At 67.8% G+C, this 57,545-nt stretch carries 54 protein-coding genes, 1 tRNA gene and 1 riboswitch (1 of these 56 running past the window's edge); of the genes, 41 read left to right on the forward strand and 14 right to left on the reverse strand.

Annotated features, from left to right (window positions below):
• Positions 1–1,635 (reverse strand): DEAD/DEAH box helicase (locus A5780_RS15440; protein ID WP_156769510.1); only part of this gene is annotated, 1,635 nt, incomplete at its 3' end.
• A 435-nt stretch (positions 1,636–2,070) separates the two neighbouring features.
• Here A5780_RS15440 and A5780_RS15445 point away from each other — a divergent pair.
• The 7 genes from A5780_RS15445 to A5780_RS15475 all read left to right on the forward strand — a co-directional run bounded on the left by A5780_RS15445 (position 2,071) and on the right by A5780_RS15475 (position 13,560).
• The gene (locus tag A5780_RS15445; protein ID WP_011206895.1) at positions 2,071–2,277 is read left to right on the forward strand and encodes a cold-shock protein; all 207 of its coding nucleotides are present in this window, start codon (positions 2,071–2,073) and stop codon (positions 2,275–2,277) included.
• Positions 2,278–2,717: 440 nt separating this feature from the next.
• Positions 2,718–5,573, forward strand: coding sequence for a type I DNA topoisomerase (topA, locus tag A5780_RS15450; protein WP_064908812.1), 2,856 nt, complete (start codon positions 2,718–2,720; stop codon positions 5,571–5,573).
• A gap of 74 nt (positions 5,574–5,647) precedes the next feature.
• On the forward strand, positions 5,648–6,859 hold the full coding sequence (locus tag A5780_RS15455) for a DNA polymerase III subunit delta' (protein ID WP_064902444.1): 1,212 nt from the start codon (positions 5,648–5,650) through the stop codon (positions 6,857–6,859).
• 100 nt (positions 6,860–6,959) lie between these two features.
• Positions 6,960–7,517 (forward strand): YdeI family protein, encoded by a 558-nt coding sequence (locus A5780_RS15460; RefSeq protein ID WP_064902443.1) that lies wholly within the window; start codon positions 6,960–6,962, stop codon positions 7,515–7,517.
• 57 nt (positions 7,518–7,574) lie between these two features.
• A tRNA-Thr gene (locus A5780_RS15465) sits at positions 7,575–7,650 on the forward strand.
• Between the two features lie 784 nt (positions 7,651–8,434).
• Positions 8,435–10,948, forward strand: coding sequence for an FHA domain-containing protein (locus A5780_RS15470; RefSeq protein ID WP_146098702.1), 2,514 nt, complete (start codon positions 8,435–8,437; stop codon positions 10,946–10,948).
• A 209-nt stretch (positions 10,949–11,157) separates the two neighbouring features.
• Positions 11,158–13,560 (forward strand): serine/threonine-protein kinase, encoded by a 2,403-nt coding sequence (locus A5780_RS15475; RefSeq protein WP_064908784.1) that lies wholly within the window; start codon positions 11,158–11,160, stop codon positions 13,558–13,560.
• Between the two features lie 3 nt (positions 13,561–13,563).
• On the opposite strand, the gene A5780_RS15480 is transcribed toward A5780_RS15475, so the two are convergent.
• Positions 13,564–14,145 (reverse strand): hypothetical protein, encoded by a 582-nt coding sequence (locus A5780_RS15480; protein ID WP_064902441.1) that lies wholly within the window; start codon positions 14,143–14,145, stop codon positions 13,564–13,566.
• Between the two features lie 396 nt (positions 14,146–14,541).
• On the opposite strand from A5780_RS15480, the gene A5780_RS40990 reads away from it, so the two are divergent.
• A complete protein-coding gene (locus tag A5780_RS40990) occupies positions 14,542–14,697 on the forward strand; it encodes a DUF6131 family protein (protein WP_167356738.1) in 156 nt (51 codons plus the stop codon).
• A 131-nt stretch (positions 14,698–14,828) separates the two neighbouring features.
• Here A5780_RS40990 and A5780_RS15490 read toward each other — a convergent pair whose 3' ends face one another.
• Positions 14,829–15,686 carry a cyclopropane mycolic acid synthase family methyltransferase gene (locus A5780_RS15490; RefSeq protein WP_063026266.1) on the reverse strand — a complete coding sequence of 286 codons (858 nt, stop codon included), beginning with the start codon at positions 15,684–15,686 and terminating at the stop codon, positions 14,829–14,831.
• Between the two features lie 162 nt (positions 15,687–15,848).
• A complete protein-coding gene (locus A5780_RS15495; RefSeq protein ID WP_146102165.1) occupies positions 15,849–17,807 on the reverse strand; it encodes a heavy metal translocating P-type ATPase in 1,959 nt (652 codons plus the stop codon).
• 94 nt (positions 17,808–17,901) lie between these two features.
• Between A5780_RS15495 and A5780_RS15500 the strand changes: the two genes are divergently transcribed.
• Positions 17,902–18,264, forward strand: coding sequence for a metalloregulator ArsR/SmtB family transcription factor (locus A5780_RS15500; protein ID WP_039775672.1), 363 nt, complete (start codon positions 17,902–17,904; stop codon positions 18,262–18,264).
• 237 nt (positions 18,265–18,501) lie between these two features.
• Complete coding sequence (locus A5780_RS15505) at positions 18,502–18,846, forward strand: YrdB family protein (RefSeq protein ID WP_030517376.1); 345 nt, start codon at positions 18,502–18,504, stop codon at positions 18,844–18,846.
• Between the two features lie 34 nt (positions 18,847–18,880).
• On the opposite strand, the gene A5780_RS15510 is transcribed toward A5780_RS15505, so the two are convergent.
• Together A5780_RS15510 and A5780_RS15515 are read right to left on the reverse strand one after the other, a co-directional pair.
• Positions 18,881–19,396, reverse strand: coding sequence for a L,D-transpeptidase (locus A5780_RS15510; RefSeq protein ID WP_051041826.1), 516 nt, complete (start codon positions 19,394–19,396; stop codon positions 18,881–18,883).
• A 172-nt stretch (positions 19,397–19,568) separates the two neighbouring features.
• A complete protein-coding gene (locus tag A5780_RS15515) occupies positions 19,569–20,357 on the reverse strand; it encodes an SDR family oxidoreductase (protein WP_063010161.1) in 789 nt (262 codons plus the stop codon).
• A 99-nt stretch (positions 20,358–20,456) separates the two neighbouring features.
• On the opposite strand from A5780_RS15515, the gene A5780_RS15520 reads away from it, so the two are divergent.
• The 4 genes from A5780_RS15520 to A5780_RS15535 all read left to right on the forward strand — a co-directional run bounded on the left by A5780_RS15520 (position 20,457) and on the right by A5780_RS15535 (position 22,211).
• Positions 20,457–21,080, forward strand: coding sequence for a TetR/AcrR family transcriptional regulator (locus A5780_RS15520; protein WP_156769511.1), 624 nt, complete (start codon positions 20,457–20,459; stop codon positions 21,078–21,080).
• 18 nt (positions 21,081–21,098) lie between these two features.
• On the forward strand, positions 21,099–21,476 hold the full coding sequence (locus A5780_RS15525) for a glyoxalase superfamily protein (protein WP_082976491.1): 378 nt from the start codon (positions 21,099–21,101) through the stop codon (positions 21,474–21,476).
• A gap of 64 nt (positions 21,477–21,540) precedes the next feature.
• Complete coding sequence (locus A5780_RS15530) at positions 21,541–21,993, forward strand: DUF2752 domain-containing protein (RefSeq protein ID WP_082856673.1); 453 nt, start codon at positions 21,541–21,543, stop codon at positions 21,991–21,993.
• A gap of 29 nt (positions 21,994–22,022) precedes the next feature.
• Positions 22,023–22,211 carry a hypothetical protein gene (locus tag A5780_RS15535; protein WP_030517370.1) on the forward strand — a complete coding sequence of 63 codons (189 nt, stop codon included), beginning with the start codon at positions 22,023–22,025 and terminating at the stop codon, positions 22,209–22,211.
• A 16-nt stretch (positions 22,212–22,227) separates the two neighbouring features.
• On the opposite strand, the gene A5780_RS15540 is transcribed toward A5780_RS15535, so the two are convergent.
• Together A5780_RS15540 and A5780_RS15545 are read right to left on the reverse strand one after the other, a co-directional pair.
• Positions 22,228–23,694 carry an aminotransferase class V-fold PLP-dependent enzyme gene (locus A5780_RS15540; RefSeq protein WP_082976500.1) on the reverse strand — a complete coding sequence of 489 codons (1,467 nt, stop codon included), beginning with the start codon at positions 23,692–23,694 and terminating at the stop codon, positions 22,228–22,230.
• A 47-nt stretch (positions 23,695–23,741) separates the two neighbouring features.
• Positions 23,742–23,855: riboswitch (SAM riboswitch) on the reverse strand.
• Between the two features lie 107 nt (positions 23,856–23,962).
• Positions 23,963–24,427 (reverse strand): flavin reductase family protein, encoded by a 465-nt coding sequence (locus A5780_RS15545; protein WP_082856681.1) that lies wholly within the window; start codon positions 24,425–24,427, stop codon positions 23,963–23,965.
• A gap of 185 nt (positions 24,428–24,612) precedes the next feature.
• Between A5780_RS15545 and A5780_RS15550 the strand changes: the two genes are divergently transcribed.
• Positions 24,613–25,434, forward strand: coding sequence for a crotonase/enoyl-CoA hydratase family protein (locus A5780_RS15550; protein ID WP_064908786.1), 822 nt, complete (start codon positions 24,613–24,615; stop codon positions 25,432–25,434).
• Positions 25,435–25,563: 129 nt separating this feature from the next.
• On the opposite strand, the gene ppa is transcribed toward A5780_RS15550, so the two are convergent.
• Positions 25,564–26,055, reverse strand: a complete 492-nt coding sequence (gene ppa, locus A5780_RS15555; RefSeq protein WP_064908787.1) for an inorganic diphosphatase — start codon at positions 26,053–26,055, stop codon at positions 25,564–25,566.
• A gap of 268 nt (positions 26,056–26,323) precedes the next feature.
• On the opposite strand from ppa, the gene A5780_RS15560 reads away from it, so the two are divergent.
• The 5 genes from A5780_RS15560 (at position 26,324) to A5780_RS15580 (ending at position 31,845) form a co-directional block, all read left to right on the forward strand.
• Positions 26,324–27,751: a D-alanyl-D-alanine carboxypeptidase/D-alanyl-D-alanine-endopeptidase gene (locus A5780_RS15560; protein ID WP_064908790.1), complete on the forward strand. Its 1,428-nt coding sequence runs from the start codon at positions 26,324–26,326 to the stop codon at positions 27,749–27,751.
• Positions 27,752–27,765: 14 nt separating this feature from the next.
• Positions 27,766–28,902 (forward strand): zinc-dependent metalloprotease, encoded by a 1,137-nt coding sequence (locus tag A5780_RS15565; protein ID WP_082856671.1) that lies wholly within the window; start codon positions 27,766–27,768, stop codon positions 28,900–28,902.
• Positions 28,903–29,075: 173 nt separating this feature from the next.
• The gene (gene tilS / locus A5780_RS15570; protein ID WP_064908819.1) at positions 29,076–30,008 is read left to right on the forward strand and encodes a tRNA lysidine(34) synthetase TilS; all 933 of its coding nucleotides are present in this window, start codon (positions 29,076–29,078) and stop codon (positions 30,006–30,008) included.
• Positions 30,009–30,032: 24 nt separating this feature from the next.
• Complete coding sequence (hpt, locus tag A5780_RS15575) at positions 30,033–30,587, forward strand: hypoxanthine phosphoribosyltransferase (protein WP_030517362.1); 555 nt, start codon at positions 30,033–30,035, stop codon at positions 30,585–30,587.
• A gap of 376 nt (positions 30,588–30,963) precedes the next feature.
• A complete protein-coding gene (locus tag A5780_RS15580; protein ID WP_030517361.1) occupies positions 30,964–31,845 on the forward strand; it encodes a LysR family transcriptional regulator in 882 nt (293 codons plus the stop codon).
• A gap of 22 nt (positions 31,846–31,867) precedes the next feature.
• On the opposite strand, the gene A5780_RS15585 is transcribed toward A5780_RS15580, so the two are convergent.
• The 3 genes from A5780_RS15585 to A5780_RS15595 form a co-directional block, all read right to left on the reverse strand.
• A complete protein-coding gene (locus tag A5780_RS15585; protein WP_369829529.1) occupies positions 31,868–33,244 on the reverse strand; it encodes an amidase in 1,377 nt (458 codons plus the stop codon).
• A gap of 552 nt (positions 33,245–33,796) precedes the next feature.
• Positions 33,797–34,636: an SDR family oxidoreductase gene (locus tag A5780_RS15590; protein WP_063010153.1), complete on the reverse strand. Its 840-nt coding sequence runs from the start codon at positions 34,634–34,636 to the stop codon at positions 33,797–33,799.
• The gene (locus A5780_RS15595; protein ID WP_227463121.1) at positions 34,633–36,168 is read right to left on the reverse strand and encodes an aldehyde dehydrogenase family protein; all 1,536 of its coding nucleotides are present in this window, start codon (positions 36,166–36,168) and stop codon (positions 34,633–34,635) included. The genes A5780_RS15590 and A5780_RS15595 overlap by 4 nt, the downstream gene beginning before the upstream one ends.
• 468 nt (positions 36,169–36,636) lie before the next feature.
• Between A5780_RS15595 and A5780_RS15600 the strand changes: the two genes are divergently transcribed.
• Entirely contained in the window at positions 36,637–38,031 is a 1,395-nt protein-coding gene (locus A5780_RS15600; protein ID WP_064908792.1) for a CdaR family transcriptional regulator, read from the forward strand.
• A 4-nt stretch (positions 38,032–38,035) separates the two neighbouring features.
• Here A5780_RS15600 and A5780_RS15605 read toward each other — a convergent pair whose 3' ends face one another.
• A complete protein-coding gene (locus A5780_RS15605) occupies positions 38,036–38,284 on the reverse strand; it encodes a DUF2277 domain-containing protein (protein ID WP_030517356.1) in 249 nt (82 codons plus the stop codon).
• Positions 38,285–38,501: 217 nt separating this feature from the next.
• Between A5780_RS15605 and A5780_RS15610 the strand changes: the two genes are divergently transcribed.
• Positions 38,502–39,323 carry a DUF1266 domain-containing protein gene (locus tag A5780_RS15610; RefSeq protein ID WP_231982970.1) on the forward strand — a complete coding sequence of 274 codons (822 nt, stop codon included), beginning with the start codon at positions 38,502–38,504 and terminating at the stop codon, positions 39,321–39,323.
• A 23-nt stretch (positions 39,324–39,346) separates the two neighbouring features.
• Here A5780_RS15610 and A5780_RS15615 read toward each other — a convergent pair whose 3' ends face one another.
• Positions 39,347–40,270: a hypothetical protein gene (locus tag A5780_RS15615; RefSeq protein ID WP_063010147.1), complete on the reverse strand. Its 924-nt coding sequence runs from the start codon at positions 40,268–40,270 to the stop codon at positions 39,347–39,349.
• Between the two features lie 311 nt (positions 40,271–40,581).
• On the opposite strand from A5780_RS15615, the gene ftsH reads away from it, so the two are divergent.
• The 19 genes from ftsH to A5780_RS15710 form a co-directional block, all read left to right on the forward strand.
• A complete protein-coding gene (gene ftsH / locus A5780_RS15620) occupies positions 40,582–42,990 on the forward strand; it encodes an ATP-dependent zinc metalloprotease FtsH (RefSeq protein WP_064908794.1) in 2,409 nt (802 codons plus the stop codon).
• A gap of 75 nt (positions 42,991–43,065) precedes the next feature.
• A complete protein-coding gene (folE, locus tag A5780_RS15625; protein ID WP_036525602.1) occupies positions 43,066–43,737 on the forward strand; it encodes a GTP cyclohydrolase I FolE in 672 nt (223 codons plus the stop codon).
• A gap of 10 nt (positions 43,738–43,747) precedes the next feature.
• Entirely contained in the window at positions 43,748–44,695 is a 948-nt protein-coding gene (folP, locus tag A5780_RS15630) for a dihydropteroate synthase (RefSeq protein WP_082976493.1), read from the forward strand.
• Complete coding sequence (folB, locus tag A5780_RS15635) at positions 44,692–45,084, forward strand: dihydroneopterin aldolase (protein WP_063010141.1); 393 nt, start codon at positions 44,692–44,694, stop codon at positions 45,082–45,084. Before folP ends, folB begins: the two co-directional genes overlap by 4 nt.
• Positions 45,081–45,617, forward strand: coding sequence for a 2-amino-4-hydroxy-6-hydroxymethyldihydropteridine diphosphokinase (gene folK, locus A5780_RS15640; protein ID WP_064908796.1), 537 nt, complete (start codon positions 45,081–45,083; stop codon positions 45,615–45,617). The genes folB and folK overlap by 4 nt, the downstream gene beginning before the upstream one ends.
• A gap of 22 nt (positions 45,618–45,639) precedes the next feature.
• Complete coding sequence (locus A5780_RS15645; RefSeq protein WP_063010222.1) at positions 45,640–46,110, forward strand: DUF3180 domain-containing protein; 471 nt, start codon at positions 45,640–45,642, stop codon at positions 46,108–46,110.
• 70 nt (positions 46,111–46,180) lie between these two features.
• Entirely contained in the window at positions 46,181–47,263 is a 1,083-nt protein-coding gene (locus A5780_RS15650; protein WP_197521763.1) for a DUF6779 domain-containing protein, read from the forward strand.
• Between the two features lie 89 nt (positions 47,264–47,352).
• Positions 47,353–48,336 carry a diiron oxygenase gene (locus tag A5780_RS15655; protein WP_030517346.1) on the forward strand — a complete coding sequence of 328 codons (984 nt, stop codon included), beginning with the start codon at positions 47,353–47,355 and terminating at the stop codon, positions 48,334–48,336.
• Positions 48,337–48,682: 346 nt separating this feature from the next.
• On the forward strand, positions 48,683–49,558 hold the full coding sequence (locus tag A5780_RS15660; protein WP_063010220.1) for a Rossmann-like and DUF2520 domain-containing protein: 876 nt from the start codon (positions 48,683–48,685) through the stop codon (positions 49,556–49,558).
• Positions 49,558–50,583 (forward strand): pantoate--beta-alanine ligase, encoded by a 1,026-nt coding sequence (gene panC / locus A5780_RS15665; protein ID WP_082856666.1) that lies wholly within the window; start codon positions 49,558–49,560, stop codon positions 50,581–50,583. Before A5780_RS15660 ends, panC begins: the two co-directional genes overlap by 1 nt.
• 14 nt (positions 50,584–50,597) lie before the next feature.
• Positions 50,598–51,017, forward strand: coding sequence for an aspartate 1-decarboxylase (gene panD, locus A5780_RS15670; RefSeq protein ID WP_030517343.1), 420 nt, complete (start codon positions 50,598–50,600; stop codon positions 51,015–51,017).
• A gap of 21 nt (positions 51,018–51,038) precedes the next feature.
• Entirely contained in the window at positions 51,039–51,833 is a 795-nt protein-coding gene (locus A5780_RS15675) for a type III pantothenate kinase (protein WP_064908797.1), read from the forward strand.
• Between the two features lie 175 nt (positions 51,834–52,008).
• On the forward strand, positions 52,009–52,668 hold the full coding sequence (locus A5780_RS15680; protein ID WP_082976494.1) for a cysteine dioxygenase family protein: 660 nt from the start codon (positions 52,009–52,011) through the stop codon (positions 52,666–52,668).
• A complete protein-coding gene (locus A5780_RS15685; protein WP_063010130.1) occupies positions 52,665–53,102 on the forward strand; it encodes a rhodanese-like domain-containing protein in 438 nt (145 codons plus the stop codon). The genes A5780_RS15680 and A5780_RS15685 overlap by 4 nt, the downstream gene beginning before the upstream one ends.
• Before the next feature lie 165 nt (positions 53,103–53,267).
• Positions 53,268–54,734: a lysine--tRNA ligase gene (gene lysS, locus A5780_RS15690; RefSeq protein WP_063010128.1), complete on the forward strand. Its 1,467-nt coding sequence runs from the start codon at positions 53,268–53,270 to the stop codon at positions 54,732–54,734.
• A 114-nt stretch (positions 54,735–54,848) separates the two neighbouring features.
• A complete protein-coding gene (locus tag A5780_RS15695; RefSeq protein ID WP_030517338.1) occupies positions 54,849–55,214 on the forward strand; it encodes an Lsr2 family protein in 366 nt (121 codons plus the stop codon).
• Between the two features lie 238 nt (positions 55,215–55,452).
• Positions 55,453–56,076, forward strand: a complete 624-nt coding sequence (locus A5780_RS15700) for an FHA domain-containing protein (protein WP_063010126.1) — start codon at positions 55,453–55,455, stop codon at positions 56,074–56,076.
• Positions 56,077–56,187: 111 nt separating this feature from the next.
• Positions 56,188–57,162: a triacylglycerol lipase gene (locus A5780_RS15705; RefSeq protein WP_064908799.1), complete on the forward strand. Its 975-nt coding sequence runs from the start codon at positions 56,188–56,190 to the stop codon at positions 57,160–57,162.
• Between the two features lie 327 nt (positions 57,163–57,489).
• Positions 57,490–57,545, forward strand: partial view of an ATP-dependent Clp protease ATP-binding subunit gene (locus tag A5780_RS15710; protein ID WP_063010122.1) — the 5' portion only. It continues 2,494 nt past the right edge of the window; 56 of the gene's 2,550 nt are visible here — the first part of the coding sequence; it begins with the start codon at positions 57,490–57,492; its stop codon lies beyond the right edge, outside the window.

The raw sequence follows: 57,545 nt of genomic DNA on the forward strand, positions 1-57,545 counted from the left end.
GCCTGCGAACACCCCCTGACCGACGCCGAGATCGACGACCTCGGCGTCCGGGACGTGGCCGCCGATCTTGCCGCGCAGGGCCTGATCAAGCGCCGGGAGAACGGCGGGGGTCAGGCTCGCTGGTATCCGACGTCGAGCGCCTACCCACACGACGACGTGGATGTGCGCGGCAAGATCGGCGGCCACGTCCCGGACGCCGAGGTCGTCGATCTCGGCGTCGGTCAGGGGGTGTTCGCAGGCCGCGCAGAGCAGATGCGGGCCGGCGACGTAGGGGTTGTGCGGATCGGTGATGGTCGCCTCGACCGGCTTGTCCAGCAGGGCGTGCGGGTGGTGGACGAGGTAGGTGTCGAGCGGATCGTCGCGTGCCACCAGCAGTACCAGCGAGCCCTGGGTGCGACGTCCTGCGCGGCCCGCCTGCTGCCAGAACGAGGCGACGGTTCCCGGGAAACCGGCCATCACCACGGCGTCCAGCCCGGCGATGTCGACGCCGAGTTCGAGTGCGGTCGTGGTGGCCGCGCCCAGCAGCGACCCGTCCGCCAGGCCGTTCTCCAGTTCCCGCCGGTCCTCGGCCAGGTATCCGGCCCGATAGGCCGCCACTCGCCCGGCCAGCGCCGGATCCACCTCGGCCAGCATGCGCTGCACGTCGATGGCGACGACCTCGGCGGCCCGGCGGGAGCGAACGAAGGTCAATGTCCGGGCACCCTCGACGACCAGGTCGGTCATGATCCGGGCGGCCTCGGTGGTCGCCGCCCGTCGGACCGGGGCGCCGTTCTCGCCACTGAGGTCGCCGAGCAGCGGTGGTTCCCACAGGGCGACCGTTCGCGCACCCTGCGGGGAGCCGTCCTCGGTCACCGCGGTCACCGGCGCACCGATCAGCCGTGCGGCCGCCGCGGCCGGATCGGCGCTGGTGGCCGAGCACAGGACGAAGGTCGGATTCGCGCCGTAATGCGTGGCCAGCCGCCGCAACCGGCGCAACACCATCGCGACCTGGGACCCGAATACACCGCGATACGCGTGGCATTCGTCGACCACCACGTAGCGCAGCCGCCGCAGCATCCGCGCCCAGCGCTGATGCGCTCGCAGTATGCCGATGTGCAGCATGTCGGGATTGGTGAACAACCACCGCGCATTCGCCCGCCCCCACTGCCTGACCTCGGGCGGAGTATCGCCGTCGTAGGTGGCCGGATGGATATCGCGCAGGCCGCCGGCATGGGTCAACTGCGCGGCCGCGCGGAATTGATCGGCTCCGAGCGCTTTGGTCGGCGATATATACAGAGCGGTCGCTCGCGGATCCCGCCGCAGGTCGGTCAATACCGGAAGTTGATAACCCAGGGATTTGCCCGACGCGGTCCCGGTGCAGACCACGACGTGTGTTCCCGAAGCGGCCAGCTCCGCGGTTCGAATCTGATGCGTCCACGGTGCCTCTACACCGGATTCCCGCAGGGCGTCGACCACCTCCGGAGCAGCCCAGGAAGGCCAGTCGGTGATGCGCGCCGGCCGGGCCGGGAGTTCGGTCACATGGGTGATACGACTCTCCGCATCGGGCACTCCGAAAAGGACACGATTCAGCAACGATGTCCCGTAGCCGATCGCTTCTGCGGGCGTGGGGGCCGATCGCGGGCCTTTCGGATTCATCGGACCGAGACCGTGCGACGCGAAGAAAGTGTGAACCGTGTGTGCCGCCCTCGCCCGAGCTGCCAATTCACTACCGAGTAGCGACCTGCGTCACAGTCTGTTTGCCTGACGCTCGCTCGGTTATCGCTAAGCAAACCTACTTCAAGTTTGGATTTGGGCATTGTGCCCCTCACCTGCACATTCGCAAGATCATCTTTTTTGCAAATTGTCGGTAACTCGGCTGTCGAATTGCGCGCGGACATGGTTCACTAGTTCTCGGTCGCAAGCTTCTGTGTTCGAGGGAACGGATCAAAGGTCCAAACCATCAGCAGGATCGATGTTGCGAACGGTGTGCTTGAAGCTTCCTGCAGGGGGAACAGAGTACAGCGGTCGGAACGGACCCGGTGGACCAACCTAACTTGTCCGCCGTTCCGGTATGGAAAGAGAAGGAACAGAATGGCACAGGGAACTGTGAAGTGGTTCAACGCGGAGAAGGGGTTCGGCTTCATCGCGCCCGAGGACGGCTCCGCTGACGTCTTCGTCCACTACTCCGAGATTCAGGGTTCGGGCTTCCGCACCCTCGAGGAGAACCAGAAGGTCGAATTCGAGGTCGGCCAGGGCACCAAGGGCCCGCAGGCCACCGGAGTTCGCGCGCTCAGCTGAGCGAGTAACCCAACAAGGTCCGATCTCTCGTCCCTCACCGCGAGCACGCGGTGAGGGACGAGTCATATGCGGGGGAAGTAGACTCGATCGAAAACCGGGGCTTTTCGATGTGATCGAGTTGCCCACAAGGGGGTTTTTCTGCAGTTCGCAGCCATTTCGGTTCGGACGGTACGGACGGGGAAGTACCGCGCAGAACAGCCGAGACTCCAGGGTCGCGGGGCCGCAGTGCGGACTCCACGACAGCGAAACACGGTATAAACGTCTCTGGCGGGAGACATTTGTCTCTCCCTCTTGCCCCAGCCGCGCGCCGCGCGCCTGCGCCGCGCGGGTCGACAGGAAAGGTGTGTTCGCCGGTGGCAACACGAGACCGCGGTGCATCGCCGACTCCCGATGCGGCTTCCGCCGGGCCCGACGCGGCCGCATCCGGCCGGGGGCGTCCCCTGCGTCGTCTCGTCATCGTCGAGTCGCCGACCAAGGCACGCAAGATCGCGCCCTATCTGGGCCGCGGTTATACGGTCGAGGCATCCGTCGGCCATATCCGAGATCTGCCGCGCGGTGCCGCGGACGTGCCGGCCAAATACAAAGGCCAGTCCTGGGCTCGGCTGGGTGTCGATGTCGACCACGATTTCGAGCCGATCTATGTCGTCAGTCCGGACAAGAAGGCCAAGGTCTCGGAACTGAAGACACTGCTGCGTGATGCCGACGAACTGTATCTGGCCACCGACCCCGACCGCGAGGGCGAGGCCATCGCCTGGCACCTGCTCGAGACGCTGAAGCCGAAGATTCCGGTCCGGCGAATGGTGTTCCACGAAATCACCGAGCCGGCCATTCGCGCGGCCGCGGCCGATACTCGCGAACTCGACAACGACCTGGTCGACGCCCAGGAAACCCGGCGCATCCTCGACCGCCTCTACGGCTACGAGGTCAGCCCCGTGCTGTGGAAGAAGGTCATGCCGCGACTGTCGGCGGGCCGTGTGCAGTCGGTCGCGACCCGCATCGTCGTGCAGCGCGAGCGCGAGCGCATCGCGTTCCGTTCCGCGGAGTACTGGGATATCGCGGCGAAATTCGACGCTGGCGGCGGCCCGAGCGACGAGGCCAACCCGCGCATCTTCGGCGCGCGGCTGGTCACGGTCGACGGTGCACGCGTCGCGGGCGGCCGGGATTTCGGATCCGATGGTCAGCTCAAGGCCCGCAACGGTGTCACCGTGCTCGACGAGGCCGCGGCACGGCGGCTGGCCGCGGCACTGGACAAGGCGGATTTCCAGGTCACCTCGGTCGAATCCAAGCCGTACACGCGGCGGCCCTATGCGCCCTTCATGACCTCGACGCTGCAGCAGGAGGCCGCCCGCAAGCTCCGCTTCGGGTCCGAGCGCACGATGCGGGTGGCGCAGCGGCTGTACGAGAACGGCTACATCACCTATATGCGTACCGACTCCACGACGCTGTCGGAGTCGGCGATCAGCGCGGCGCGGGCGCAGGCGACCCAGTTGTACGGGCCCGAGTTCGTGCATCCGACGCCGCGGCAGTACACCCGCAAGGTCAAGAACGCGCAGGAGGCGCACGAGGCGATCCGGCCCGCCGGTGACACCTTCGCCACGCCGGGCCAGCTGCACGCCCGGCTGGACCAGGACGAGTTCCGGCTCTACGAACTGATCTGGCAGCGCACGGTCGCCTCGCAGATGGCGGACGCGCGCGGCACCACGCTGACGGTCCGGATCACCGGCCGCGCCGGTACGGGCGAGGAATGCGTGTTCTCCGCATCCGGGCGCACCATCACGTTCGCGGGCTTCCTCAAGGCCTATGTGGAAAGTGTCGACGAGGATGCGGGCGGTCAGTCCGACGACGCGGAATCGCGGCTGCCCGCGCTGACGGAGGGCCAAGGCGTCAACGCCACCGAGCTGACGCCCGATGGGCACACGACCAATCCGCCTCCGCGCTACAACGAGGCCTCGCTGATCAAGGCGCTCGAGGAGCTGGGCATCGGACGCCCGTCGACCTACGCCTCGATCATCAAGACCATTCTGGACCGCGGCTACGTCTACAAGCGCGGTAGTGCGCTGGTGCCGTCCTGGGTGGCGTTCGCGGTGGTGGGCCTGCTGGAGGAGTACTTCGGCCGCCTGGTCGATTTCGATTTCACCGCGGCCATGGAAGACGATCTCGACGCCATCGCCGGCGGTCGCGAGCAGCGCGGAAATTGGTTGACCAGCTTCTATTTCGGTGGTGACCACGGCGCCGAGGGTTCGGTGGCGCGTTCCGGCGGACTGAAGCGGATGGTCGGGGAGCGGCTCGACGATATCGATGCCCGCGAGGTCAACTCGATCAAGATGTTCACCGACGACCAGGACCGCGACATCGTGGTCCGGGTCGGGCGCTTCGGTCCGTATCTGGAGCGCATGGTGCAGAACCCGGACGATCCGGATGGCGATCCGATCTCCCAGCGCGCCAATCTGCCCGACGATCTGCCGCCGGACGAATTGACGCCCGAGGTCGCGGAAAAGCTGTTCGCGACCCCGCAGGAGGGGCGCTCGCTCGGTGTGGATCCCGAAACCGGACATCGGATCGTGGCCAAGGAAGGTCGCTTCGGGCCGTATGTCACCGAGATCCTGCCCGAGCCGGAGGCCGATCTCGACGCCAAGAAGGGCGCCAAGAAGGCCGCCGCGCCCAAACCGCGAACCGGGTCGCTGCTCAAGTCGATGGATCTGTCGACCATCACCCTCGAGGATGCGCTGAAGCTGCTGTCGCTGCCGCGGGTGGTCGGCAAGGATCCCGAATCCGGTGACGAGATCACCGCGCAGAACGGCCGCTACGGCCCGTATCTGAAGAAGGGCACGGACTCTCGCTCGCTCGCCACCGAGGACCAGATCTTCACCGTGACCTTGGAAGAGGCGTTGAAGATCTACGCCGAACCCAAGCGGCGCGGACGGCAGGCGGCGAGTGCGGCGCCACTGCGGGAGTTGGGCAACGACTCCGCCACCGGCAAGCCGATGGTGATCAAGGACGGGCGGTTCGGCCCGTATGTCACCGACGGCGAAACCAACGCCAGCCTGCGCAAGGGTGACGAGGTGGAGTCGATCACCGACGAGCGGGCCTCCGAGCTGCTCGCCGATCGCCGCGCCAAGGGACCGGTGAAGAAGGCGGCCAAGAAGACCGCGAAGAAGGCACCGGCGAAGAAGACCGCGGCGAAGTCGACGGCGAAGAAGACCACCGCGACCGCCAAGAAGACCACCGCGAAGAAGACCGCGGCCAAGAAGGCGCCCGCGAAGAAGGCGGCGGTGAAGTCTCCGGCCGAGTCGTAGCGCGCGGCCCGAGTCGTGGCGGGAGCGTCTCGGTGCCGGTCGGTTTGTCGGTGCGGCCGATTAGGGTGTAGCGCGTGGCAGGTGTCTTCGATCGGCTCGTGGGCCAGGACTCGGTCGAGTCCGAGTTGACCGCTGCCGCCGTGGCGGCGCGCGCCGGAATCGCGTCCTCGGCGATGACGCACTCCTGGCTGTTCACCGGGCCGCCCGGATCCGGCAGATCCGTTGCCGCACTGTGCTTTGCGGCCGCGCTGCAATGTACGGCGGAGGGCACGCCCGGTTGCGGGCACTGCCATGCCTGCACCACCACCATGGCCGGCACCCACGGCGATGTCCGGCGGGTGATTCCGGAGGGCCTGAGCATCGGCACCAAGGAGATGCGCGAGATCGTGCAGGTCGCGGCCCGGCGCCCCAGCACCGGGCGGTGGCAGGTGGTGGTGATCGAGGATGCCGACCGATTGACCGAGGCCGCGGGCAACGTGCTGCTGAAGGTGGTCGAGGAACCGCCCGAGCGGACCGTGTTCCTGCTGTGCGCGCCGTCGGTGGACCCGGAGGACATCTCGGTCACTCTGCGATCCCGGTGCCGGCATGTTCATCTGGTGACGCCGTCGGTGGACGCCATCGCCCAGGTGCTGCGCGAGCGTGACGGGCTGGCCCCGGAACAGGCGGCGTGGGCGGCCTCGGTGAGCGGCGGACATGTCGGTCGCGCCCGCCGCCTCGCGACCGACGAGCAGGCCCGCGCCCGCCGTACCCGGGCATTGTCGCTGGTCTCGGCGGTCGCGCGTCCGGCCGCCGCCTACGCGGCCGGTGACGAGCTGGTCAAATCCGCCGAGGAGGAGGCCAAACAGGTCAGCGCGGAACGGGACGAGCGCGAGCGCGACGAGCTGGCGACCGCGTTGGGCGCCGGCGGCACCGGGAAAGGCGCCGCCTCGGCGACCCGCGGTTCCGCCGGGGTGCTGAAGGACCTCGAGCGCCGCCAGAAATCCCGCGCCACCCGCACCAGCCGCGATGCCCTCGACCGGGCGCTGATCGACGTCGCGGGCCTGTACCGCGACGCGCTGGCTCTGCGTTTCGGGACGTCCGCCGCGAATCCCTCCCCGGCGATCACTCTCACCCACCCGGACCTGTCCGATCAGATCCGCGATCTGGCCGACGAGGTGCGGCCCGAGGGACTGCTGCGTTCCATCGAGGCCGTCCTCGCCTGCCGCGAGGCTCTCGACCTGAACGTCAAACCCCGCTTCGCCATCGCCGCGATGGTCGCCGGGCTCATCGCGGCCCGCTCCGCCTGAACCACCGCGCAACCGACCGTCGGCGATGTCAGCGACAAAAGTGCTCAAAGGGTGAGCACTTCAACGGGCAGCATGGTGTTCGTCGAGAGGACGAACCGTGATGCGAAAACTCCCTGCTGTCAACCGCTTTCCCGATGCCGCCGCCTGGGCCGACTGGCTGGACGGTCACCACACCGACGACGGCGGCGCCTGGCTGCTGATCGCACGCAAGGGATCGTCCGCGCCCCTGATCACCATCGACGATGCGGCCGAGGTGGCCATGTGTTACGGCTGGATCGACGGTCACCGGCGCGCGCGCGACGACCGCTCGTTCCTCCAGCGCTACTCGCGCCGGCGACCCGGCAGCACCTGGTCGCAGGTGAACGTCGTGCGAGCCGAGGCCCTGATCGCCACGGGCCGGATGCGCCCACCCGGCCTCCGTGCGGTCGAGGCCGCCCGCGCCGACGGTCGCTGGGATGCCGCCTACGCGCCACAGCGCTCGGCACCCGTGCCGGCCGAGCTGTCTGCGGCTCTGGCCGAAGACGCCGATGCCGCGAACCGCTTCGCCGCCCTGGACCGAACCGCCCGGTACCTGCTGGTCCTTCCCCTGCTCAAGGCCCGAACCCCCGCCGCCGGGGCTCGCAGGCTGGCCGAAATCATGGCCACACTGCACCGATGACCTGCCGTTTTCGTGTTCGGTCGCCGAAGACGATAGACTCGCACCGCCGAAAGGCACGCCGCCTTAGCTCAGTCGGTAGAGCGCTTCACTCGTAATGAAAAGGTCGGGGGTTCGATTCCCCCAGGCGGCTCCATACTCCCTGTCAGGGCCGAGTGGATCTCAGGGCCGAGCGGATGGCTTTTGCCGCCGAAGCTCGCATGAGCTCGTGGTACGCGATGGTGTTACGGCCCGCGCTCGAATGCACTGAACCTTGCCGACGTGTTCGTCGGGGGCATCGGCGGATCCGCGCAGCCTCCAGCCGCCCGCACGGCTGGGTTGCGAGATGTACTGTCCCGCAACCTGTCCGCCGGATCAACGGGTTTCCCGAGGCCGGCGGAGGTACATGGTTGAGGTCTCATGTCCCTTCGCCCAACGACAACGGCGAAGATGCTGCGCTGAGCTTCCGGGTGAAGGCACCCAACCATCCCGAGGCGCGAGTGCGCCGAGATGTACTCCCCGCTCCTGATACGCAACGCGCAAGCCCTTTCCGCACAGACCGAGCAGCGTGTCGAGTGCGGTGCGGTTGCCGCGCTGGAGCGGCGGCCTGCACGGTTCTACTGCCTTGTGGTCGACGTGGAAGACGCGTAGCGCGGTCACGGTTGTGGGAAAAATATGGGATGTGTCGGAATTCCGGCGCGATGAATCAATGGGAATATTCAGCTTCGACATTCTGTTCTGGTCCGATCGAATTGGTATTACCGATCCCGTTACGGTGATTTCCGCGGCTGGTTCGGTCGGGTGCCGGTCGAGCGGCTGCACTGGCTCGTCGGCGGCTGCCGGGTGGTGGCGGCTCTCAACTCGCAGGTCGTTCTCGCTGGTCAGCGCGGGTTAGGGCGGCGCGAAAACGGAGCAGAGCGGACACTGCTAGGGAATTCTCGGTGGCCGGCTTTGCCGCGGCAGGGCGTTTCAAGTCGTATAATCCCGTTATGGCGGATGACCAGTCCTCCACAGAATTTCCCGAGGCGCCCGTTCTTGTGGTGCAGACGCGAGAGCGCGTCTATCGGCTGCACGCGGGAGGTTCATACAATGTCGGCCGCGATCTGGCGGCCGACATAGTCGTCACCGATCCGCGGGTATCTTCCGTGCACGCCGTCTTGGAGCGTGGGTCGGACGGTTGGGAAATCGAGGACGCGCACAGCCTCAACGGCACCTTTTTCGACGGTCAGCGCGTCGATCGGATGCTGATCGATCATGACGAGACGTTCCAGCTCGGTCACGCCGTGAACGGCGAGCAGTTGCTCTGTTCGGTGGAGGGGCAAAAAGGACAGCACGGCGGCGAGTCGTCCGGCGATACCGGCGGCGACACGATGCTCGTCCCCGATCCCGGCTACCAGCTCGATGATGAAGACACGATGACGACGTTCCATCCGGGGGGCCGCCCCCGGCGGGTTGCGCGGTCGTCGCCTCCGGCGGCTCACCCCAGTGCGGTCGTCCGGATCGTCTCGGACACATTCCGGATCGGGCGGGCCTCCGACAACGACATCGTCGTGCCCGACCTCATGGTCTCCCGTCATCACGCCGAACTGCGAGTGACCGGCGCAGGCCGGTATCGGGTCGTCGACCTCGACAGCCACAACGGCACCTACGTCAACGGCGCCCGGGTCGATTCGGCGGACCTGTCCGAATCCGACTTGATCGGCATGGGGCATACCACCTACCGGCTGGTCGGCGACGAACTGCGGGAATACGTCGACACCGGTGACGTGTCGGTCTCGGTGCAGAACCTCATCGTGCGCACACCGGAAGGCAAGGTTCTCCTCGACGAGGTGAGCTTCCCGATTCCGCAGCGCTCGCTCGTCGGGGTCATCGGACCCAGTGGAGCGGGCAAATCGACGTTGCTCGGCGCGGTGACCGGGTTGCGTCCGGCGACAGAGGGGACGGTTCGTTACGACGGACGTGACCTCTACACCGACTACGACGAACTCCGCCACCGCATCGGACTGGTTCCGCAAGAAGACATCCTGCACAGCCAACTTCCGACGCGGCGCGCGCTCCTGTACGCGGCCGAACTCCGCTTCCCCGGTGACACGCGCCCCGAGGAGCGCGAGCAGCGGGTCGATGAGGTCCTCGCCGAGCTCGGCTTGGCCCGGCATGCCGACACGCGCATCGATAGGCTCTCCGGTGGCCAGCGCAAACGGGTGAGCGTCGCACTGGAGTTGCTGACCAAACCGTCCCTGCTGTTCCTCGACGAGCCGACCTCCGGCCTCGACCCGGGCCTGGACAAGACGGTCATGGAAATGCTGTCCGAACTGGCCCACGACGGGCGCACCGTGATCGTCGTCACCCATAGTGTCGCGAACCTCGATTCCTGCGACCGCCTCCTCGTGCTGGTACCCGGCGGTCGGCTGGCCTATTACGGACCGCCCGCGGAGGGGTTGCAGCAGTTCGGGCAGCGCAGTTGGGCCGAGGTGTTTCAGTCCTTCGACCGCGAGGAGGACCGCGACTGGGCTGCTGAATTCCGAGAATCGCCACGCTTCGAGCAGTACGTGGAGGTCGGGCCGACCGACGATGTCGGCCCGGCGGACGTACACGCACCGGCACCCCCGCCCGCGCCGCAGTCCAAGCTCAGCCAGCTCAGTACGGTGTGCCGGCGATACCTGGCGGTCATCGCCTCGGACCGAAGTTACCTGGCGCTGCTCGGCGTGATGCCGCTGATTCTCGGTGGCTTGATCGCCGCGGTGCCGTCGGGCGAGGGTTTCGCCGGGGCGCCCGGAACCAACACCGATGCCCCCACCAAGCTCATGATCTTGGCATTCGGTGCCTGTTTCATCGGCACCGGCAACTCGATTCGCGAGATCGTCAAGGAGCAGACGATCTACCGCAGAGAACGCGCGGCCGGACTGTCCGCGGGGGTCTACCTGATGTCGAAGCTCCTGGTCTTGGGCGTGATCACCATCCTGCAGGCGGCGGTGCTGTTCTTGATCGGCACCATCGGGGTGAGCATGCCGGCGAAAGGCGTATTCACCTCGGTCCCGCTGGAGTTGATCCTGGCGATGGCGATACTCGGCATCGCCTCGCTGGCGTTGGGCTTGCTGGTCTCGGTGTCGGTCAACACCTCGGAGAAGACGCTGCCACTGCTGATTGTGCTGTCCATGGCGCAACTGGTGTTCACCGGCGGTTTGGTACGGCTGCCCGGCACCCCTGTTCTGGAACAGCTGTCCTACCTGTCGCCGTCCCGCTGGGGCTACGCTGCGGCAGCGGCCACCCTCGACCTGGACACCCTGTCGCCGCACAATGGCGCACCCGACCCGCTGTGGCGACATACCCTGGGCACGTGGCTGCTCGACATGGGGGTCCTCGCCGGCCTGGGGGCCGTCTTCCTCGCGCTGGCCGGATACCGGCTGTATCAGCTGCGTCCACGGCGGCGCGGCGCCCGCACCGCGCGGATTTGACGCCGACCGATTACGGCACGACCTCGCAGACGTCGCCCGGATCGACGTAGTCATAGAAGGCCTTCGCGCCCCGAGGGTCGACCGGATGCAGCCGTGCGATTTCTCCTCGATCGGACCGCCTCTCGGGGATGATGGTGTTGGGTGTGGTGGATTGCATCCATCGCTTCACCGACCGGCCAGTGCACGGTTCGGATTCGACAGGAGCGGATATGGCCGACGGCTCCGGCTCAGACAGCGGCTTCGGACGATCAACGGCCGGACTCGAATCCGGCGCGGTGGCCGCCTTCGTAGCCGCGTGGGAATCGGCTGACCCGGCCCCGGCCATCAGCGATTACCTGCCCGACGCGGAGACCTTGCGCTTGGCCGCGTTGATCGAACTGATCCGCGTCGACCTGCGCCAGCGCTGGCTGCGCCGGCCCGCGCTCACGCCGTCCGGCGGACCCGAGCCGCCCCGCAAGCGGCTGCGGGACTACTGCGCGGAATTCGCCGAGCTGTCGCCAGACCGCGTTCCGGCCAGCCTGGTCTATGAGGAGTTCGTGATCCGCCGGCACAGCGGCGAGCGGGTCGATCCGCGCGAATATCTGCGCGAATATCCCGCGCAAGCGCCCGAGCTGAGTGAGTTGCTCAATACCGACGACCAGGATCAGAGCACTCAACGCGCCGGTGCGGACCCGACTGCCGTCGCCTCGACCATGGTCTCCCCCGAAGGCGCCCGCACCACGGGCGACCTGTCCGCCGAACAGGAGACGACGGGATCGCAGGTCGCCCGGCTGGACAGCATCCGGGTAGGCGATTGCATCGATGATTTCGATCTGCTCACCGGGCTGGGTAGCGGAGCCTTCGCGCGGGTGTTCCTGGCCCGGCAGCGCTCGTTGCAGCGGCTGGTGGCGGTGAAGATCTCCGCCGACCGCGGCACCGAACCGCAGACGCTGGCCCAGCTCGACCACGACTACATCGTCCGGGTCTTCGACCAGCGGCTGCTGGGCGAACCGGACCCGCACGGCGATTCCCGCAGCCGCCGACTGCGGCTGCTGTACATGCAGTTTCTACCCGGTGGCACCCTGCTGGGTGTGTTGCGCCGGGTCCGGTCCACCCCTGCCGACCAGCGCAGCGGCCGGTTGCTGCTGGCCGCGGTCGACGCCGCGATGGAGGAGAAGGGTGAGATCCGGCCGACCGATTCCAGCGTGCGCGCCGAGATCGCGGCGCTGTCGTGGCCGGAAACCGTGGCCTGGCTGGGCCGCCGGCTCGCCGAGGCGCTGGCCTACGCCGACGAGCACGGCGTACTGCATCGCGACGTCAAACCGGCGAATGTGCTGCTCACCGCGGAGGCGGTGCCGAAACTCGCCGATTTCAACATCAGTTTCAGCCGCGAGGTGGCCGGCGCCAATCCGGTGGCGTACTTCGGTGGGTCGCTGTCGTACATGTCGCCGGAACAGTTGGAGGCCTGCCATCCCGGCTACCGCCGTTCCGCCGACGATCTGGATACCCGTTCCGACATCTACTCGCTGGGTGTGGTGCTGTGGGAGCTGCTGACCGGTGCCAAGCCGTTCGACGACAGCACCGCGGGTGAGCGCAACGACTCCGCCGCACTGGGGGCGATGCTCGCACGTCGTCGTGCTGGTGTGGATTCGGCTGCGCTGCAACGGGTTCCGCCCGATTGTCCAGCGGCACTGTGCAGGGTGTTGCTGACCTGCCTGGCGCCCACGCGTGACAAGCGGTGGTCCAACGGCAACGAACTGGCACAGCAGTTCGAACTGTGCCTGGACGCGCGGGCCCGCGAACTGGTGGATCCGGCACCCACCAGCTGGCGTTTCCGGGCGCGGAGGTGGATGGTACCGCTGGTGCTGCTGGCCTATGGCACCCCGAATGTGCTTGCGGCCGTGTACAACACGGTGCACAACAAAACCCTGATCATCGACCGGATGAGTGTGCCCGCCCAACAGACATGGTGGATTTTCACCAGCACGGTGAACGCGGTCTTCTTCCCGGTGGGCATCGTGACCGTGATGTACTTGTCGCGCTATCTACTCACCGTTCCGCGCGGTATGCGGCGCGGACGCGAATATGACTCCCGGATACTCGCCCGAGCCAGATCCGATGCCCTGCTGTTCGGTGATCGGTGTGTGGTGGTGGCGTTCTCGCTCTGGAGCCTGTCGGCGATTCTGTTCCCGCTAGTGCTGCACTTCGCGACCCACGAGCTCACCGGACAGGAGATGGTGCACTTCGTGGGCGGTCTGCTGGTGTGCGGCGCGATGGCGGTGGCATATCCGTTCTTCCTGGTGACGTTCTACATGGTCCGCTGCGTCTACCCGCTGTTTCTCCGGCACGGCGACATCAGCCCCGAGGATGCGGTGCACCTGCGCCGGCTCGATCGCCGCTGCAACGGATATCTCGCGGTGGCGGCGTCGGTGCCACTGCTGGCGGTGGCCGGGGTGACATTTCTGCCGCTGAGCGATACTCCGAAGATTATCGTCGCGGTGCGGGTGTTGTGCGTGGGGTCCATCGTCGCCTTCGTGGTCGCCTATGTGCTGTTCCGGGCGCTCGAGGCCGATCTGCGCGCACTGGAGCGTGTGGTGGATCCCGAACATCAGGAGGCTGCCGGTCGGCTATGAGTTTCACGGATATCGGATCGGACCGCGGTGATCCCGCGGTGGCACGTTTCGCCGCGGAGTGGGCGAAGCCCGCCTGGTTTCATGAACGAACACGACACACAGGACGACGACACACCACGTGAGGCAAGTTACGGAGATGAGTGTGAGTGCTCGCCCAGGGGAGTACATCACCACAAAGACCAGCGCAGTCAAGAAGACCACGGTCCCCGGAAGAGCTACCCAGGTATTGAACTCTCGTAACCAGACCGCGTCGTCCACGTGGTGACGTGCGTGTTCCTCCGCCTCTAGTTCAGCGTCGGTTGCGTCTTCCTTGCCCGCCCGGCCGGTATCGACGCGAATCCCGGCAAGCATGTCAGCGATGGCTTGCTCGATGGTTTCCTTGCCGTGCACGCCCGCCGGCCAGTCATTGTGCACCTGGACCAGCGTCGCAAGGTTTTCGTACCACGGTTTGCGCGCATTTGCTCGCGCGACATACGCGCTGACGAACACGCCGAGAAAGACGAGGAGGGCCCCGATGAGCGGCACCCAGTCCACGAAGGTCGAGCCGCGTGGTTGCGGGTCGGCCGCGGCGAGCCACATCAGCATGACGTGAATCTTCCCAGCCCGCAGGGTGTTTCGCTACCGGACAGGCAGCTGTGGGTGCTCCCGAGACCTAGGGGCATCCGAAGGTCGCAGAGGGAAACACCGACCATGCTTGGTCGCCGTCAAGAGGCAGGAGGCCCGCGTAGCTGTTCCCTGGCGACGCTCTTCCCGGCGTGCGGCTGTCTCGGTCGGCACACAGTTCGCGCAACTAGTTGTCGCCCGTTCTGTCTCATCACATTTTCGAAGCACGTGCCCTCTGCGCCCTGAACAGCAGCTCATCCATCCGGTGAAGAGAGTTCGTTTCACTCACAGATATCCGGGTATCGGATGTTTCGAGCCACCGCTGATCGCAGCCGGTCGCCGGATCGGTGCGAGGTGAGCGAAAGTGAGGAGATTGCTGTGATCACTCTCGGGGTTGTCCTTCTGGTTCTCGGTTTCCTGCTCGGGATTCCGATCCTGTGGACGTTGGGCATCATCGCGCTGGTCGTGGGGGCCGTGCTGGCTCTGATGGGAGCGCTGGGGCGCCCGGTGGCCGGCCGCGCGCACTACTTCTAGCGCGCTCGGCCGCCGCGGACTACGCGCGGTAGCGGTGTGACCACGCGACCGCCCCGGAAACGCTTTCCGGGGCGGTTTCGCATGTACCGCGCGGACTCACCGAAGCAGCAGAGTTCGGTGGCGGGGGTCCGTTATGCCAGCAGGATGTGCTGGCGGACGTCGATGTAGCCGTCGCGGAACAGGTCTGCGCAGCCGGTGAGGTAGCGGACGTAGCGGTCGTAGACGGTGGGGGAGGTCAGGGCGATGGCTTCGGAGCGATGGTCGCGGAGGGCCTGGGCCCAGAGGTCGAGGGTGTGGGCGTAGTGCGGTTGCAGGGATTGGACGTCGTGGAGGGTGAAGCCGGCCCGTTCGGCGTATTCGCCGATCCACTGGGGCTGCGGGAGTTGACCGCCGGGGAAGATCTCGTCGATGACGAACTTGCTGAATGCCAGATATTCGTGGGTGACGGGGATGCCCATCTCACGCAGTTGGTGGCGGTGGAAGCCGATGATGGTGTGCAGCATCATGCGGCCGTCCGGGGGCAGCAGGTCGTGGCAGCGGTCGAAGAACGCGTCGTAGCGTTCGCGCCGGAAGTGTTCGAAGGCTCCGATCGAGACGATCCGGTCGACCGGCTGGTCGAATTCCTCCCAGCCGCGCAGGTGCACCTCACCGGTGCCGGGCGGTAGGCCGTCCAGCAGGTCGCGCACGTGCTCGTACTGGTTGCGGCTCAGTGTCAGGCCGATCACGCGCACGCCGTATTTCTCGACGGCGCGCATCATGGTGGAGCCCCAGCCGCAGCCGATGTCCAGCAGCGTCATACCCGGATGCAGATCGCATTTGCCGAGCGACAGGTCGATCTTGGCGAGCTGTGCCTGTTCCAGGGTGAGGTCCGGTTCGCGGAAATACGCGCAACTGTAGGTGCGCGTGGGATCCAGGAAGAGAGCGAAGAAATCGTCGGACAGGTCGTAGTGGGCCTGCACGTCGGCGTAGAACGGTGACAGATCGGTCATGGTGACCTCTGGTGGTCGGTTTCGGGAACGTTCTGCCTCTGAAACGAGATACCCCGGCGGTGGGTTCGCCCCGCCCGCCGCACCATGCGCGCTCGACCAGTATGCGCCTCTCGCTGCGGTGGGGTGGCGCGATCGGCGGATCGGCCGAGCCCGGCGAAGCCGTCAATCGGCCCGGCGTGCCGTCCCGCTCTCCCAGGCGCGGCTGCGCAGCAGGCGCAGACCGTTGAGGCCGACGATGACGGTGGAACCCTCGTGACCGGCGACGCCCAGCGGTAGCGGAAGGTGGCCGACGAGATCCCAGGTGATCAGGACGGCGATGAAGGTCGCGGCGATGATCAGGTTGGCGACCACGACGCGGCGCGCGCGACGGGACAGGGCGATGACCGCGGGGACGGTGGTCAGGTCGTCGCGGATGACGACTGCGTCCGCGGTGTGCAGGGTGAGGTCGGATCCGTTGCCGCCCATGGCGATTCCGGCGTGGGCGGCGGCGAGCGCGGGCGCGTCGTTGATACCGTCGCCCACGGCGGTGACGCGGTCGCCCGCGGCTTCCAGTTCCGCGATCGCGGCGACCTTACCTTCCGGCAGCAGGTCGGCCCGGATGTCGGTGAGTCCGAGGCGGGCGCCGAGCTGTCGGGCGGCGGCGAGATTGTCGCCGGTGAGCAGAACCGGTGCGGCTCCGGTGATTTCGGTGAGAGCGTCGACGGAATCGGCTGCTTCGGGGCGCGTCTGATCGGTGATGCCGAGAACCGCGATCGTTCGGCGCTCCCGCCGCACGAGCACAGCGGTGTGCCCCGCGTTCTGTATCTCGGCGACGACTGCCGCGGCAGCGGCGTCGGCCGAATCCAGAAGCGCAGCAGGCGATCCCACCTCGATGCGGTGGCCGTCCACCGTGGCGGTGACCCCGCGTCCGGGCTGCGCGCTGAAGTCCTCGACGGACGGCAGCGTGAGTCCGCGCTCGCGACCGGCCCGGACGACCGCGGTGGCCAGCGGATGCTCGCTGGAATATTCCGCACCAGCGGCCCAGCGCAAGACCTCCTCCGCCGTGCCCGGGCAATCGGGCAGCACACGGATGTCGGTGAGTTCGGGCACGCCGCGGGTGAGCGTGCCGGTCTTGTCGAAGGCCACGCGGGTGGTGCTGCCCAGCCGTTCCATCACGACCGCCGATTTCACGAGGACGCCGTGCCGGCCGGCATTGGCGATCGCGGCGAGCAGGGGCGGCATGGTGGACAGCACCACCGCGCACGGCGAGGCGACGATCATGAACGTCATGGCGCGAAGCAGCGAATCCCGCAGCGCCGCACCGAAGAACAGTGGCACGGCGAAGACCGCGAGCGTCACCGCGACCATGCCCACCGAATAACGCTGCTCGATCTTCTCGATGAACAGCTGCGCCCGCGCCTTCGTCCGGCCGGCCTGTTCGACCAGGGCGGCGATCCGGGCCACGACGGAGTCCTCGGCGCGGCGACCGACCCGCACCCGCAGGACACCGGTGCCGTTCGAGGTGCCGGCGAACACGTCGTCACCGGGCGATTTGTCGACCGGCATGGGCTCACCGGTGATGGTCGCCTGATCGACTTCGCTCGCGCCCGCGACGACCGTGCCGTCGGCCGCGATGCGATCGCCGGGGCGGACCAGGATCACATCGCCCACCGCGAGATCGGCTGCCCTGACGATCGTTTCGACACCGTCGTCGATTCGGGTGGCGGTGTCGGGTGCCAGATCGAGCAGTCCGCGCACCGAATCCTCGGTGCGCGCGGTCGCGAACGCCTCCAGCGCGCCCGAGGTGGCGAAGATGACGATCAGCAGCGCGCCGTCGGTGACCTGCCCGATCGCGGCGGCGCCGATCGCGGCCACCACCATCAGCAGATCGACGTCCAGCGTCCTTTCGCGCAGGGCGCGCACTCCGGCCAGGGCGGGTTCCCAGCCGCCGGTGAGGTAGCAGGCCAGATAGAGCGACCACCACACCTCGGGGGGTGTGTGCAGGATCCGGGCCACCGAGCCGATCGCGAAGAGCAGGAGAGCCGCTGCGGCCCAACGGATTTCGGGAAGTGCGAACAGTCGGGTCCGCCGCGCGGGTATCGCCGTGAGCGCGGCGGGACGCGTGGCGGCCGGTGCTGACACGAAAAACCTCCGAGGATCGGGAGCGGGCAACCTGAGAATAACAGAACACGTGAAGAGGTCTTCATGTATACCTGGTCCGCTAAACTTCACCGTTATGGGACATGGCGTCGAGGGCCGCGATCGGCCGATCGCCCGGCTGGACAGTGAGTCCGCCGCGCATGTGGCGACCACCCTGCAAGCCCTGGCGACGCCGAGCCGGCTGCTGATCCTCAGTGAATTGCGCCAGGGGTCGCGGCCCGTCTCCGAACTCGCCGAGGCGGTGGGGATGGAGCAGTCCGCCGTCTCTCATCAGCTCCGCCTGCTGCGCAACCTCGGGCTCGTCACCGGAACCCGCGCCGGGCGCAGCATCGTCTACAGCCTGTACGACACGCACGTCGCACAGCTGCTCGACGAGGCGGTGTATCACAGCGAGCACCTGCGTCTCGGCCTGTCCGATCGACCGCGAACGGCCGGCTGAGAACGTCTTTTCGGCGGCGTGATCCGGTGTATTCGCCGGCTTTCCTTGTCTGCGCCTGTCGATTTCGGCGCTTCGACGGTCTCGCTCGCGCGGATTGGGTCGATCCTGCGATCTCCCCGTCGGGCCTGCTCTCCCAGCGCCGTCGCGCGGTAATTCTCAACGGTTGACAACGCTTCCGCGCTAGCGCACACTGCTCTTATTAGAGAGCGCTGCTCTCAAGCTAGCGAGAGGGCAGTCATGCAGGAACTGTGGAAGTGGGCCAATCTGACCGTCGCGTTCGCCGCGGAGGTGGGCGCGCTGGTGGTGCTGGGACTGTGGGGCTGGCGCGTCGGCGACAACACCGTGGTAAAAGTCGTTCTGGCGCTGGGCATCCCGTTGGCCGCCGCGGTGGTGTGGGGAATGTTCGCGGCGCCGAAGGCGAGTTTCGATATTCCGCTGCTCGCGGTGATCACCAAGATCGTGGTGTTCGGAGGCGCCGCGGCCGCGCTGTGGGGGCTGGGGCACCGGGTGGCCGCGGTCGTTTTCGCGGGCATCGTGATCGCGAATCTGCTGGCGATCAAACTGGGCCACCTGAATTCGTAGCGCGCCGACCCGGAATCCGGGCCGGCGCGTACGGTCACGGCACGACTTCGAAGACGTCGCCCGGATTGACGTAGTCGTAGAAGGCCTTGGCGCCTTCGGGCGTCATCCGGATGCAGCCGTGGGACTGCTCCTCGATCGGTCCGATGTGGGTGGCGATATCGCCGTTGAAGAAGACGGCCCAACGCATTTCGGCGTTGTGCATGGTGCTCCAGTGGTACGGCTCCTTGAACGCGACGTGGAAGGTGCCGGGCGGTGTCTCATACCCGGGCCGCCCGTGCGAGATGGGGGTCGGGCCGTAGACCACGCGGCCGTTGTCCATCAGCCAGCCCTCGTTGGTCGACAGCCGCAGGCACGCGCGCGCCGCGGCCGAACAAGGAGCCGAGATCTGGCCCGGCGGGGAGGGCACGAGTTGCGGAATGCCGGGGATGTCGGGGCCGCCGGGCCACACCGGGTCGGCGCCCGCGGGCACCGTGACAGCGAATCCGGCGGCCGCGATCGCCGTCGCGGCCGCCGCTCGGATCGTCCATCGGGTGATGCTCGTGCAGTTCATATGCGTCCGACCTCTCTACCCGGCCCGCTGTCCGGCCGGGCCGGGCGGCGGGCGCATTCGTCGACAAGCTGGGACGGCACCGTATGCGACCGATGTGTGCTCGATCACAGTGCATAGTTGATCATTGTGACCTGCCGAGCGCGCAGATGGTACGGAAGAATCCGCGTTGTTATCACAAATCGGGCAGGCCGAGTTCCAGGTTGGGTGCGGCGATACCGCCGTCGATCTCCAGAATCTTGCCGGTGAGATAGCTGCCCGCGGGCGAGCAGAGGTAGACGATGCCGGCCGCGATATCGGTCGGATCACCCAGCCGATGCAGCGGCGTATCCGCCTCCATCTTCGCCTTGACCTCGGGATTCTGTGCCACGACCTCGAGTGCGGAGGTCAGCACCGATCCGACCGCGATGGCGTTGACCCGGATCCGCGGCGACAGATCCGCGGCGGCCAGCCGGGTCCAGTGCGCGAGCGCCGCCTTGGCCGTGCCGTAGGCGAGGAAGCCGCGCCCGGGCGCCCGGCCCATCATCGAGGAGATGTTGACCACCGAGCCGCCCTCGCCGGCGAGCATGTGCGGAACCGCCGCGCGGGTGAGGGCGTGCGCGGTGGAGACGTTGAAGCGGAAGGCCTCTTCGAGGAATTCCGGCGAGGTGGTCATGAAGGTGTTCGGCATGGTGCCGCCGACATTGTTGACCACGATGTCGATGCGGCCGAACTCGGTGGCGGCGGCGTCGGCCAGTGCCGTCACGGCGTCGAGGTCCGACAGATCGCAGGCCACGGCGAGGGCGCGCCGGCCCGTCGCGCGGATCTGCTCGGCGACCGCGTCCAGTTGTGACTGGGTGCGCGCGGCGATCGCCACATCGGCGCCCGCCTCGGCCAGGGCGAGGGCGGTGGCGGCGCCGATACCGCGGCCGGCGCCGGTGACGACGGCGACCCGGCCGTCGAGTCGGAATTTGTCCAGGATCATCGCTAGTCCTCTCGTTGGGTGTCCTCGCAGTGTTAAGAATTAGTTCTTAACTGTCAAGGACTAGTGCTCAATTCGCTGGTAGGACGTATCGTACTCAGGGTGGAAGCAGTAAGTGCCCGGGAGCGGTTGATGATGGCGGGGGAACGGTTGATCGCCGAGCGGGGATATCTGGTCCCGCTGCGCGATATCGCCGCCGCGGCCGGGCAGCGCAACAACTCGGCGATCCCCTATCACTTCGGCTCGCGCGACGGACTCGTCGAGGCCGTGGTGGAGCAGCGGCTGGCGACCCTGGAGGTGCGCCGGCTGGAGTTGCTGGCGCAGCGGCCGACCGCGACCGGCGACGATGTGCACACGCTGCTCGACGCGCTGGTCATCCCCATGTTCGAACTGGGAGCGCGGAACGAGAGTTCCTATTACGCAAGGTTTCTCGAACAGATCCGCACCCATCCGGCGGTGTCGGACGCGGCCAATCTGGACAGCGCCGAACGGACCTCGGTGCGGGTGATCGTGGGTGGGCTGGACCGCGCGCTCTCGGACCTGCCGCCGCGCCTGCGGCATCGCCGGCTGCGCAGTCTCACCACGGTGCTGTTCGCGCTGCTGGCCGACCACGAACGGGCCGTCGAGGCGGGCCGGATCGCCGCCGACGACCGCGAGGCCTGGGACCAGGTCATCGACATGCTCGCCGGTTCCCTCACCGCGCCGGTCACGACGCGGGCCCGGTGAATATGTGACGATCGGGCCATGCACAGCGACGCGATCGGATTCGCCGCTCCGATACCGGTATTGCGGATCTACGACGTCGGCCTGGCCTACGAGTTCTACCTGGACTTCCTGGGTTTCACCGTGGACTGGGAGCATCGGTTCGGCGCGAATTTCCCGCTGTACGCGCAGGTTTCGCGCGCGGCGGCCCGGCTGCATCTCAGTGAGCATCACGGCGACGGCACGCCGGGATCGGTGGTGTGGATCGCTGTGGACGATATCGACGCCTGGCAATCCGAGTTGGCCGCGGCGGAATACCGGTACGCCAAACCCGGGCGCCCGGACGACGGCCCCGGCGGCCGGGGTTTCGCCGTGACCGACCCGTTCGGCAACATCCTGCGATTCGCCCAACCGGCCTGAACCGACATCCGGCGGTGGGGCGACGGCTGGCGGCTCACCCGTGCCGCCGATTACCGTGAACACTGTGGATATCGCGCGCGAGCTGCCCGGCGAACGGTCGGTGCCGCGCACCGGATGGCGCACTCAGGGCGGGCCGCTGCTGGCGGCCGGTGCGGTGGTCGCCGCGGCTACGGTGCTGCACTTCCGCGATCCGCACAGCCAGGGGGCGTACGGGATCTGTCCGTTCTATGCGCTGACCGGATGGTGGTGCCCGGGATGCGGTGGATTGCGTGCTGTGCACAATCTCACCGAAGGCCGGGTGCTCGACGCGCTGCACAGCAATGTCTTCGTGCTTCCGCTGCTGCTCACCCTCGCATTGTGGTGGGGACGGTGGGCCCTGGGCCGCTGGCACGGCAGAGCCGACACCGCCTTTCCCTTTACCCTTCGTGGCCAGGCGCAATGGTGGTTGATCGGGCTGCTCGTGGTGTTCACCGTCGCCCGCAACACCCCCTGGGGTACCTGGTTGGCCCCGGTCTAGGCGGGCATGCTGGAAGTATGACCCAGGAAATCGCTGATTCACTGAAGGCTCGGGTGCGCGAGAAGATGCTGCGCCAATTGAACGAGGACGGCGCGCCGGACCCCGAGCAGGACGACCCGCGCCAGATCGCGATCGAGAAGGACCTCGAGGCCATCGAGTCCGTTCCCGACGGCGATCCGCTGATCGAGGAATTGGCCGCCCGCTACCTGGTGCCGTGAATCGGATCGCGCTGGATCAGAGGGTGCACGGCGCCGCGCCGTGCGCCGCCTCGGTCAAACCCGGCCGGGTCTCCGGCAGAGGCGACCACTGTCCGCCCGCATACGTGTAGTTCCACGCAGCGCCGTCTCGAACCAATCGACGCAGCGCCTCGAGCAGTCGATCGACATCCGCGACCGACGTGCCCAGGCCGACGCTTGCGCGCACCGCGCCGTCGACGCCCAGCCGCTGCAACAGTGGATGAGCGCAGAATCGCCCGTCGCGGACGCCGATGCCGAATTCGGCCGACAGATACGCCGCGACGCGGCCGGGCTCGAACCCGTCGACGGTGAACGCCACGATGCCCACACTGTCGGCGCTGTCGGAGAAGATTCGCAATTGCCGCACTCCCGCAACGGTTTCCAGTCCGTCGCGCAGGCGGCGAATCAGGTGGTGTTCGTGCTCGACCACGGCTTGTTCGTCGAGGGCGCTCAACGTTTCGCAGGCCGCCGCGACGGCCGCCGCGCCCAAGACGTTCGGTGATCCCGCCTCGTGCCGCTGCGGTGCGGGCGCCCAGTGCGCCTGTTCGGTGGTGACGGCGGTGACCGCTCCGCCGCCCGCCAGATATGGCGGGGCCGCGTCCAGCCAGTCCCGCCGACCCACCAGCACACCGGCGCCGAAGGGCGCGTACAGCTTGTGCCCGGAGAAGGCCAGATAGTCGATGCCGGTTCCGCCGGATTCCGCGAACGCCTGCAGGTCGATTCGGCGGTGCGGGGCCAGCTGCGCTGCATCGACCAGGATGCGGGCGCCGTGGCGATGGGCGAGTGCGGTCGGTTCCGCCAGCGGCAGCACCTCGCCGGTCACATTCGACGCCCCCGTAATCGCAAGCAGCGCAGCCGGTTCGGCGCACAGCTCGGCCTCGATCCGGTGCAGCGTCTCCGCGATCGTCTCGGCGGCGGGGACCACCCGGCGGCCGCGGCGCGTCCAGGGCAGGAAGTTCGCGTGGTGCTCGATATCGAGCACCACGGTGTCGCCGGGAACGCAGCAGGCCAGCAGATTCAAGGAGTCGGTGGTGTTGCGGGTGAACACCACGACCTGGTCGTCGGCGCAGTTCACCGCCCGGGCGACCGAAACCCGTGCCGCCTCGTAGCAGTCGGTGCTGATGCGGGAGGCGTATCCGGCGCCGCGGTGCACGCTGGCGTAAGAGGGGAGCAGCTCGTTCACACGGTCGGTGACCTGGGCCAGGGCGGGCGCGCTGGCGGCGTAGTCGAAGTTCGCGTAGGTACGGAAACCGCCCTGTACCAACGGAACTCGTAGATCGCACCCGGAGACGCGCGCGATCGGTTCACCGGTGCGGCAGGAACGGGTGGCATTGCCGGCGCAGTCCGGCGCCGAGCAGGTGCAGGCGGCGCCGGAGCGGGAGGCGCAGCCTCGGTGAGAGCAAACCTGTTCCGGGACAACCGTTTCGGCGGTGGCGGCGGCAATTGTCGAGACAGCAGTACGCATCGGGACGATCCCTTTGTTCAGGGACTCCGGATGTGGAGGGTGATCGGAGTCCGCGCTTGCCGTGCTCGATCGAGCAGCGGCCAGGTCGTCACCCGGAGCACCCCACCGCGGAGGAGGGTTGCCGACCAGCTAGCCGGGGCTTGACGCTGGTACTCGTGACCTGAGCCGAGATTGGCAGAATTCGCCGGGCATTGTCAAGCGCCGGCATCCGGCGAGAAGGTGCGCCGCGCCGCGCCGCAATCGCGACATGCGTGAAACAGCTTGTGGCTCAGTCCAATCCGGCCGGGCGATGATAGGTGCCGTTGTAGTACAGCAGCGGGTTGCGCATCGGTTCGCCGCCGGTGTCGTCGTGTACGCGGGTGACCAGTCCGACGACCAGGGTGTGGTCGCCGATCGGGATCAGCCGGTGCACCGTGGCGCGCACCCAGATCGGGGTGCCGTGCAGCACCGGCTCGCCCGTGTCGAGCGTCGACCACAACTCCGGGTCGGCGAAACGCTGTTCGGCGGCACGCGAAAACCGCTGTGCCAGATGCTGTTGATGTTCGCCGAGGAAGTGCACGACGACCGAATCGGCCTCGGTCATCGCGTCGATGGACGAGGAGGTGTGCGCGATGTTGAACGAGATCAACGGCGGATCCAGCGACAGCGAGGCGAAGGAGGTGGCGGTGAATCCCACCGGGCGTTCCGGCCGGCTCAGGGTGACAATCGTCACTCCTGCGGGGTAGTGGCGCATGGCGGCTCGGTACTGCGCTGCGGTGATGCCGTCGTGCTGAGGTCGGAGTCGCTCGGGTTCGAGATCGGCCAGCTCGGCGTCGGGTCGCTGGGAACTGCTCACGCTTCCAACCTACGTCCTGCCCGCTCTCCCGCAATCCCGACCGCTGTCCCGGTGCCGCCGAACTGCCCCGATACGCTGTACGAATGAGTGATTGGAAGGCTTTCGACGTCGAGCGCACCGGTCACGTCGCGCGAGTGACGCTGACCGGACCCGGCAAGGGCAATGCCATGGGCCCGGATTTCTGGAGTGAGTTGCCGCTGATCTTCGGCGAGCTGGACGCCGATCCGGAGATCCGCGCGATCGTGCTCACCGGTTCCGGTAAGCACTTCTCCTACGGTCTCGATCTGCCCGCGATGAGCCCGACCTTCGGTCCGCTGCTGGCCGAGAAGGCCCTGGCCGCACCGCGCACCGATTTCCTCTACGAGATCCGGCGCATGCAGGCCTCGGTGACCGCGGTCGCCGACTGCCGCAAACCCGTGATCGCCGCGATCTCCGGCTGGTGCGTGGGCGGCGGACTCGATCTGATCGCCGCCGCGGATATCCGCCTGGCCAGCGCGGAGGCCAGCTTCAGCCTGCGCGAGGCCAAGGTCGCCATCGTCGCCGACATCGGGTCGCTGCACCGGTTGCCGGGCATCATCGGCGAGGGCCATGTGCGCGAGCTCGCCTACACCGGCAAGGACATCGACGCCGCGCGCGCGGAGAAGATCGGCCTGATCAACGACGTCTACCCCGACCAGGAGGCGGTACTGGCCGCCGCGCACACGCTGGCGGAGGAGATCGCCGCGAACCCGCCGCTGGTCGTGCAGGGCATCAAGGACGTGCTCGATCAGCCCAAGGCCGGCAAGGTGGCCGACGGGCTGCGGTACGTGTCGGCGTGGAACGCGGCCTTCCTGCCCTCGGAGGATCTGACCGAGGCGATCCAGGCCGTCTTCGAGAAGCGCAAGCCGAAGTTCCAGGGCAAGTAGCGCTCGAGCCGGCGGCCTGCCGACACGGCTGCCGAATCGGCGAGGGCGCCCGCGGGACGCATACGCCCGCGAGCGCCCTCGCTCGGTAGGGATGCCCGGCGGCCCGGCGGCACGGGTCGCCGGCGGCACTCAGTGCCCGCCCTGCTCCTGCAGCCGCTTGAACGCCTCATCGGCGAGAGTCTCGGCCTTGGCCCGGCCGTCCCAGCCGTCGACCTTGACCCACTTGCCGGGCTCGAGGTCCTTGTAGTGCTCGAAGAAGTGCTCGATGGCCTTGCGCTCGAACTCCGGGATGTCGTTGACATCCTGGATGTGATCCCAGCGCTTGTCACCGGACGGAACCGCGACAACCTTCTCGTCGCCGCCGGCCTCGTCGCTCATCAGCAGCACACCCACCGGACGGGCCTCGACGATCACGCCGGGGAACACCGACTCGGGCAGCAGCACCAGGCAGTCCAGCGGGTCGCCGTCGGAGCCCAGGGTGTTCTCGATGTAGCCGTAGTCGGCCGGGTAGACCATCGGGGTGTAGAGGTAGCGGTCCAGCCGCACCCGACCCGTCTCGTGGTCGACCTCGTACTTGTTGCGCTGCCCCTTGGGGATCTCGATGGTGACGTCGAACTCCACGTCATCTCCTTCGTCCGATGCGTATGCGTTGATGCGGTACGGCTGCTCGCCGGCGTGTGCCGCGGCCGACTCGCCGACCGGTTCGGTGGGCTGCCGACTCGCCAGCTCGTTCGGTGGAACGCCGGCGAGGTGAGGATAGTGTGGTCGATGCGCGCATGGGTGCGGCAGGGAGCGTCCGCCTCACACGGGTGAATAGGGAGACAGCTGTCACGTGGTAGGTCGAGGTAGGAAGAACATCGGTGGGCTGGCCGCTCGCCGACGCCGCAATATGTGGGTCGCGGTGCTGGTCGCAACCGTTGTCGCCGTCGTCGTGGCCACGGTCGCCCTGGTGACGGTGCGCCCGTGGACCGAGGAATTCCGGCACGGGGGTTTGACGATAGCCGCACCCCCGGCCCCCGTGAAGCCTTTTCCGCAGCTGAATCCCGCCTCGGCGAATGCGCCCGAACCCAGCCGCCAGGGCCTGGCCGATGCCCTGTCCCATGTGGCGACCAGTCCGGACCTGGGCAATTTCGCCGGATCGATCTCCGACCCCGACACCCGCGCCACGCTGTGGAGCGCCGATCCGGACAAGCCGATGATCCCGGCGTCCACCCTCAAGGTCATGACCACGGCGGCGGCCCTGCTGGTCCTGCCGCCGGATCATCGGCTCACCACCCGGGTGGTGGCCGGCTCGGCGCCCGGTGAGGTGGTGCTGGTCGGCGCCGGCGATCCCACCCTGACCGCGCAGGCCGACGGCAAGGGGTACTACCCGGACGGGCCGAAGTTGTCGGATCTGGTGGCCCAGATTCGTGCCGCCGGCCATCCGGTCGACACGGTCGTCGTCGACACCTCGCTGTATTCCGGCCCGACCTCACCGGCCGGCTGGGATCCGGCCGATATCGCGGGCGGTTCATGGGCGCCGATCGAACCGGTGATGATCGATGGCGGTCGCCTCGACCCGCTGGTCGAATATTCGCCGCGTTCGGCCACTCCCGCCTTGGACGCGGGTCGCCGGCTGGCGCTGGAGCTGGGCGCCGACCCCGCGAAGGTACGGCTCGGCAAGGCCGCGCCCGGCGCCGCCGAACTGGCCCACGTGGAATCCGCGCAGCTGCGAGACCGGTTGCGGGACATGATGATTCACTCCGACGATGTGCTCGCCGAGACGATCGGCCGGGAGATCGCCGCGGCGACCGGTGGTGAGCAGTCGTTCGCCGGTGCCGCCTCCGCCACCTTGACGGCGTTGAAGGCGGCGGGTTTCGACACCGCGGGCGTCACCCAGATCGACAACAGCGGACTGTCCACCGACGACCGGGTTCCGGCGCGATTGCTCGACCGGATCATCGCCGAGTCGGCCGCGTCCGCGCAGCCGGGCGGTGCGGATCCGGGCGGGACCGCCGCGCCCTCGGTCGTCGACACCGGTGACACCGCCGCGGTCGCCTCTCCGCTGGCGCCGCTGCTGGACTATCTGCCGGTCGCCGGCGGTACCGGATCGCTGGCCGTGCGGTTCGTCGACGGCGGCCCCGAACGCTCCGGAGCGGGCTGGGTGCGCGCCAAGACCGGAACTCTGTCCGTGTCGAGCGCGTTGGCTGGATATGTGTTGGATCGCGACGGCCGGGTCATGACCTTCGCGCTGATGTCGAACGATCGGCCCCCCGAGGCCAGCCGTCCGGCATTGGACGCCGTCGCCACCACGCTTCGCAACTGTGGATGCTCCTGACGGGTGGAAATGCGATGACCGGATCCGGTGACCCCGCCGATGGCCGTACCGCCGACGATGCCGCGGTCGCCGGTCGCGAACCCGTGGAGGTGGCGACGAACTCGGCCGCGAAGCGCTCGGTGCTGGCCGGCTCGGTCGATTGGCAGCTGGCCGCACGCGCCGGTAGCGCCGTCGTGCCGTCCGGTCCCCGCACCACGCGGTATTCGGCCGAACAGGTCGTCCAGGAACTGTCCGAGGCGTCCGTGCGGGCCGAGGGCCCGGTGCGCGAGGTGAGTCTGCTCCTCGACGACCAGCCCGTTCCGCAGGCCACGATCGTCGATCGCCGCGGCTGGATCCGCGCGGCCGCCGAATCCATGTCCGAACTCACCGGGTCCGCCGACGACGAGCGCGGCCGTTTCGCCGGGAAACCGGCCGGTGTTCAGGCCGGGGCGATGCTGGCCTTCCTGTCCACCGCGATCCTCGGCCAATACGACCCGTTCAGCGGGCCGGACGGCACCCTGTTGCTGGTCGCCCCCAACATCATGGCGGTGGAACGCGCGCTCGGCGTCTCGCCCAGCGACTTCCGGCTGTGGGTGTGCCTGCACGAGGTGACGCATCGGGTGCAGTTCTCCTCGGCGCCCTGGCTGGGCGACTACATGAAGAGCAACGTCGACACTCTCGGCGCCGTCGGCGACGAATCGGTGAACGAGGTGCTGACCCGGCTGATGGAGGAGTTACGCCGCCGGCGCGACAACGGTGTCAGCGACGATCCGGCCGATCGCGGCATCCTCGGCCTGCTGCGCGCCACCCAGCCACCGCCGCAGCGCGAGGCACTGGACCGGCTGCTCATGCTCGGCACGCTGCTGGAGGGCCATGCCGACCACGTGATGGATGCCGTCGGCCCGGCCGTGATCCCCACCGTCGCGCAGATCCGCGAGGCCTTCGATCAGCGCCGGCGGCGCCCGGCCAATCCGGTCCAGCGCCTGTTGCGTGCCCTGCTCGGCGTCGATGCGAAGGTCGCGCAGTACGTGCGCGGCAAGGCATTCGTCGACGAGGTCGTCGGCAAGGTCGGCATGCAGCGGTTCAACACCGTCTGGACCGACGCCGACACCCTGCCCCGGCCCGACGAGATCAGCACCCCGCAACGATGGATCGACCGAGTCCTGGGATGAACCCGGCGGATCTGCCCGCGGAGGCGCCGAGAACGGATCCGGTGTCGGCGGCGCAGATCCGATCGCCCGACCATGCGCAATCGCCGTCGGCGTCCGAGCCGGTCCGGCTGGGCGCACAGGAGGCGCGGGCAGTGGAGCCGGCACGGTTGCCCGAGACCCGAGCCGTCTTGGTCATGCGGCACGCGGTGCGGGATTGGCTTGTGCGCTACGCGCCGGACGGAGTGGTTGCCGTCGCGCTCTCCGGCGGGGCGGATTCGCTCGCACTGACGGCTGCGGCGGTGGCCGAGGCCGCGGCGGTCGACGCGCTCATCGTGGACCACGGGCTGCAGGACGGGTCCGCGGAGGTCGCCGCCGAGGCGGCCGCCGTCGCCCGGCGACTGGTATGCCGATCCGCGCGGGTGTGCCGGGTGCGGGTGAGCGGCGCGGGTGGCCCGGAAGCCGCCGCCCGGGAGGCGCGCTATCGGGCCCTGGACGCGGCGCGCGCCGGGCTCCCGGTGCTGTTCGGGCACACCCTCGACGACCAGGCGGAAACCGTGCTGCTCGGATTGGCGCGCGGATCGGGTCCGCGTTCGATTCGCGGGATGACGGAATTCGACGAGCCCTGGGGCCGGCCGCTGCTGGGTGTGCGGCGCGCGGTCACTCGGGAGATGTGCCGGGATCTGGGCCTGGTGCCGCACGAGGATCCGCACAACGCCGCCCCCGAATTCACCCGTGTCCGGCTGCGGACCGAGGTGCTCCCGCTGCTGGAAGAGGTCCTGGGTGGGGGTGTGGCGCCGGCGCTGGCTCGCACGGCCGCGCACCTGCGCGAGGACGGCGAGGCGCTCGATGCGATTGCCGATCGATTGCTGATCGACGCGCGTGATGGTTCGTCACTGTCGGTCGAGACACTCGCCACGATGCCGTCCGCGATTCGTCGGCGTGTCATCCGGGCCTGGCTGCTCGACGGCGGTGCAAAAGCCTTGACGGACAAGCATTTACGCGCGGTCGAGTCCTTGATTACCGAGTGGCACGGCCAGGGCGGCGTCGCGGTCGGCGGAGGAATGCCGGGGATCAGGTTGGTTGCCAGGCGCGAACGTGGCAGGCTGACGTTGGCGTTTGCACGATAACGACCCGAAGGGAAGCCAGCACACGTGTACGGGGACGACATAGCGTCGGTGCTGATCACCGAGGAGCAGATCCGAGCCAAGGTCGACGAGCTGGCCGAACTGATCGCGAAGCGATATCCCCCCGACGCGCCCGAGGGTGATCTGCTGCTGGTCGGCGTGCTCAAGGGTGCGATCTTCTTCATGACCGAGCTGGCGCAGGCGCTGCCGATCCCGACGCAGATGGAGTTCATGGCCGTCTCGTCGTACGGGTCGTCCACCTCGTCCTCGGGCGTGGTCCGGATTCTGAAGGATCTGGACAAGGACATCGCCGGGCGCAACGTGCTGATCGTCGAGGACATCATCGACTCCGGTCTCACGCTGTCGTGGCTCATGCGAAACCTCTCCAGCCGCAACCCCGCCTCGCTGGAGGTGGTGACGTTGCTGCGCAAGCCCGATGCCCTGCGCACCCACATCGAGGTCGCGCACGTCGGCTTCGACATCCCGAACGAATTCGTCGTCGGGTACGGACTGGACTACGCCGAGCGTTACCGCGATCTGCCCTACATCGGCACCTTGAACCCGCGGGTCTACAGCGCCTGAACTGGGCACATGACCGAATTGGTGACCGAATTCCGCCGGACTGTGGCGAAAATCACCGTTTGAAGATGTTCCCTGCGCAATCGCTATCGATGGAAGTTGCTGGTCGGCCCGGATAGTGGGCCGTCTCGGCGACGGAGATCTACGCGCTGCGCCGAAAGTGACATCACCGCTGGTCGTCGCGCGCGGTGAAGTCGTTTCATCGGCTCTCGGCGACGACAGTCGCGTTCGCTGGAAATTTTCCGAGGCGATTGTGCTGGAGTTATGGCGGAGCCCTATGCTGTCGGTAACAAACCGTTTGGCTGTTTCTGACCCTCTATTCGGACTCGAAGGTCTAAAGCGGCTGGATTTCCAAGACCGATTCTGATAGCAAGGTGCTATGGACCCGCATTTGCGCGACCTGCGGTACTTCGTCGCCGTCGCTGAGGAACTGCATTTCACCAATGCCGCCCAGCGGCTGCACATCGCTCAACCCACCCTGTCGCGGCAGATCCGCCAGCTCGAGCGTCAGCTCGACGTCGTCCTGTTCGATCGCAATCAGCGCAGCGTGGCGCTGACCGTCGCCGGTAAAGAGCTGCTCGAGGGCGCCCGCCGCATCCTGGAGCTCTGGGAGGTCACCAACGTGGCTCTCCAGGAAGCCGGCGAGGTGTTGCGGGTCGGTATCCAGAGCTCGATCGGACGCGGTCTGATCGCCGAACTGGAAAGTGCCAGCGGACATCGGCTGGCGCTGCATTCGGCATCGTGGACCGATCCCTCCAGCGGCCTCGCGGGCCGGCAGGCCGATCTGGCGTTGATGTGGCTGCCGGTGCCCGATTCCGGGCGCTACCGCTGGCAGGTGCTGCGCACCGAGGCGAGGTGGGTGCTTCTCCCGGAAAATCACCGGCTGGCCGATCAGGAGACGATCGAATTCGCCGATCTGATCGACGAACCGTTCATCGCGATGCCCGCCGAAGCCGGTGCGGCACGCGACTTCTGGCTCGGCGGCGACGCCCGCGGCGGCCGCCAGGCCAAGATCGGCGGCGAGGCCGCCACGGCCGAGGAGCGGCTCGAGGCCGTCAGCCTCGGACTCGGGGTCTGCCTGCTGGCCGAGAACAACGTGCCGATGTATCGATGGCCCGGGCTCACCGCCCGCCCGGTCGCCGGCCTCGCGCCGTGCGAACTCGCGATGGTGTGGCGCGCGGACGACGACCGGCCGACCATTCTCGACTTCGCCAATCGCGTTGTCGCCGGGGGCTTCTCCGTCGTCGAAGACGACCGATAACGCGACCGAACGATAGGCGCTGTCAGGCGGTGCGTTGCCAGGGCTGGGCCGCCTCCAACTGGGCGGCCAGCCGCAGCAGCGTCGATTCACTGCCGGGTGGCCCGGCCAGCTGTGCCGCCACCGGCGTCCCGGTGCGCGGATGCAGTCCCATCGGGACGCTCGCCGCGGGCCAGCCGACCAGATTCCACAGCGGCGTGAACGGCGAGAAGCGAACGTTGGCAACGACATTGGCCAGCCAGCCGCGGGCGTGCCAGTTGCGTGCCGCAGGAGCGGGGGCGGCCAGGGTCGGGGTGATCACCACATCGTGCTGCTCGAAGAAGTCGAGCAGCCGCGCCTCGAGCCGATCGACCTGATTCGGCCGGACCAGACCGGCCCTCAGCACCGCCCGGCCCAGCGCGATATGCACGCGGCTGCGGCGTTGCAGCAGTTCCGGATTCGCCACCGCACCGGCCTCGCGCGCCGCATTGGCCAGCCAGCGCCACGCCAGCGCGGTGGTGGCGCCCTGGTAGGGCAGTGCGGCGGGAGCGACGCCGTGGCCGGCCTCCCCGGCGAGCCGGGCGGCGGTCTGCGCGGCCGCCGCCCAATGCTTGTCCACCCGTACCAGCGGGGACGGCGATCCGGTCGCGATCGCGATGCGCAGCGGCGTCGGCGGTTCCAGATCGGCCAGGGCGGGCCGGTCGGCCAGCACCGAAAGCATGAGTGCCGCATCGGTGACCGTGGTCGCGAGCACTCCGTTCTCGGTCATGCCGCTCCAGGAGTCGACACCGACCTGGGCCGGGACCACGCCGCGCCCCGGCTTGATGCCGAATACGCCGCAGCACGCGGCGGGTATGCGCACCGACCCGAGTCCGTCGTTACCGTGGGCCACCGGCACGAGTCCGGCGCCGACCGCGGCGCCCGACCCACCCGAGGAGCCGCCGGCGCTGTAGCGAATATTCCACGGAGAACGCACAATTCGCTCGGGCGTGTCGGAGGTGCCCCAGAGCCCGCCCTCCGGCATCTCGGTCAGACCGACCACGACCGCGCCCGCGGCGCGCAACCGCCGCACCACCGGATGATCCGAGCCGGCGGGGACGCCCGACCCGGCGCGCGACCCCGCGGCCGTGATCTCACCGGCCACATCGATGTTGTTCTTCACCGCGACGGGAACGCCGGCCAGCGGGAGGATGTCGAGATCCGCGCGGTCGGCCAGGGCCCGGCTCTCGGCCCGTGCCCGCTCCGCGCGGACGGTGTGGAAGGCGCCTACTCGCGTATCGCCTCCGGCGATGCGATCCAGCGCGGCGTCGACGACCTGCCCGGCGGTGACCAGACCGTCGCGCACCGCGGCGGCGATCGCGGTGGCGGTCGTCAATGTCGCCGGGTTCGGGACGGTCTCGGCGGGGTCCGCGGCATCGCCCACGGGGAGCGGCTCGACGTCCGCCGGCCGCGCGGGCGCGTCGGGCCGCTGGGCCGGGTCCGCCGACTGCCCGGTGTCGCCGGGGTGCTCAGGGGGCGCGGCCTGTGCCTTCACGGTGGCTGCGTCCTCCGCCGGTACTGCGGCGGTGGGCGATCGCGACGGGTCGGCCGGGGCGGTCGCCTCGGCGTCGGCAGGAGAATCCTGCTGGAGCTCAGCTGTTTCGGATTCGGAACCGGAGCCCGGAACCGCTGCTTCCGTACCGGTGGTTTCGTCTGCGTCCACTGCTACCTCCCGGGTGGCGCGCGAGACGGCGTTCGATATCGCGTCGGCTAGTGCGGTGCCCTCGTTGTGCATATGTCAAAGCCCCCGTCGCGTTGTGGTCGATATGGGCTGTTTCGATGTTGTCGCGCAAGTTATCACTTTCGGCGATGCACACCGTCGATGATCACAGGGCGTGGCGGATGGTGCCGCGAAACCACGACCGCGTCGACGTCGAATGCACGGTGGCCGCGGCGCCACTGGACACCGCGGCCGGACAGCTCGTTTCGCTCCGCGCTATTCGGTTCCGCTGCGGACCCGTTCCTCGTACGCCTTGCGGGCCGCCGAATCGACGTCGCCGAGGAAGGTCTGCTGCGCGCCCAGGGCACGCCCGATCGCATCGCCCACCGATTCCGGCAGCAACCCGACCACCTGCGAGATGGCGCCGGCCACCCTGGTCACGCGCACCTTCGACTTCGGCGCCACCAGGAGTTTCGCGATGGCCTCGGCGATCTCCTCCGGCTCGGCCGGGCGCATCAGCTTCGGCGCCGAAACACCCGATCCCAGTTCGGTGTTCGTCAGCGTCGGCAGCACCGAGGAGAACGACACGCCGGTATCGCGGTACTCCTCCCGCAGCGTGTCGGTGAAGCCCAGGACCGCGTGTTTGGTGGCGTTGTAGGTCGCCAGGCCGGGGATGTGGGTCTCCCCGGCGAGGGAGGCGATGTTGATGATGTGGCCGCTGCGCCGCGGCAGCATCCGGGCCAGCGCCAGCTTCGAGCCGAGGATGACGCCGTAGACATTGATGTCGATGATGCGGCGGGTCAGCGCATCCGGTTCGTCGACCACCTTGCCGGTGGGCATGATGCCGGCATTGTTGATCAGCACATCGATCGGGCCGAGCGCCCGTTCCACCTCGTCGAGGAAACTGCTGAACGACTGCTGGTCGGTCACGTCCACTCGGCCGTAGTGGTCGAAATCGTGGTCGGTGCCGGACTGTTTGACGGCCGTCTCGTCCACGTCGCCGATGGCGATCTTCGCTCCGAGTTGCTGCAGCCGCGTCGCGGTCGCCAGGCCGATACCGCGGGCACCGCCCGTGATGACGACGACCTTGCCGTTGATCTTGCCGAAGTCGGTCACTTCTTCCCTCCGACCGTGTCGAGCATGTCCTTGATACCCAGCCGGCGCATGCCACGCGCACCCGCGGCGCGCATCGCGGCCAGCGCGAATCCGAGTTTGGTGGTGTTGTACGGGAACCACATGAGTTCTTTTTCCTGCGTGGGCAGGATCGGCACGGTGATGGCCTGTTTGCGGCAGTATTTGCGCACGCCGTCGGCGCCGCCCCAGCGCGCGCCCACACCGGACTGCTGCCAGCCGCCCATGGGCAGCGCGAAGCTGAACATGTTGGCGAAGACGTCGTTGATATTCACCGCGCCCGCATTCAGCTGACGCGCAATGCGTTCCCCGCGCGCCTTGTCGCCGGTCCACACCGACGCGGACAGGCCGTAGATCGAATCGTTGGCCAGCCGAACGGCTTCGGCCTCATCGGCGACCTTCATCACCGGGATGGTGGGGCCGAAGGTCTCCTCGGTCATACAGCTCATCGAGTGGTCGACGTCGGCCAGCACGGTCGGCTGGTAGAAGGTGCCCACACCGGTGGCCTTGCCGCCGGTCACGGCCCGCGCACCCTTGGCGATCGCATCCTCGACGTGGTCGGTGACGATGGATTTCTGCGCGTCGTTGGCCAGCGCGCCGACATCGTATTTCGGCTCCCGGCCGTCGGCGCCCTGCCGCAGTTCGCGCACGTGCGCGGCCAGCTTCTCGACGAAGGTGTCGTAGATCGGCGCCTCGACGTAGACACGCTCGACCGAGATGCACACCTGCCCGGCGTTGAACAGGCCGCCGAACGCGACGCCGTAGGCGGCGCGGTCGATATCGGCATCGGCCAGCACGATCGCCGGATCCTTGCCGCCGAGTTCCAGGCTGTAGGGGATGAGCCGCTCCACGCAGGCGGCGGCGATCCGCTTACCGGTCTTCGTCGACCCCGTGAACTGCACGTAGTCGACGTTGTCGACGACCGCCGCACCCGTCTCGCCGGCGCCGGTCACCACGGCCAGCACCGGCGGCGCACCGATTTCGGACCAGCCGCGCGCCAGTTCCAGTGCGGACAGCGGAGTCACCTCGGAAGGCTTGAGGACGACCGCCGCACCCGCGGCCAGCGCCGGAATCACGTCGATCACCGGCATCGCCAGCGGGAAGTTCCACGGCGTGATCACACCGACCACGGGATAGGGCCGGTAGGCGGTGGTCAGCTTCTTGACCCGGGCCAGCGGGCTGTGCGGGGAGGGATGTTCGTCGGAGAGGAATTTGCCTGCGCGCCGGGCGTAATAGCCGGTGAGGTCGACCGAGAAGCTCGGATCGATCAGCGCGTCGACGCGGGCCTTGCCGGTTTCCGACTGCAGCACATCGGCGAGATGATCGGTGTGATCGATGATCCAGTCCTGCAGCTTCAGCAGCCATTCCTTGCGGCCCTCCGGCCCGATGGCCTCCCATTCGGGCTGGTAGAGCCGCAATTCGCGCACCTTGGCGGCCACCGCGTCGGCCGATTCGGCGGGGACGGTGCCCACCAGCTCGCCGGTCGCGGGGTTGCGTACCTCGATCTCGGTGGCCACCGCGGTCGCGACCGCCCTCGCCTGCGGCCCGGATGAGGAGGCCTGCTCGGCGGCGGCCGGTGCCGATTTCTCGGCGGCCGCGGTGCGCGACTTCGCAGGGGTGCTCGACTTCGCGGCCGGGGCGGACTTGGCCGCCGACTTCGCGGGCGTCTTCTTGGCCGCGGTGCGGCCTGCGGTCTTGCGGGCGGCCGGCTTGTCGGCGCCGGTCGGCTTCCCGGCCGTGGATTCGCCGGGTGACGGTTCGGTATTCGGCACGATGCTGTCTCTCCCCACGTGCGCTGCGCTGCGAACGGTTGACATTGTGAATCACTTCACTGATCTATGATCGTGTCACAATGAATCGCGCGCTGCTTGGTCTTTGCGGTCAAGGACTCGCGCGGAATTTGGCACCAGAGCACAACTTTTCGCCGCCGGTGACAGGTGGTCGGCGGCTGCGGAACGAGATCGTGTGACGGAGGGGGATCGGTGATGGCGACAGCTGCGTCCGATGTGGCGGTGCGGCAGTGGATGGCCGATTTCGTCGCCGAGACACTGCGCGGGGAGACCCTCGAACAGATGGTGGCCCGGCTCGACGCGCAGATCATCGGCCGCGTACCGGAGCTGACCGATCGTGATCTGCGCCGCGACCTGGAATCCAGCACCCGGGCGCATGCCCTGGCGGTGCTCAGCGGTCTCACCCAGGACGCGATGGACTACGCGGTTCCCGAGCAGGCACACGCGTTCGCGCGCACTCTGGCCCGCCGTGGCTACGACCTGCGGCTGCTGCTGCGGGTCTACCACGCCGGCCAGGAGGCCGCGAACGATTACATGACCGAGGTGATCGACGAGCGCCGACTGCCCGAGCAGTTCGAACGCTCGGCGCTGATCCGGCTGTTCGAGCGCTCCACCCGCTGGGTCAACACCTCCGTCGAGGCGTTGACCGACACCTATATGCAGGAGCGGGAGCGCGGTCTGCGCGCTGCGCTCAACCAGCGCACCGAAATCGTGCGCACCTTGTTGTCGGGGGAGGATGTCGACGCGGACTACGCCTCGGCGCGGCTGGGTTTCCGCCTCGCGCAACGCCAGGTCGCGATCGTGCTGTGGACCGATCCCGCCGCGCGCGGGGCCGCTGCGTTGCTGTCCGCCGCGGCGGACGGGTTCGCCGGCTGGATCGACGCCCCCGGCGCGGGCGACGGCGAGGATGCCCCGACCGGGCTGCCCGGTAATGCAGTCGCAGGAAACGATGGCCGCGCGGGGGAGCGTGCCCCGGGTGACGACCGGCTGGCGGGTGGCAGCGACGAACTCGGGCGGCTGGAACGTACGGCCACGCGGCTGGCCAACGCGCTCGGCGGGGTCGGCGTCCTCACCGTCCCGGCCGGATCGGCGGCGCTGTGGGCGTGGATCGCGGCCGATGCCGAGGCGGTCGCGGCGGTCGCCGCGGATATCGTCGCCGCCCCGATGCGCCTCACACTGGGTTCGTCCGGGACGGGCGTGGCGGGGTTCCGGCAGAGCCACCGCGAGGCGATCGCGGCCCGGCAGGTGGCCGAGCGCGCGGCCGTCGAACTCGGCCGGGTGCTGCCGTACGCGCAGGTCGAACCGGCATATCTGGCCGGTGCGGACGTCGCGGCGATGCGTGCGCTGATCCGGCGGGAGCTCGGACCGCTGGCCGCGCCGGATGCGAGTTCGGCGCGGCTGCGCGAGACGCTGCTCGCCTATCTGCGCTGCCACCGCAGCCCGGAGGGCGCGGCGGCGCGCCTGGGTGTGCACAAGAACACGGTCCGCTACCGCGTTCAGCGCATCGAGGAAACGCTCGGGCGCCGCATCGAGGAATGCGGGCTGCGACTCGAGCTCGCGCTGGAATGCGTCGCGGTCTACGGGGTGTGAGCGCTCAGACCCGGTCTCCGGTCGCGCGCAACGGCGGTTCCGCCGCCGCGGTCACCGGATGGTCGGGCAGTTCCGCCAGCAACGTCGTCGTTGCCGCCGCCACCGCGGCCACCGCCTTGTCGAAGGCCGGCTTCGTGACATACGACAGACCGGTCAGGCCACCCACCTTCCGCACGTATTCCTGTGCGGCAGCAAAGATTTCCTGCTCGGTGGCACGGGGTTCGAGCCCGCGCAGCACGGTGATGTTGCTCATGGCGCCGAGAGTAGCCCTAGGTAGGGGCTTGCGGCGCCCGATGAAACGGCAAATGTGAAAAATGTGTGTATCGGACTGCGACGAAGCGTCCAGAAGCCTCGAAATCCGCCTCTAGAGCGCCCCGATCGGTGAACGCGGCGAATCGTGCGGGTCACAGTCGACACGGCATCGGGAGATAATCGAACTCCCGCATCGCCGATACGACACAATCGGAACCATGGCTGCCCGCGACATGCCGACCCTGACCACATTCCCCTACCCGGAACTGGACGAGCGCGAGGACGACCACTGGTCCGGCGCTCAGGTTTCCGACGACGAATTGCGCGCGCTGTCCCTGGGGGCGTTCTATTCCGCCCGCTGGGACGCGTTCCACGACGCGCTGTTGCTCGGGCCCGAGCGGGAACATCCGCTCGGCGACCGCCGCGAACTGGCCATCGACACCCTGACCGGAGCCTGGGGAATCACCGACGGGACCGAGGCGATGGCGTCGATGGAACAGTTGCTCGAAGGGATGCACGCGCCCCTGTACGCATTGGTCCATCCGCTGGTCAACGCGGCCCTCAACTCGCCCGAACGCGACCGCTTCGGTGAACGCGCCGATCGGCATCGCGCGTTCCTGCGGCAGGTCGGGGCGTTCCGGGGAATGGACAATCCGGAGGCGCTGGTTCGCGACTACGACATCTGGTCCCAGGCGATCAAACTCGATCTGACCGGCCATCTGGTGCAACCGCTGCCGGCCGATATCCAGGCCTGGGACCTCGCCCGGGTGGTGGCGGTGGCACGAATGGCCTTCACCGCCGGCTACCTCAAGGCCGATACCGCCTGGGATTATGTGATGCGCGCCCTGCCGCCGGCGCAGAAGCGCTACCGCAATTGGCGGCAGTTCGGCGACGCCTATCTCACCGGCTGGACCTACTGGCAGGCCTGCGAGGATCTGGCCGAACTCAAGTCCGGCGGCACCGATCGGCGGCTCGAACTGGTTCGACTATGGATGCGGCCGACCAGTCCGTGGCGGCGCATCGCACTCCAAGGGGAGTAGCACTCCAAGGCGAGTAGCGCGTCTCAGTCGGGGAGCGAGCGCAGGATCCCGCGGCCGTAGCGCTGGAACTGCGCATCGTCGACCATCGCCAGTGAATGACGCTCGACCAGCAGTTCCCACTCCGAATACAGCTGTGCCACACCGGGGTCCGGCGGCGCTACGGCGCCGTCGGCGGACTCGCGCTGAATCGCGAAATTCACCGCGCCGACGATCCGATCGGTATCGGCCCGGTCGGTCCCCAGAAAACTCAGCGTCCGGTTGCCGTCGGTGAGGTCGATGCCGTAATCACCACCCGGCTCGTCGCCCGAACCCTTGCCGACCTCGGCCGAGATCAGCGCGGAAACCGGCATCTCGTGCGCGTAGCGGGGAGTGGATCCGATCGAGAGCAGCAGCACCCGGTCGGTGGTGACGGCCATCAGCCCGCGCCCCCGTCCGGCCGGCGGGACCGCGGTGACCATCGCCGTCTCCAACATGAATTCCTCAGGTGTGACCATCGTGTGCAGCGCTCCGGCGGCCGCGCGGGTCTCGCGCCGCGGCGCCATCCGCCGGACCGCGCGGTCCACGTCGGCCCGGGTCGGCCCGGTCTTGCCCCAGACCGGCGCGGGAGGCACCAGATCGGGGGCCGACATATCGATGCGCTGGGTGGACAGGATCTGGGAGTTGATCCGCTCCACGATCACGGTCGCGGCCGGTACGTCGTGTTCGGCGATCAGCACCGGGAGCGGGGTGCGGTCGGCCGGGACGCCGGTGAGGACCGGACTCGGATAACGCAGATAGATCTCGATCACGACGGCGTCGTCGGCGCGCCGGTTCAGCCGGACCTTGAGCAGGTCCGACACCGGTACGTCGAGCACCCGCTCGCCATCGGTGCCCGGCCGCAGAACCTGGAGTCGCCCGCCGCCGTGGCGCAGTATCGCTGTGGGTGTCCGTAGCTCGACTATGTCCATACCCCCTGCGTTCGTCCTGTGTTGTCGCTCACAATAGGTCGTGCATGCCATGATTGGGACCACTTGGACGGACACCGTGACGTGATCGCCCGATAGGCCGGGAACCACCAGCGTTCTCCGACCGTTTACCTGTTGAACTGCATCAGCTGCCGAACTGCGCGATGTATCGAGTAGACCGTACGCGGTAACGTGGCTTGTCCGCATCCGTTCTGCCCGACCCGGTCGGTGCCGGTATGGATACGGCCCCGCCCGACGCATAGTAGGCATACACCGGAAACACCGGAAAGGACTGGCCCGCCGGCCGACGCTCTATGAACCGCAAGACAGTGTTTCGCAACCTGGCCATAGTCGCGGGCATCCTGCTCGTGATCTATCTGGTCAGCTACTTCAGCAACGACACGCGCGGCTGGAAGAACGTCGATACCTCGGTGGCGCTCACCCAGCTTGCCGACAAGCAGAACGTCAAGCAGGTCCAGATCGATGACAAAGAACAGCAGCTGCGCATCACCCTGAAACAGGGCAACGACGCCACCGGCGGCCAGACCCAGATCATGGCCAAGTACCCCGGCGGCAGCGAGGTCTCCGCGCAGATCCTGCGCGACGTGCAGCAGTCCGGAGCGCCGTTCAACACCGCGGTCAAACAGGACAGCTGGTTCACCCAGGTGCTGCTGTTCGTGCTGCCGATGGTGATTCTGCTGGGTCTGTTCGTCTTCGTGATGGCCCGGATGCAGGGCGGTGGTCGCGGCGGCATGATGGGCTTCGGTAAATCCAAGGCCAAACAGCTGTCGAAGGATATGCCCAAGACCACATTCGCCGATGTGGCCGGTGCCGACGAGGCCGTCGAAGAGCTGTACGAGATCAAGGACTTCCTGCAGAATCCGGCTCGCTACCAGGCGCTGGGCGCCAAGATCCCCAAGGGCGTGCTGCTCTACGGCCCGCCCGGAACCGGTAAGACGCTGCTGGCCCGCGCGGTCGCGGGTGAGGCCGGGGTGCCGTTCTTCACCATCTCCGGTTCCGACTTCGTCGAGATGTTCGTCGGCGTCGGCGCCTCCCGCGTGCGTGACCTGTTCGACCAGGCCAAGCAGAACAGCCCCTGCATCATCTTCGTCGACGAGATCGACGCGGTCGGCCGCCAGCGCGGCGCCGGCCTCGGCGGTGGGCACGACGAGCGCGAGCAGACGCTGAACCAGTTGCTGGTCGAGATGGACGGTTTCGGCGACCGCACCGGTGTGATCATCATCGCGGCCACCAACCGCCCGGACATCCTGGACCCGGCGCTGCTGCGCCCGGGCCGCTTCGACCGCCAGATCCCGGTCGGCAATCCCGACCTCGCCGGTCGGCGCGCGATCCTGCGGGTGCATTCGCAGGGCAAGCCGATCGCCCCCGATGCCGATCTGGACGGCCTCGCCAAGCGCACCGTCGGCATGTCGGGTGCGGATCTGGCCAACGTGATCAACGAGGCGGCGCTGCTCACCGCCCGTGAGCACGGCAACGTCATCACCGGACCGGCGCTGGAGGAATCGGTCGACCGCGTAATCGGCGGCCCGCGGCGCAAGAGCCGGATCATCAGCGAGCACGAGAAGAAGATCACCGCCTACCACGAGGGTGGTCACACCCTGGCCGCGTGGGCGATGCCGGATATCGAGCCCGTCTACAAGGTCACCATCCTGGCCCGCGGTCGCACCGGCGGGCACGCCATGACCGTGCCCGAGGACGACAAGGGCCTGATGACCCGTTCGGAGATGATCGCCCGCCTGGTGATGGCGATGGGTGGCCGCGCCGCCGAGGAGTTGGTCTTCCACGAGCCGACCACCGGCGCCTCGTCCGATATCGACCAGGCGACCAAGATCGCGCGTGCCATGGTCACCGAATACGGCATGAGTGCCCGGCTGGGCGCGGTGCGCTACGGGCAGGAACAGGGCGACCCGTTCCTGGGCCGCACGATGGGCACAGGCTCTGACTATTCGCATGAGGTGGCCCGCGAAATCGACGAGGAGGTGCGCAACCTCATCGAGGCCGCGCACACCGAGGCCTGGGCGATCCTCAACGAATATCGCGACGAACTCGACGCGCTGGCCACCGCGCTGCTGGAGCGCGAGACCCTGCACCGCAAGGACCTCGAGCAGGTACTCGCCACCGTCGACAAGCGTCCGCGCATCACCGCCTTCAACGATTTCGGTGAACGCGTGCCCTCGGATCGGCCGCCGGTGAAGACCCCGCGCGAACTCGCCGCCGAACGCGGTGAGCCGTGGCCGGAGGAAGCCGAGACCCGCAAGCCGAACCAGCAGCCCGCGCCGCAGCCGGTGCCGACCAACGGTTATCCGCAGGAGGGCCATCGCAACCCGGCCCCGGCTCCGACCGGCTACAGCTATCCCGCCCCGCAGCCCGGAAACTACCCGCGGCCCGCGGGTGGCCCGGGATATCCGCGGCAGAGTACGCACGGCTCCCGGCCGGATTACGGCGCTCCCGCCGGCTGGTCGGCTCCGGGCTGGCCTCCGCAGGAGGATCCGTCCGCGGGCGGATCGCCGCAGCAGCCGGAGTACGGCGGCGCCCCTCAGGGCGGCGGCTCGCAGGGATACGGCGAGCCTCAGCGCTATGGCGAGCCGCAGCGTTACGGCGGCGGTCATCGCCGGCCCGAATGGCCCGGAGATCAGGACGGATCGACGCAGAACGGCACTCAGGATCACGGCGATTGGGACGGACCGAACAGCCACCGCTGACCGGCTGCGATTAGGCTCGACGGTCGAACCGCGCTGTCGGCGCGTTGATTTACGTGATTGTGGAGGTGTCCTCGTATGTCGGCCAACAACAGCGCTCCCGCCGGGTCCGATTCGGCGTCGGGCGCGGGTGCCGCCGTGGTTGCGGAGGAACCGGCCCTGATCGCGCTGGGTACCGGTCGGCCCTTCGACCAGAAGCGGGCCGAGGCCGCGGTACGTGAACTACTGGTCGCGGTCGGGGAGGACCCCGACCGCCCCGGGCTGATCGATACTCCCGCCCGGGTCGCGCGCGCCTATCGCGAGATGTTCGCGGGCCTGTATGTGGAACCTGATTCGGTGCTGAACACCACCTTCGACGAAGGGCATCAGGAATTGGTGCTGGTGCGCGACATCCCGATGTACTCGACCTGCGAACATCACCTGGTGTCCTTCCACGGGGTCGCCCACGTCGGATATATTCCGGGCCCGCAGGGCCGGGTCACTGGTCTGTCCAAACTGGCCCGCCTGGTCGACCTGTACGCCAAGCGGCCGCAGGTCCAGGAGCGGCTGACCAGCCAGATCGCCGATGCGGTCATGCGGAAGCTGGATCCGCGGGGCGCCATCGTGGTGGTGGAGGCCGAGCATCTGTGCATGGCGATGCGCGGCATCCGCAAGCCGGGCGCGAGCACCACCACGTCCGCGGTCCGCGGCCTGCTGCAGACCAACGCGTCCTCGCGCGCCGAGGCTCTCGACCTGATCCTGCGCAAATGAGCGATCGCCCATGAGCGCATTGATCACTCCCCGGGACGGGCGCTCGTGCGTGGTGATGGGCGTGGTGAACGTCACCAGCGACTCCTTCTCCGACGGTGGCCGCTACCTCGATCCGGCTGTCGCGGTCGCCCACGGGGTGCGGCTGTACCAGGCGGGCGCCGACATCATCGATGTGGGCGGTGAGTCCACCCGCCCGGGCGCCGTTCGCATCGATCCGGAGACCGAGGCCCAGCGGGTGGTCCCGGTGATTCGCGGTCTGGTGGAAGCCGGCGTGCCGACCAGTGTGGACACCATGCGGGCCAGTGTCGCGGCCGCCGCGATCGACGCCGGAGTGAGCGTGGTCAACGACGTATCCGGTGGTCGCGCGGATGCCGAGATGGTGAAAGTCGTTGCCGCCGCCGAGATCCCGTGGATTCTGATGCACTGGCGGGCGAATGCCGATCATCGCCACATCGGCCCCGCCGATCACTACGACGACGTCGTGTGCGAGGTGCTGGCCGAACTCTCGTCCCAGGTGGATCTGGCTATGGCGGCCGGTGTGCATCCGAGCCGGCTGGTACTGGACCCCGGCCTCGGCTTCGCCAAGAACGCCGAGCACAACTGGGCCCTGCTGGGCGCACTGCCGGAACTGACGGCCCAGGGTTTGCCGATTCTGGTCGGCGCCTCCCGCAAGCGTTTCCTGGGTTCGCTGCTGGCCGACGAGTCCGGACCGCGCCCGCCCGACGGGCGTGAGGTCGCCACCGCCACCATCTCCGCCCTGGCCGCTCAGCACGGCGCATGGGGCGTGCGAGTGCACGATGTGCGGTCGTCGCTCGACGCCATCGCCGTCGCGGATGCCTGGCGGCGAGCCGCCGAATCTGCGGGGCGGCGAGCCGCCGAATCTGCGGGGCGGCGAGCCGCCGAATCTGCGGGGCGGCGAGCCGCCGAAGCCGGTTCACACAATCAGGGGAGCGAGTGAGTACCGATCGCATCGAGCTGCGCGGTCTGCGCGCCTACGGTCACCACGGCTGCTTCGACTTCGAGCGCCGCGACGGCCAGGAATTCCTGGTCGACATCACCCTGTGGCTGGATTTCGCGAAGGCGGCCGCGACCGATGAGCTGTCGGCCACCGTCGACTACGGCGAGCTGGCGCAACGCGCGGTCGCGATCGTCTCCGGCCCGCCGCGCAATCTCATCGAGACCGTCGTCGCCGAGATCGCCGACGATGTGATGCGCGACGAGCGCGTCACCGCGGCGGAGGTGGTCGTGCACAAGCCCTCGGCGCCGATTCCGCACACCTTCGCCGATGTCCGCGTGGTGGCCACCAGGCGGCGAGGATTACCGCCGACCCCGGAGGTGGCCGGATGAGCCGTGCGGTGCTGTCGATCGGGTCGAATCTGGGGGATCGGCTCGCCCATCTCCGCAGTGTGGTGGCGGCGCTGACGCCGCAGCTGGTCGCCGTCTCGTCGGTGTACTCGACCGCTCCGTGGGGTGGAGTGCCGCAGGAGGACTACCTCAATGCCGTTGTGGTGGTCGAGGATTCGGAGCTGGGCCCGCGCGATTGGCTCGAACGCGGACAGCGGTTGGAACGGCGGTCCGGGCGTGTCCGCGAGATCCGCTGGGGCGCACGGACTCTGGATGTCGACGTGATCTGGTGCGCGGAGCGTGGCCCCGCGGGGCTGCATCCGGTGACCAGTGCGGACCCGGAACTGACACTGCCGCATCCGCAGGCGCACAATCGCGCGTTCGTCCTGATTCCGTGGGCCGAAGTCGAACCCGACGCGACGCTGGAGGTGCTCGGCCGGACCCGGCCGATTCGGGAACTGCTCGCCGAGCTCGATCCGGACGAGATCGACGGCGTCCGGCTCACCGACCTGTCGCTGTCCGCGGCGCAACGATGAACGGCGGCTGGTCATGAACGTCATGAGGCCGACCAAGATTCTGGATCTGCTCGCCAATGTCGTGATCGCTGCCGCGGTGGCGTGGGTGGCGACTCGGTGGGCCTATTCGAGCTTTCCGCCGATCACGGTGATCGCGGCCGCCTCGCTGTATCCGGTGGCCGCCGTGGAAGCGGTGCTGGCGTTCGTGATTCGCGCCCGCGTCGGCGATCACCGCATCGGTGACGGGCCGAAACAGTTGCATCCGATCACCGCGGCCCGCGCGGTGGCGCTGGCGAAGGCTTCGGCGCAGGTGGGGTCCCTGGCGGCCGGCGTGTGGCTGGGCTTTTTGATCTGGGTGCTGCCGCAGCGGTCGGATATCCGCGCGGCCGCCTCGGACACCCCCGGCGCCATCGTGGGTTTGATCGCCGGTGTGGTGCTGGTCGCCGCCGCGCTGTGGCTGGAGTATTGCTGCCGCGCGCCACATGAGCCACCAGACGAACCGGCTACCTCATAGCTAACGCAATCGAGTGGAGTTCCGGACCGGCTGCGCGCCGGAATCCGCTATTCGAGCTACCCTTGCGGACATGGTTTCACCCTCCCGTAGCAGTGCTTCCCCGCGACAGCGGGACAACGCGGGAAAAATCGTCGTCGGCGTATTAATTCTGCTCGGTCTGATTGCCAGTGTGTTTCTGATTTTCAGCAACAATGTGCAGTTGGTCCGGGTCGGTTTGGTCGCGGCTCTGTGGGCCGCCGCGGTGGCCGCGCTGGCGGCGACCCGCTATCGCCGGGATGCGGCGATCGATCAGGCCAAGGCTCGTGACCTGCAGAAGGTCTACGAGTTGCAGCTCGAACGCGAGATCACCGCCCGCCGCGAATACGAACTCGGTGTCGAATCGCGGGTGCGCCGGGAGGTCGGCGCGGACGCCGCCGAACTGGCCGCGCTGCGCAGCGAACTGACCGTGTTGCGCGAAAGTCTGCAGCGGCTGTTCGACGGCGACCTACTGGTCGACCGACCGGCGCTGCGCGCCGAGGCCGTGCGGGTGCAGGAGCTCACCCACGCGACCGTGGCGAACGGTAGCTCGCAGGAAACCGACACCTGGGACGCGTGGAGCGCACCTGCCGTGCCGCTGCACGTGGTCTCGCCGGTCTTCGATCCCGATCATCCCGAACCCCCGGCCTTCGCCAGTCCGTACGACGATCCGGTGACGGCCGAGACCGCCGTGGTGTCGGCGGAGGCGCTGGATGAGGAGGGGGTTTCGTCCGGACCGTCGGTGAACGGCGACGGAAACGGCGGTCGCCAGGGTGGGGAAGCGCAGTCCGGATCGTCGGAGTCTCAGCTGCCGGATTCTCAGCCGTCGGAGCCCCAGCCGTCGGAGTCCGGATCGGCCCCGTCCGGCGACCGGCAGATCGACGATCCCTCGGCGAGCTCGGCGAAATCCGCCACCGCGTCGGCGAACGGTACTTCCGAGCCGGCGACCACGGAGTCCGGCGACTCGCGCCCGAGTTCCTCGGTGCCGCGGCTGGCTCCCGTCCAGCCCACGACGACCATGGGTACCGCCGGTTCCCGCCGTCGTCGCCACGCCGATTCCGACGAGGATCAGCCGGGGCGCAAACTCACCGTCGCGGAGATCATGGCGAATCTGCGATCGGAGCAGAACAGCTCGTAATGCCCGCGATCACGCCTGTGAAACAGGTTGCATGTGACGCTAAGTATCGGTAACTTTCGCAGGAGAGTACTGCGAAGGAGACACCGAAGATGCTGTCCACTGCCGTAAAGAACACGTCGGCCGATCCCGAGTATCACGAGATCCTGCGCGGTCTGTCCGAGGGGTCGGTGCACAAGAACTTCGACCCCTACGTCGACATCGATTGGGATTCACCGGAATTCGCGGTCGATCCCACCGACACCCGCTGGATCATGCCGGACGAGGATCCGCTGGGACGCCATCCCTGGTACAAGGCGCAGCCGGTGGAACGCAAAATCGCCATGGGTATGTGGCGCCAGGCCGGTATCGCCAAGGTCGGCCTGGACTTCGAGCAACTGCTGATCCGCGGTCTGATGCAGTACCTGGTGTCGGTGCCCAACGGTGATCCGGAATTCCGCTACGTGACGCACGAGGCGGCCGAAGAGTGCAACCACACGATGATGTTCCAGGAGATGATCAACCGCATCGGCGAGGATGTGGTCGGCATGGGCACCGTCGACCGCAAGCTGACCATGATCATCTGGCCGGCCGTGAAGTACTTCCCGGAACTGTTCTTCACGATGATCCTCGGCGGTGAGGAACCCATCGACCACCTGCAGAAGTCGCTGCTGCGCGCCGGTACCGACCTGCATCCGATGGTGCAGCGGGTGATGCAGATCCACGTGGCGGAAGAGGCGCGCCACATCTCGTTCGCACACGAATATCTGCGCCGCAACGTGCCCGGCATGAATCCGGCCACGAAGTTCGTGCTGTCGCTGCTCTTCCCGACCGCGATGCGGATCATGCTCGACATGATCATGACTCCGCCCAAGGAGTTCGTGGAGAAGTTCGACATCCCCGCGGAGGTGATGCGCGAGGCCTATTGGGGCAGCACCGAATCCCAGGTCACCATGCGCAACATCTTCGGCGATGTCCGAGCACTGGCCACCACCAGCGGCCTGATGAACCCCGTGGCCAAGGTCGCCTGGCGCCTCCTGGGCATCCACGGCCCCACCTCCCGCTACCGCAGCGAACCCGCCCGCAAGGCCGCGTAAGGGCGGCAGCCGAGACCCCTGCCGAAGCGAAGCGGAAGCCAAAGGTCCGAAGCGAAGCGGAGGCCAAAGGTCCGGAGCGAAGCGGAGGCCAAAGGTCCGGAGCGAAGCGCAGGCCGAATCTACTGAGGGAAATATCACGCGCGGGTCCTCTGGCAGCGCCCCCGGTCACTACCTATTCTCGACTCGTAACGTCCGGTACCCGCCATGCGGGACTGGAACGCCTTCCGAGAGGACAACGGTGACCTCCGATTTTTCGCGGCCCGACGAGGCCGATTCGTCGCGCCCCGCCGCGCCTGCGGTCTCGGGCTCGTCCGCTGTACCAGGCAGTGATCCGGCGCCGGCCCGGCTGACGGTCGGCATCGTGTCGGCGGGCCGGGTGGGTTCGGCGCTGGGTGTCGCGCTGGAGCGGGCCGGGCACGTGGTGTTCGGGGTGTCGGCGATTTCCGATGCGTCGCGGCATCGGGCGCACACGCGGTTGCCGGAATCGCAGATCTTGCCGGCCGAGGAGATCGCGGCGCGCAGCGAACTGTTGATCCTGGCCGTACCGGACAGTGAACTGCCCGGTCTGGTGGCCGGTTTGGCGGCGGCGCGGGTGGTCCGTCCGGGAACGATCGTCGCGCATACCTCGGGGGCCAACGGTGTGGCCGTCCTGTCCCCGCTGACCGATGTCCGCCCGCTGGCGATCCATCCGGCGATGACCTTCACCGGCCACGACGAGGACACCGCCCGCCTGGCGAATGCCTGTTTCGGCATCACTGCGGCCGACGAGATCGGCTATGCCATCGCGCAGTCGCTGGTGATCGAGATGGGCGGCGAGCCGGTGCGGGTCCCGGAGGAGAATCGCGCGCTGTACCACGCGGCTCTCGCGCACGGCAGTAATCATCTGGTCACCCTGATCGTCGATGCGGTCGCGGCGTTGCGGGCGGCGCTGGAGGGTCCGGGCCTGCTGGGGCAGCAGGTGGTCGACGACCAGCCCAACGGATTGGCGGAGCGGATGTTGGCGCCGCTGGTCTCGGCGGCGCTGGACAACGCGCTGCGGCGCGGCCTGCCTGCGCTGACCGGTCCGGTGGCGCGGGGTGACGCCCTCGCCGTCTCGACGCACCTGGAGGCACTGGCCGCGGCCGATCCGGAACTGGCGGCCGGCTATCGCGCGATGTCGCTGCGCACGGCGCAGCTGGCCCGCACGAATCCGGATCTGATCGGCCTGCTGGAGGGATACTGATGTCGAATTCGGGAGCGAAGAAGCTGACCCCGGAGCAGCTGCGCAAGCTGTATCGCCCGGGCGAGCTCACGGTCGTCCACGAGCCGGCCGGTGTTTCGGCGGTGACCTCCGCACTGCGCGGGGTCGGTCGCACGGTCGCGCTGGTGCCGACGATGGGTGCTTTGCACGAGGGCCATCTGGAGTTGGTGCGCCGCGCCAAGCGCACGAATCAGGTTGTGGTGGTGTCGATCTTCGTCAACCCGCTGCAATTCGGTGAGAACGAGGACTTCGACAAGTACCCGCGCACCCTCGACAGCGATGTGGCGCTGCTGCGCGAGGAGGGCGTGGCGCTGGTGTTCGCGCCGAGCGTCGCCCAGATGTATCCGGACGGCCCGCGCACCTCGGTCCATCCGGGACCGCTCGGCGCCGAATTGGAGGGCGCCAGCCGCCCGACCCATTTCGCCGGGATGCTGACGGTAGTGGCGAAACTGCTGCAGATCGTGCGTCCGCACGAGGCGTTCTTCGGCGAGAAGGACTATCAGCAGCTGACGTTGATCCGGCAGATGGTCCGGGATCTGAACTTCGACGTCGATATCGTCGCGGTGCCCACGGTGCGCGAGTCCGACGGCCTGGCGCTGTCCTCGCGCAACCGCTACCTGGACGAACAGCAGCGTGAGTTGGCGATCACACTGTCCGCCGCGCTGGCCGCGGGCCGGCATGCGGCGGGGCGCGGGCCCGACGCGGTTCTGGCCGCGGCTCGTTCGGTGCTCGACGGTGCGACCGGTGTCGACGTCGACTACCTGGAGTTGCGTGGTTCGGATCTGGGTCCCATTCCGAGCAGCGGGAACGCTCGCCTGCTGGTGGCCGCCCGCATCGGCGCCACCCGCCTGATCGACAACGTGCCCGTTTCCGTCCCTCCCGCGGTGTCCGATGCGGCGTCCGCGGGGCCCTCCGTGGTTACGCAGGCTGCCGCCTCCGGACCCGTCGCACCCGCCGACGGCCACAACGCTGTCCCCGATTTCCAGCCTGCCCAGGCCGACGCATAGGAAAGGCGACCACGATGTTGCGCACCATGATGAAGTCGAAGATCCACCGTGCCACGGTGACTCACGCCGATCTGCACTATGTGGGTTCGGTGACCGTGGACCCGGATCTGATGGACGCCGCCGATCTGCTCGAGGGTGAGCAGGTCTGCATCGTCGACATCGACAACGGCGCCCGGCTGGAAACCTATGTGATCGCCGGTGAGCGCGGTTCGGGCGTGATCGGAATCAACGGCGCAGCAGCGCATCTGGTGAATCCGGGTGATCTCGTCATCCTGATCGCCTACGGCATGATGGACGAGGCCGAGCTGCGCGAGTACCAGCCGCGGGTGGTGTTCGTCGACGACCGCAACCGTCCGGTGGAGCTGGGTTCGGACCCGGCGCACGCCCCGGAGGGTTCGGGGTTGACCTCGCCGCGCTCGCTGACCTTCGCCTGAGCCGCGGGCAGCGGGGCGAGGATGCTGCTGACGATCGACGTCCGCAACACCAGTATCGAGATCGGCCTGTTCTCGGGCAGTGGTGCGCATGCGGAGCTGGTGCACACCTGGCGCGTGCACACCAATCCGCTGCTGACCGCCGACGAATTCGCCATGCAGGTGCGGGGTTTGGTGGGCGAGCGGCTGGACCAGGTGGTGGGGGTGTCGGCCTTGTCGACGGTGCCGCCGGTGCTGCGGGAGTTGCGCACCATGTTGGGTCGCTACTGGTCGCACGTGCCGCACGTGCTGGTGGAACCCGGTGTGCGCACCGGAATCCCGCTGCTGGTCGACAATCCGAAAGAGGTCGGCGCGGACCGGATCGTGAATTGCCTTGCGGCATATCATCGTTTCGAGTCGCCGGCGATCGTGGTCGATTTCGGCACCGCCATCTGTGTCGACCTGGTGTCGGCGAAGGGCGAGTTCCTCGGCGGGACGATCGCCCCCGGCGTGGAGATCTCCACCGAGGCGCTGGTGGCCCGGAGTGCGCTGCGGCGCGCGGAACTGACCCGCCCGCGTTCGGTGGTGGGGAAGAACAGCATGGAGTGTATGCAGTCCGGCGCGGTATTCGGCTTCGCGGGCCTGGTGGACGGTTTGATCGACCGGATTCGCGACGAACTCGACGCCTTCGCCGGTGACGATGTGTCGGTGGTGGCGACGGGCCCGACCGCACCGCTGATCGTCCCCGAATCCGAGACCATCGACCACCATGAGCCGCATCTGACCCTGGACGGCCTCCGTCTGGTCTACGAGCGCAACCAGCAGCGCCGCCGCGCGTGACCGGCGTGCTGTGGGGTGAAACACACCGCCTTGCACGCGCTGGTCACCCTGCTAGACTTCGGCTCGTGACTTTCCGCGTGAGCACCCAGGAGTGTTGTCGAGGCTGATTCGCCTCGGCTGATTGTCGAGGCTGCGTATCCGCCCTCGGCCGTCCACTACTCCTGGAGCTTCGCTCATGCGTTCCTCTGTCCTCACCTCTGCTGTTACCTCCGCCGCGAGCGGTGATGCCGCGCGGCGTCGGACGGGGCAGTTGCCGCCCGCTCGTCCGGCCAACCGCCTCACCGCCGAGATCACCGATCGCTCGGTGTCGTCCGCATTGCCGACCCGGCTGCGCCCGGCGGATCTGCTGCGGCTGACCGACGAGGGCGCCGAGGACGTCATGGCGGGCCGCTTCGACCACCTGCTGCCGTCCGGTGGCGTGTGGCCCACCGAAAACCGTTGGGCCGTCCGGCTTCTCGCCGACGACGAGGTCGATGTCTGGCTGATCAGCTGGGTGCCGGACCGGTCGACGGAATTGCACGACCACGCCGGCTCGCTCGGCGCGCTCACCGTGCTGAGCGGTGCGCTCTCGGAATTCCGCTGGAACGGCAAGGAATTGCGCAAGCGCACTCTCACCGCCGGTGATCAGGCCTCGTTCCCGCTCGGCTGGGTGCACGACGTGGTGCGTGCCCCGGATCAGTTCGCGGGTGTGCCCGAGCCGTCGAATCCGACGCTCTCGGTGCACGCGTATTCACCACCTCTGTCCGCCATGTCGTATTACGAGGTGACCGGCCACGGGACGCTGCGACGTACCCGGACCTTGCTCACCGACCAGCCCGAAGGCGATGTGAAATGACGTACCCGCATCTCACCATCAACGACATGCTGGAGGCGGCGCGTGCGCGATTGACGCGCATGTACGCGTTCGAATTGCCGGAGGCGATCGCGCGCGGCGCCCTGCTGGTCGACATCCGTCCGCAGGCCCAGCGGGTCAAGGAGGGCACCCTGCCGGGCGCCCTGGTGATCGAGCGCAATGTGCTGGAGTGGCGGCTGGACCCCACCAGCCCCGCACGGCTCGCCCTGGCCACCGATCACGATCGCGAATGGGTGATCGTCTGCTCGGAGGGTTACACCTCCAGTTTGGCGGCAGCCACACTGCAGCAGCTGGGTCTGCACCGGGCCACCGATCTGGTCGGTGGCTACCAGGCGGTAAAGGCCGCGGGGCTGCTGTCGGTGGCCGCCGGCGCACCGCATCTGGCCGGTGAGATCACCGCACTCGTCTCGCTGTAATAGCCCGGGTGAGCGGGGGTCGGGCGCGCGCAGAACGATTTCCGGCGCACGATAGGGTGGTTCGCTGTGAGCACCCCGAAAAGCCCTTCGTCCGGTGGCTCCGCGGGCCGGGTTCCTGCGGGGCAATCGCATCCTGCCGCAGCGGAAGTCGACGTTCCCGAGCAGATGCGGATCCGCCGGGAGAAGCGTGAGCGGCTGCTCGACGCGGGCGTAGAGCCGTATCCGGTGGTGGTGCCGCGGACCCACACCCTCGCCGAGATCCGCGCCGCCTATCCCGACCTCGAGCCCGACACCAGCACCGGCGTGCAGGCCGGCGTGGCCGGCCGGGTCATCTTCATGCGCAATACCGGCAAGCTCTGCTTCGCCACGCTGCAGGAGGGGGACGGCACCAAGCTGCAGGCGATGATCAGCCTGAACGGTGTCGGCGCCGATGCGCTGGCGGCGTGGAAGGCCGATGTCGATCTGGGCGATTTCGTCTTCGTGCACGGCGAAGTGATTTCCTCCCGCACCGGCGAATTGAGCGTGATGGCCGATTCGTGGTCGATGGCGGCCAAATCGCTGCGTCCGCTGCCGGTGGCGCACAAGGAGATGAGCGAGGAGTCGCGGGTCCGCCAGCGCTATGTCGACCTCATCGTGCGCCCGGAGGCGCGGGAGATGGCCCGCACCCGGGTGGCGGCCGTGCGCGCACTGCGAAATGCGTTGGAGCGCAGGGGTTTCCTCGAGGTAGAGACGCCGATGCTGCAGACTTTGCACGGAGGTGCGGCGGCGCGTCCGTTCGTCACCCATTCCAATGCGCTGGATATGGATCTGTATCTGCGCATCGCGCCGGAGTTGTTCCTGAAGCGCTGCGTGGTGGGCGGGATCGAGAAGGTCTTCGAGGTCAATCGCAACTTCCGTAACGAGGGCGCCGACTCGACGCATTCGCCCGAGTTCGCGATGTTGGAAACTTATGAGGCCTACGGCACCTACGACGATTCCGCGCGGATGATGCGGGAATTGATCCAGGAAGTCGCACAAGAGGTCTTCGGCACTCAGGTCGTCACACTCGCCGACGGTACGGAATACGACCTGAGTGGTGAGTGGAACACCATCGAGATGTATCCCTCGCTATCCGATTCGCTGGGGGTCGAGGTAACGCCGGAAACTACTGTTCCGGAATTGCTCGCGCTAGCCGATCGGGTCGGTCTGGAAATTCCTCCGGACAAGGGTTACGGCCACGGCAAACTTGTCGAGGAACTGTGGGAACACAGCTATGGCGACAAGCTCTATGCGCCCACTTTCGTGCGGGACTTCCCGGTGGAGACCTCACCCTTGACGCGCCAGCATCGCAGTAAGCCGGGCGTCACGGAGAAGTGGGATCTGTATGTCCGCGGATTCGAGTTGGCTACGGGCTATTCGGAACTCGTGGATCCGGTCGTACAGCGGGAACGTTTTGTCGACCAGGCCAGACTCGCCGCCGCCGGTGACGAGGAGGCCATGCGGCTGGACGAGGACTTCCTCGCCGCCATGGAACACGGTATGCCGCCGACAACCGGTACCGGTATGGGAATCGATCGGTTGCTGATGGCACTGACCGGACTCGGAATCCGGGAAACCATACTGTTCCCAATTGTGCGTCCGTCCGGTCGCTGAGTACCGGGTTTGAATGCCGATTCCCCGTCTTGGAAATTTCGTATCTAGAGGTATTCTCGACTCGGGCATCGGCCTGGTATCCGGGTCGCACGATTTCGAGAGGACGTTCATCTCATGGCAAAGAAGGTCACCGTTAGCCTGATCGACGATGTCGATGGTGAGTCCATTGCGGACGAGACCATCGAGTTCGCGATCGACGGTGTTTCGTACGAGATCGACCTGTCGGCGGCGAATGCGGCGAAGCTGCGGGACGGGCTGGACGTGTGGGTTGCCAATGCCCGCCGGGTGAGCGGTCGCCGGCGCAGCAAGCCGGTCGGTGCGACCACCGGTGCGCCGAAGGGCCGAGTTTCCATGGATCGCGAACAGAGTGCGGCAATTCGGGAGTGGGCGCGGCGTAAGGGCCACAAGGTTTCCGCGCGCGGTCGCATCTCCGCCGATGTCGTGGAGAGCTACCACAAGGAAGTCGGCCGCAACAACTAGTGCGGTCGAAAAGACCCGGCTGCGTCTGTGCCGCTGCCGCCCGGAGGAATCGTGCGACGTCCGGGCGGCAGCGGCATTTCGATGCCTCGGCGGTATTTCCGTGCGGTCGCAGTATTTCGGTGCGGCCGTACCCGGACGGTCCCGGCGTGGTGATCTTGCTCGTCGCCGCGTCGGCGCGGCACCATGGGGCCTATGCAGACCACGTCACTGGCGGTACGAGGGTGGGGGTAGCAACGCGGTGACGAATATTCACGAATCGTTTCTCCGGTTCATCGACGACACCGGCCGCCGCCACGAACTGACGCTGACCCCGGATCATCAGCGCATCACCATCGGGCGTTCGCCGCAGGCCGATCTGTCCCTGGGCTGGGACGCCGAGGTGTCGCGACTGCATGCGGCAGTGGAATACCTCGGCGCGCACTGGACGATCGTCGACGACGGACTCTCGCGCAACGGCACCTTCGTCAACGGCGAGCGGCTGGCCGGCCGCCGCCGGCTGGAGGCCGGTGACCGCATCCGGGTCGGGACCTCGATGCTGTCGTTTCACGATTACACCGGTACGGTCGACGACGCGACCCGGACTTCCGTCGGCTCGGTGCCGAGTCCCCGTTCACTCACCGATACGCAGCGCGCGGTTCTGATCGCGCTGTGCCGCCCGTACCGCGGCAATACCGAATTCGCCACGCCCGCCTCCAATCAGCAGATCGCCGACGAGTTGTATCTGAGCGTGGATGCGATCAAAACCCATCTGCGCGCGCTGTTTTCGAAGTTCGGCGTCGAGGATCTGCCGCAGAATCAGAAGCGGGTGCGGCTGGCGGCGCTGGCCATCCAGAACGGCATCATCTCGCAGCGCGACCTCTGAGATCCGTCCGCCGGATGTGACGCGCGATTCCGGTTACCCGCCGGTATCGATCCGCACGGTTCCCTGCTCCCGCTAGCGTGTTGAAACGCGTTCTAGTTTTTGGAGCTCTCGATGTCGTCTCGTCCCGTGCGTGCGCCGCGTCTGCTGCGCCGGTTACCCGGATCCATCCTCGTCCTGGCGGTATTGAGCACCCTGTGGGTGACCGCCGCAGCGGCGGCCCACGCCGAATATCCGGTGGACTACAACTTCTTCTCCGGCATTCCGTACGAGCTGCGAAATCCGGGTGGTTCCCTGCCCGGCGCCGACGACTGGTCGTGCCGGCCCAGCGCCGCGCATCCCGAACCCGTGGTGCTGGTGCACGGCACCGGCGGCGGGTCGCAGACGAACTGGGGCGTGTACGCGCCGCTGCTGGCCAACGAGGGATATTGCGTCTACTCGCTGACCTACGGCGCCTACGACCTGCCGTGGCCGCTCTCGGCGATCGGCGGCATGCGGCCGATCGAGGACAGTTCGGCGCAGCTCGCGGAGTTCGTGGACCGGGTGCTGGCGGCGACCGGCGCCGCGAAGGTCGATCTGATCGCGCATTCGCAGGGCAATCTGGTGGGCAACTACTTCGTCAAGCGGCTGGGCGGTTCGGACAAGGTCGACAAGTTCGTGGCGATCGCCGCGCCGTGGCTGGGCACCTTCGGCCCGGTGATCGATCCGGCTCGCGATTTCGCGCGGCGCCTGGGCGCGGAGCCGGCCTTCGACGGCGTCCTGGGCGTGAGCCCCTGTGCCGCGTGCGCGCAGATGACGGGCAGTACGGATTTCCTCCGCTCCCTGAACGCCGACGGCGTCTACGACCCGGACGTCACCTACACCAATATCGAGACCCGCTACGACGAGCTGGTGGTCCCGTACACCGTTGCCCTGGTGCCCGGACCGACGACGACGAACATCGTGGTCCAGGACGGCTGCGCGTCGGACTATTCGGAGCACGCGGGCATCGCGGGCAGCGACCGGGCGGCCGCGTTCGCGCTCAACGCCCTGGATCCGGACGATCCGCACCCCGTGCCCTGCCATTTCATCCCACCGCTCACCGGATAGTTCCGTCGGCGAGGACGTCGCGCGGAGATTCGCGGCCGAGTTTCGGGGCCGCGAACCCCGACGTCGGGAAGGGGGCCCGAAAATTCAGCTGTGGGCGTAGTTGCTGGGGAAACGTTCCGGGTTGGAGCCGCGTTAGAACGGTATGACTCGCGGTGTCGCCCGTTCGCAATAGGGTAGACGGACGACGGCCGTGACCCCCGCCAACTACAGTAGAGGCGGGGGATGCAACCCCAGGGCTTCATGGCAGGCTGGCGCCACAGGTGTGAAGCACGAAGCACAACAGCAGCGCCGGATGCCGTGGATAGCGGAGCAGGAAGTGAGGGAGCGATGTTCGAGAGGTTCACCGACCGCGCGCGGCGGGTCGTTGTCCTGGCCCAAGAAGA

The organism is Nocardia sp. 852002-20019_SCH5090214, from assembly GCF_001665865.1.
GTDB classification, from domain to species: Bacteria; Actinomycetota; Actinomycetes; order Mycobacteriales; family Mycobacteriaceae; genus Nocardia; species Nocardia nova.

Excerpts from the sequence above, each read along its gene's own strand:
- A5780_RS15445 (WP_011206895.1), top strand. The coding sequence starts at position 2,071 with ATGGCACAGGGAACTGTGAAGTGGTTCAACGCGGAGAAGGGGTTCGGC.
- A5780_RS15460 (WP_064902443.1), top strand. The coding sequence starts at position 6,960 with ATGCGAAAACTCCCTGCTGTCAACCGCTTTCCCGATGCCGCCGCCTGG.
- A5780_RS15475 (WP_064908784.1), top strand. The coding sequence starts at position 11,158 with ATGGCCGACGGCTCCGGCTCAGACAGCGGCTTCGGACGATCAACGGCC.
- A5780_RS15480 (WP_064902441.1), bottom strand. The coding sequence starts at position 14,145 with ATGCTGATGTGGCTCGCCGCGGCCGACCCGCAACCACGCGGCTCGACC.
- A5780_RS15490 (WP_063026266.1), bottom strand. The coding sequence starts at position 15,686 with ATGACCGATCTGTCACCGTTCTACGCCGACGTGCAGGCCCACTACGAC.
- A5780_RS15500 (WP_039775672.1), top strand. The coding sequence starts at position 17,902 with ATGGGACATGGCGTCGAGGGCCGCGATCGGCCGATCGCCCGGCTGGAC.
- A5780_RS15505 (WP_030517376.1), top strand. The coding sequence starts at position 18,502 with ATGCAGGAACTGTGGAAGTGGGCCAATCTGACCGTCGCGTTCGCCGCG.
- A5780_RS15510 (WP_051041826.1), bottom strand. The coding sequence starts at position 19,396 with ATGAACTGCACGAGCATCACCCGATGGACGATCCGAGCGGCGGCCGCG.
- A5780_RS15515 (WP_063010161.1), bottom strand. The coding sequence starts at position 20,357 with ATGATCCTGGACAAATTCCGACTCGACGGCCGGGTCGCCGTCGTCACC.
- A5780_RS15525 (WP_082976491.1), top strand. The coding sequence starts at position 21,099 with ATGCACAGCGACGCGATCGGATTCGCCGCTCCGATACCGGTATTGCGG.
- A5780_RS15540 (WP_082976500.1), bottom strand. The coding sequence starts at position 23,694 with ATGCGTACTGCTGTCTCGACAATTGCCGCCGCCACCGCCGAAACGGTT.
- A5780_RS15545 (WP_082856681.1), bottom strand. The coding sequence starts at position 24,427 with ATGCGCCACTACCCCGCAGGAGTGACGATTGTCACCCTGAGCCGGCCG.
- A5780_RS15550 (WP_064908786.1), top strand. The coding sequence starts at position 24,613 with ATGAGTGATTGGAAGGCTTTCGACGTCGAGCGCACCGGTCACGTCGCG.
- A5780_RS15560 (WP_064908790.1), top strand. The coding sequence starts at position 26,324 with ATGTGGGTCGCGGTGCTGGTCGCAACCGTTGTCGCCGTCGTCGTGGCC.
- A5780_RS15565 (WP_082856671.1), top strand. The coding sequence starts at position 27,766 with ATGACCGGATCCGGTGACCCCGCCGATGGCCGTACCGCCGACGATGCC.
- tilS (WP_064908819.1), top strand. The coding sequence starts at position 29,076 with ATGCGGCACGCGGTGCGGGATTGGCTTGTGCGCTACGCGCCGGACGGA.
- A5780_RS15580 (WP_030517361.1), top strand. The coding sequence starts at position 30,964 with ATGGACCCGCATTTGCGCGACCTGCGGTACTTCGTCGCCGTCGCTGAG.
- A5780_RS15600 (WP_064908792.1), top strand. The coding sequence starts at position 36,637 with ATGGCGACAGCTGCGTCCGATGTGGCGGTGCGGCAGTGGATGGCCGAT.
- A5780_RS15605 (WP_030517356.1), bottom strand. The coding sequence starts at position 38,284 with ATGAGCAACATCACCGTGCTGCGCGGGCTCGAACCCCGTGCCACCGAG.
- A5780_RS15610 (WP_231982970.1), top strand. The coding sequence starts at position 38,502 with ATGGCTGCCCGCGACATGCCGACCCTGACCACATTCCCCTACCCGGAA.
- A5780_RS15615 (WP_063010147.1), bottom strand. The coding sequence starts at position 40,270 with ATGGACATAGTCGAGCTACGGACACCCACAGCGATACTGCGCCACGGC.
- ftsH (WP_064908794.1), top strand. The coding sequence starts at position 40,582 with ATGAACCGCAAGACAGTGTTTCGCAACCTGGCCATAGTCGCGGGCATC.
- folE (WP_036525602.1), top strand. The coding sequence starts at position 43,066 with ATGTCGGCCAACAACAGCGCTCCCGCCGGGTCCGATTCGGCGTCGGGC.
- folP (WP_082976493.1), top strand. The coding sequence starts at position 43,748 with ATGAGCGCATTGATCACTCCCCGGGACGGGCGCTCGTGCGTGGTGATG.
- folK (WP_064908796.1), top strand. The coding sequence starts at position 45,081 with ATGAGCCGTGCGGTGCTGTCGATCGGGTCGAATCTGGGGGATCGGCTC.
- A5780_RS15645 (WP_063010222.1), top strand. The coding sequence starts at position 45,640 with ATGAGGCCGACCAAGATTCTGGATCTGCTCGCCAATGTCGTGATCGCT.
- A5780_RS15650 (WP_197521763.1), top strand. The coding sequence starts at position 46,181 with ATGGTTTCACCCTCCCGTAGCAGTGCTTCCCCGCGACAGCGGGACAAC.
- A5780_RS15655 (WP_030517346.1), top strand. The coding sequence starts at position 47,353 with ATGCTGTCCACTGCCGTAAAGAACACGTCGGCCGATCCCGAGTATCAC.
- panC (WP_082856666.1), top strand. The coding sequence starts at position 49,558 with ATGTCGAATTCGGGAGCGAAGAAGCTGACCCCGGAGCAGCTGCGCAAG.
- panD (WP_030517343.1), top strand. The coding sequence starts at position 50,598 with ATGTTGCGCACCATGATGAAGTCGAAGATCCACCGTGCCACGGTGACT.
- A5780_RS15675 (WP_064908797.1), top strand. The coding sequence starts at position 51,039 with ATGCTGCTGACGATCGACGTCCGCAACACCAGTATCGAGATCGGCCTG.
- A5780_RS15680 (WP_082976494.1), top strand. The coding sequence starts at position 52,009 with ATGCGTTCCTCTGTCCTCACCTCTGCTGTTACCTCCGCCGCGAGCGGT.
- A5780_RS15685 (WP_063010130.1), top strand. The coding sequence starts at position 52,665 with ATGACGTACCCGCATCTCACCATCAACGACATGCTGGAGGCGGCGCGT.
- lysS (WP_063010128.1), top strand. The coding sequence starts at position 53,268 with ATGCGGATCCGCCGGGAGAAGCGTGAGCGGCTGCTCGACGCGGGCGTA.
- A5780_RS15695 (WP_030517338.1), top strand. The coding sequence starts at position 54,849 with ATGGCAAAGAAGGTCACCGTTAGCCTGATCGACGATGTCGATGGTGAG.
- A5780_RS15705 (WP_064908799.1), top strand. The coding sequence starts at position 56,188 with ATGTCGTCTCGTCCCGTGCGTGCGCCGCGTCTGCTGCGCCGGTTACCC.